A 43,757-nucleotide genomic window follows, 5' to 3' on the forward strand; every position below is an offset into this window, starting at 1 on the left:
GCAGTGGGAGGGGGAGTGCGCAGCGGGATGGGGCGGGTGCCCGCTCGACGTCGAGCCGGCAGGTCGACTCTAGAACAGTCCTGGTCGCGATGGGGTCGTGACCGGCCGACCGTGACCGCTTCGTGACGGCGTCCGCCCGGTCCGCGGGCCGACGCCCTCCCCGCTCCGCGGGCTCCGGCAGGGACCGCCCACGGCTCCGCGCAGGGGCCGCCGGCCACGTAGCATGAGGTGGTCCAGCGCGCCCGAATCCTCCCCCACGGGCCCATCACAGAGGGAGTCCGAGATGTCCCAGTACACAGGTGTGGCGGTCAGCCCCGGCCGCGTCGTCGGCACGGTCCGGACGATGGCGCCGCCGGTCGCGGAGCCGCCCGTCGGCGAGAAGATCCCCGAGGGCGCGGACCCGCAGGCCGAGGCCGCACGCATCGCCGAGGCCGCCGCGAGCGTGCAGAAGGCGCTCACGCACCGCGCCGAGCACGCCCCGGGTGATGGGAAGGCCGTGCTCGAGGCGACCGCGCAGATGGCCGCCGACCCCTCCCTCACCCAGACCGCGCAGGGCTTCGTGCTGGCCGGCGGCGCCTCCGCGGCGCGCGCCGTGTGGGAGGCCGGCGACCAGGTCGCCTCGATGCTCGAGGGCCTCGGCGGATACATGGCCGAGCGCGCGGCCGACGTGAAGGACGTGCGCGGCCGGATCGTCGCCGAGCTGCGCGGCGAGCAGGCCCCCGGCATCCCCGATGTCGAGGAGCCCTTCGTGCTCACCGCGACCGATCTCGCCCCTGCGGACACCGCGACCCTCGACCCCGCGCTGGTGATGGCCCTGGTGACCTCCGACGGCGGGCCGCAGTCGCACACCGCGATCCTCGCGCGTCAGCTGGGCCTGCCCGCGATCGTCGCCGCCAAGGGCGTGCTCGACATCGCCGACGGCACCGAGGTGTTCGTCGACGCCGGCTTCGGCACCATCACCGACGACGTCACCGACGAGCACCGGCGCTTCGCGGAGGCCTGGACCGAGCTGCAGAAGAACCCGCTGACCTACGAGGGCGGCGGGATCGAGCTCACCGACGGCACCCGCATGCAGCTGCTGGCCAACATCGGCGGCGCGAAGGACGCGAAGGCCGCAGCCGCGGCGCACGCCGACGGCGTGGGCCTGTTCCGCACCGAGTTCCTGTTCCTGGACCGCGAGGACGAGCCCACCGTCGAGGAGCAGACGACGGCCTATCTCGAGGCCTTCGCGTCGTTCCCCGGGAAGAAGGTCGTGGTGCGCACGATCGACGCGGGCGCCGACAAGCCCCTGCCCTTCCTCACCGACACCGACGAGCCGAACCCCGCGCTCGGCGTGCGCGCCTACCGCACCTCGTGGGAGAAGCGCTCGGTGCTGACCAACCAGCTCGACGCCATCTCCGCCGCCGCGAAGCAGAGCGACGCGAAGGTGTGGGTGATGGCCCCGATGATCTCGACCACCGAGGACACCGAGGACTTCGTGGGCCTGTGCCGCGAGCGCGACCTCGCGCCGGCCGGGATCATGGTCGAGACGCCCTCGGCCGCGGTCACCGCGGACCGGCAGCTCGCGGCCTGCGACTTCGCCTCGATCGGCACCAACGACCTCACCCAGTACACGATGGCCGCCGACCGCATGCTCGGCACCCTCGCGCACCTGAACAACCCGTGGCAGCCCGCGGTCCTCACCCTCGTGAAGGCCACCTGCGACGGCGCCCGCGCGGCGGGCGGCGACCCCGAGGCCTTCGGCGAGAGCGCCGCGAAGCCCGTGGGCGTGTGCGGCGAGGCCGCGGGCGACCCGGGTCTCGCGGTGGTGCTCGTGGGCCTGGGCGTCAACAGCCTCTCGATGACCCCGCGCTCCCTGCCCGCGGTCGCGAAGGTGCTCTCCACGGTCTCCCTCGAGCAGGCGCAGCAGCTCGCCGCCGCCGCCGTCGCCGCGCGCACCGCGGACGACGCCCGCGACGCCGTCCGCGCCGGCCTTCCGATCCTGGGAGAGCTCGGCCTCTGACGCGGGCTCGTCGCTCGCAGCGCGCCCGGGAGGGCGACGACATGAGGGCCACGAACCAGGATCGGTGAGATCCGGTTCGTGGCCCTCATGTCGTGCGGGTCCACGGTCCGACGGGCGTCGGCCCGCCGCGGATCACTCCTCGGCGTCGAGGTCCTTCTCGAGGAGCGCGGCGAGGGCCGCGACGGACTCGTCGGCGCCGTCGCCCTCGGCGCGCAGGGTCACCTCGTCGCCGTGGCCGGCGCCGAGGGTCATGAGCATGAGGATGCTCGACGCCTGGACGGCGTTGCCGCCGGCCTTCTCGATGGTGACGGTCGCGGGCTGCTCGCCGGCGGCCTTCGAGAAGATGGCCGCCGGGCGCGCGTGGAGCCCGGAGGCGCTGGCGATGGTGACGGTGCGCTCTGCCATGGTTCAGCCTTTCGATGGACCGCCGCTCGAGGCGACGGCGCGGGGCGCGGGCGGGTCTGCCCGCGCTCTGGGTCGGGAGTACTCAGGGACGATATCGGACGCCGATGGGCGGTGTCCTGGAGGCGGACGCCCGCTGGACGCCCACGGGGCGCCGTCGGGATCGCCCGCCTGGTCAGAGCGCGGACTGCCGCTCGGCGATCCTCTCCTTGACCTGTGAGTGCAGCGGGTGCTCGGGGTCGAGCCCGGTGATCTCGGCGGTCGCGCCGTCGGCGTCCTCGGTGCGCAGGATCTCCTGCAGCCGGTCCGCCTCCTCGTCGCCCTCCGGGGTGAAGGCGAGCGCGGCGGAGAAGGAGTCCAGGAGCCCCTGGGCGGCCATGTCGCGCTCGGCGAGCTCGGCGGCGGGGCCGACGATGCGGTCGTGCCGGGAGAGCTTGCGCAGGGGCGCGCGGCCCACGCGCTCGACGGGATCGGGCAGGGCGCGGTTGTGGAAGCGCCCGAGCACCTTGGTCGCGTAGTCCTGCTGCGTCTGCGCATCGAAGCCGTGCTTGGCGATGAGCAGCTCGGAGGTCTCCGCGAGCACCTCGCGGACCTTGGCCTCGACGGCCGGGTCCTCGATGGCGTCGGCGATGGTCGCGTGACCGGCTCTCCAGCCGTGCCACGCGGTGGTGGCGTGGCCGGTGTTCACCGTGAACAGCTTCCGCTCGATGTACGGGGCGAGGTCGTCCACCCAGGTCACGCCCGGGATGTCGGGCACGTCGCCGCCGAAGGGCGTGCGGTCCACGGCCCACTCGTGGAAGTCCTCGACGGTGACGTCGAGGCCCGCGGCGGGGTCCTGGACGGGCACGATCCGGTCCACGGCGGTGTTCGCGAACAGCGCCTTGGCGTCGAGGTCGTCGCCCTCGTAGTTCTTCCGGATCTCCTCCTCGAGGGTGTCCGTCGCGTTGATCGCGTTCTCGCAGGCCATCACGGCGACGCGGGGTGTGTCGGCCGCTCGCGCGGCGATCCCGGCGGCGATCGCCGGCGCGACGAACCGCAGGATGTGCACGCCCACGGCCGTGGTGACCACGTCGGCGGAGGCGATCTCACCGGTGAGGGTCTCGAGGTCCTTTCCGGAGTTGACGGCGCGGAAGCCGTCGACGACGGTCTCCGTCGGGTGCTGGCCGACGGTCCGCACGGTGTAGGAGTCCGCGGCGTCGAGGGAATCGATGAGGGCGTCGGCGACGTCGGCGAAGACGACCTCGTACTCGGCCTCGTGGAGGAGCAGCCCCACGAAGCCGCGGCCGATGTTGCCGGCGCCGAAATGCACTGCCTTCTTGGCCATATCGGATCAGTCCTTGTCCTCGGAGAAGATGTCCAGGATCTCCTGCGCGGTGGTGGCCTTCTCGAGGCGCTCCACCTGCGCGGGGTCGGAGAACGTCATGGCGACGTTCTGCAGCAGGGCGAGGTGCTCGTTGCCCACGCCCGCGATGCCCACGACGAAGGCCACGGGGTTGCCGTTCCAATCGATCCCGTTCGGGTAGCGCACGAACGACATGGCCGAGCGGGAGATCGACTCCTTCGCCTCGTTCGTGCCGTGGGGGATCGCCAGTCCGTTGCCCATGAACGTCGAGACGGTCGCCTCGCGATCGTGCATCGCGCTCACGTACTCGGTGTCGACCGCGCCGGCGCGGACCAGCAGGCCGCCGGCCTCGTCGATCGCGGCGTCCGCGGATCCGGCGCTGCCGTCGAGCACGATCGAGGACGCCGAGAGGATCTCGGGGCCCTGATCGGCCGATGCGGCTCCGGCCGACGCGGCATCGGTCGACGACGTCTCCTGGGCGGGCTCGGCGCGGTGCGTGTTCGCGGAGGCCGCTGCGGCACCCGCGCCGGCCCCCGCCGCTGTTCCGGCCCCGGCCGCGGCGACGGCACCGCCGGTGCCGGCGCCCTCGGCAGTCCCGGTGGAGCCGCCGTCGGCCACGGCCTGATCAGCGGCGGAGTCGTCGGCCGACGCGGCATCGGGGTTGTTGCGCTGCTCGACGAGCTCGACGACCTCGTCGTAGCGCGGCGAGTTCATGAACTGGTCGACGCTCACCTGGATCGCCGAGCCGGTGCGCTGGCGGGCGCGGTCGGTGAGCTCCTTCTGCGTCACCACCACGTCCCACTCGTCGTTCAGGCTCGAGATCGCCTTGTTGGTGACCTCGACGTCGTCGAAGCCCGCGGCGCGCACCTTCTTGCGCAGCACCGTCGCGCCCATCGCCGAGGACCCCATGCCCGCGTCGCACGCGAACACGATCCGCTGGATCGGGCCGGTGTGCGAGGAGCCGTCGGCAGCCGCCGCGGCACCGGCCGCGCCGCCCGCCGCCGCACCGCCGGTGAGGGCACCTGCGACGGAGGACTTCTTGCCCTTCATCTGCTCCATCTTCGCGGTGGCCGAGGCGATGTCGCCGTCGTCCTGCTTGCCGATCTTCAGGAAGATCATGGAGAGCACGAAGCTCACCGCTGCCGCACCCAGCACTGCAAGGGAGATGCCCAGATAGGAGTCGCGCGCGGCCACGCCGAAGATCGCGAAGATCGAGCCCGGAGATGCGGGCGCGATGAGCCCGGTGCCGAAGGCCACGTTGATCGCGACGCCGGTCATGCCGCCGCCGATGGCAGCGAGGATCAGGATCGGCTTCATGAGCACGTACGGGAAGTAGATCTCGTGGATGCCGCCGAAGAACTGGATGAGGGCGGCGCCGGGGGCCGAAGCGCGCGCGGCGCCCCGGCCGAAGAAGGTGTACGCCAGCAGGATGCCGACGCCCGGGCCGGGGTTCGCCTCGAGGAGGAACAGGACCGACTTGCCGCTCTGCGAGGCCTGCGAGAGCCCCAGCGGGGTCAGCACGCCGTGGTTGATCGCATTGTTCAGGAAGAAGACCTTCGCGGGCTCGATGAGGATCGACACGAGCGGGAGGAGATGCGCGTGCACCAGGGCCTCGACGCCGCTGGAGAGCAGGCTCATCAGGCCGTTGACGAGCGGAGCCAGTCCGAAGAAGCCGATCACCAGCATGATGAAGCCGAAGATGCCGGCCGAGAACATGTTCACGAGCATCTCGAAGCCAGCGGGGATGTGGTCCTGCCACAGCCGGTCGAGCTTCTTCATGAGCCATGCGGCGAGCGGTGCCATGATCATCGCGCCGATGAACATGTGGACCTGGCCCAGCTCGGTGTAGTCGGCGGCGTCCTTGCCGGCGGCCACCCACTGCTTGAGCATCTCGGCGTTGTCCTGGGCGATCAGCCAGTCGGAGCCGGCGATCACGCCCATGGTCGCGATGACGCCCACGACCGCGCCGCGCGCCTCGTAGACCATCCGTCCGCCGGTGTTCGCGATGAGCAGCGGCAGCAGATAGTGGATCATCGGCGTCGTCGCGCTCTCGAGAGCGGCGTTCGGGGTCCACCCGTCAGCGATGAAGAACGCGGTGAGGATGCCCCAGGCGATGAGCGCCGGGATGTTCGGCATCACCATGTTCGACAGCGAGGTGCCGACCTTCTGCAGGGCCACGCGCGGGCTGAAACCGCTCTTGGCCTCGGTTGTTGTAGTCATGACTGTCCTCATCGACGCCCCGGGGCGGGAAAGGTCGCAACCCGGGTGGGCGGAGCGGCGTGCCGGTGGAACGCCGAGGCCGACGCGGAGGATGTCCGCCGGTCTGCCTGGATTCTAGGACGGTCAGCGGTCCTGCAGGGAGCCGGTGCGCTCGTCCGACGCGATGTCGGCGTCATCAGGCGCCGTCTCCTGGTCGTGCGGGAACACGAATCGCCCATAGGTGAGATATCGGAAGGTGGTCGAGACCACCTGTCCGACGAGCGTGCCGGAGACGTTGTCGGCGAGGGCGGAGTCCAGGCCCAGCACGTACCGCGAGAAGCCCAGGCAGGCGAGCTGCAGGGCGGAGGCCAGCACGTTGAGGCCCACGAACACGAGGATCGAGCGGGCGGTGCGCGGGCTCGGCCGGTCGCGGTAGGTCCAGAGCCGATTGCCCAGGTAGGTGAGGGACGAGGCCGCCACGATCGTGAGCACCTTCGCGCTGATCGGATGCGCGTGCAGCAGCCCGTGCCCCCAGCCGCTCGCGGGGGACCAGAAGACGAGCAGGTTGTAGAGGACGGCGTCGAACAGGAAGACGAGGCCGCCCACGGTGAGGAACTTCAGGCTCGGACCCAGATGGCGGGCCCAGAGCCCGTCCGATGCTGATCCGGGCACCCCCGCACACTATCGGCCCGGGTCGTAGAGTGGGCGATCGCCCGTTCCCCGTCGGCCGCATCGCACACCGCCGCCGACCCCAGCTCCCGGAGGTCCCCATGGTCCACGTCGCCCTCGCCATCGCCGGCTCCGAGGCCACAGGGGGCGCGGGCGCGCAGACCGACATCAAGACCTTCCACCAGCTCGGGGTCTTCGGCAGCGTGGCCCTGACCTGCATCGTGAGCTTCGATCCGCAGGACGGCTGGGCGCACCGCTTCGTGCCGATCGACCCGGGGACGATCGCCGACCAGATCGAGTCGAGCACCGCCGTCCACGAGATCGACGCCGTGAAGCTCGGCATGCTCGGCACCCCGGGCACGATCGACGTGGTCGCGGGCGCCCTCGCCGAGCACGACTTCCCGCACGTGGTGCTGGACCCCGTGATGATCTGCAAGGAGGGCGAGGGCGACACCCCCGCCCGCGCCACGGACGACGCGCTGATGGCGAAGATCCTGCCGCGCGCCACCTTTGTCACCCCGAACCTGGGGGAGACCCGGATCCTCGCGGGCACGGGCCCCCTCGAGTCCCTCGAGGACCTCACCGCCGCCGCGCGCGCGATCCACGAGCGCTGGGGCGTGACCGTGCTCGCCAAGGGCGGCGTCGAGCTCGCCGGCGAGGACGCCGTCGACGTCTTCGTCGACGAGGAGCGCGAGGTGGTGCTGCGCAGCCCGAAGATCGGGGAGCACCGCGTCTCCGGCGCCGGCTGCACGCTCGCGGCGGCCGTCACCGCCGAGCTCGCGAAGGGCGCCGACGCGCTCGACGCGGCGCGCACCGCGAAGCGTGTGGTCACCAGCGCGATCGAGCACCGCCAGCACGGCCGCGCTCCGTTCGACGCCGTCTACCAGGGCTTCTACCGGGGCTGATCCGGGGGCCGAGTCGACAGGCCGGGTCGACAGGCCCGGTCGACGGGCCCGTCGCTCAGGCGAAGGCCGCGGTGCGCGCGAACAGGCCGGGCACCCCGCCCGAGTGCAGCAGCACGACCGTCTGCCCGGGGCCGAGCTCGCCGCTGCGGATCCGTTCCACGAGCCCTGCCGCAGCCTTGCCCGTGTAGACCGGATCGAGCACCAGGCCCTCGGTGCCCGCGAACAGCCGCAGCGCCTCGACCATGCCGGGCGTGGGCAGCGCGTACCCGGGGCCGACGAAGTCCCCGAGCCCCACGATCCTCTCCCGCGGAACCTCCGGCAGTCCCAGGAGCTGCGTGACCTCTCGGGCGAGTCCCACGATCTTCGGCTCCTGCTCCTCGCGCGAGCGGCTCACGTTGATGCCGACCACGTCGATCCCGCTGCCCGCGGCGTGCAGACCGGCGACCAGTCCCGCCTGCATCCCGGCGGAGCCGCTCGGCGTCACGATCTCGTCGACCTCGAGCCCTGCCTCGTCGAACTGGCGCAGCAGCTCGTCGGCCGCATCCACGTACCCGAGCGCGCCCAGGGCGTTGGAGCCGCCGATCGGGATCACGTAGGGGCGGGCGCCTCTCGCCTCGAGCTCCCGGGCGATCTCCTCCATGCGGACGCCGAGGTCGGCGCCGTGCGGGTGCACCTCCACGGCCTCCGCCCCCAGGAGGTCGAAGAGGAAGCGGTTGCCCGTGTCCTCGGGCGGATTCCCGCCCGGGACGGCCGCGCCGTCGGCCCCCAGGTCCTCCTCGAGCACGAGATGGCAGGCGAGGCCCTCGACGCGGGAGGCGGCCAGGGTGAGCCGGCAGTGGTTGGACTGCACGCCGCCCGCCGTGACCAGGCAGTCGGCGCCGCGGGCAAGGGCGTCGGCCATGAGGAACTCGAGCTTGCGGGTCTTGTTCCCGCCCAGGGCGAGGCCCAGCAGGTCGTCGCGCTTGACCCAGATCTGCGGCCCGCCGAGCTCGGCGCTGAGCCGCTCCAGGTGCTGCAGCGGCGTGGGGCCGTCGGTGTACCGGCGGCGGGGGAGGGCGGTGAGGTCCATGGTCACTCCGTTCGGGTCGCGGCGAGGCCCACCGGGGCGGGCTCGGCATCGTCGTGCTCGTCGGGCTGGTCCATCCAGTCCTTCCCGTCGAGCACCCGCGCCACGAGCATGCTGCTCGCCTGGTCTCCCACGGCGTTCACGGTGGTCGCCGGCGGGTCGATGACGGTGCCGATGATCTGGATGATCGGCAGCGCCGCAGCGGGGAAGCCGTAGAGCGTGATGATCATCAGCTCGCCGATGAAGCCGCCCGAGGGGATCCCGGCCATCACCATGCCCGAGAGCAGGGCGACGGCGATCGCGATGAGGATGTGCGAGGGCGTGAAGAAGTCCCGCTGGAACACCGCGAACAGGAAGGCGATCTTGAGGATCGCGCTCAGCGAGGAGCCCTCCATGTGGATCGTCGCGCCGATCGGGATGATCGTCTCGCGCACGTCCCGCGGCACGCCGATCCTCTCGCCCGCGCGCAGGTTCGCGGGGATCGCCGCGACCGACGAGGAGGTGCCGAGCGAGACCGCCGTGGGCTCCAGGACGTGCGACCAGAACCGCGCCGCGCCGCGCCTGCCCCCGGCGAGGAAGGAGTAGAGCGTGAAGGCGAGCAGGAAGTAGAGGATCGCGACGGGGTAGTAGACGAGGAAGGCGCGCAGGTAGTCGCCCACGAGCTGCGCGCCCAGCTCCCCGATGAGCGCCGCGAAGTAGGCGCCCAGCCCGATCGGGGCGTAGTACATGATGATCGAGGTGAACTTCAGGAACACCTCGGAGCCGGAGCTCAGGAACCGCGAGAACGGCGCGCCCTTCTCCCCGATGCTCGAGGTCGCGATCCCGACGAGCACCGCGAAGACGATGAGCGCGAGCATGTGCTCGGACGAGAGGATCTTCGAGAAGTCGTCGACCACGAAGGTCTGCACGAGCTGATCGCCGATCGAGCCGACGTCCTCCGTCTTCTCGGGCTGGGTGAGCTCGACCTGCACGCCGTCGGTGGGGCGGAAGATCCCGAGCGCCGCGATCATCAGCAGCGAGGCGATGATGCCGGTCACGGCGAAGATCGCGAGCATCGCGCCGAGGATCTTCCCGAGCCGCTTGACGGAGGACATGCCCGCGACCGCAGAGGCGATCGAGAAGAACACGAGCGGCACGACGAGCGTGAACATCATGTTCACGAACAGCGTGCCGAAGGGCTTCAGCACGCTCGCGCGCTCTCCGAGCACGAGGCCCACGACCGCGCCGATGACGACGCCCGTGAGGATGGCCAGGGGGAAGCGGTAGCTGCGCAGCAGCCGTCGGGCCCGTGAGGGCGGGGCCGACGGCGGGGTCGCGGCGGTGCGGGGATCAGGGGAGGGCACGCTGTCATCCTTCCGGGCCCTGCGGACCCTCTCGGCTTCCCGCACCGTATCGGACCCGCGCACGGGTCCGTCGCCGGTCGGCCGACCGTCTCCCGACCCTCTCCCGGCCGTCAGCCGTCCTGCACCTCGTCGAGGTCCGAGCGCGCCGTGTTGACGAGCTCGACGTCGATGTCCGTGACCGCGGCCATCCACTTCGCGAACGAGTGGTCGCCGCGCTCGCGCAGCTGCCGGTGCAGCTCGGTGCCCAGCTCCCGCCGGATGCCCGCGTACACGGGCGAGGTGAACACGTTGGTCATCTCCGAGGGGTCGCTGCGCAGGTCGTAGAGCTCGTTGATTGACTCGGGGGAGACCACCAGCTTGAAGTCCCGGGTGCGCAGCATCCGCTGCTGCAGGGGGAAGTGGTGGCCGTGGAACTCGCAGACGATGTCCCGGCGCCAGTCGGCCACCTCCTCGCCCCGGGTGAGGTCGACGATCGAGCGGCCGTCGAGCTCGTCGGGCGCGTCGACGCCGGCGATCTCGAGGACCGTCGCGGGGAGGTCGAGCAGGGAGACGAAGGCGTCGGAGCGGCCGACGGTCGAGACCCCGGGGATGTGCGCGATGAACGGGACGTTGTAGATGTCGTCGTACATCGCCGGGCCCTTGTCGTTCATCCGGTGGGCTCCGGTGAACTCCCCGTGGTCCGCCGTGAACAGCACGGCCGTGTCGTCCAGGACGCCGAGCTCCCGCGCCGCATCGAGGATGCGCCCGATCTCGTGGTCGATCATCGCCACGTACCCCCAGTACACGGCGATCAGCTTGCGCCACTGGTCCGGCGAGAAGGAGGACGTCGACCAGTAGGTCGCGTAGTTCTGCTGGACCGGGGGCTTGCCGATGAGGGAGTCGCCGAAGCTCTCCGGCAGCGTGACGTCGTCCGGGTCGATGAGGTCGAACCACTCGTCGGGCAGGAAGTAGGGCAGGTGCGGGCCGAAGAAGTGCACGTCCAGGCTGAACGGCTTCCCGTGCTGCCTCCAGTCGGCCGCGTACTCGCGCAGCCGGGCGATGGCCCGATCCGCGAGGAAACGCTCGAAGGTCGCCTCCTCCGGCTGGTCGAGGCGCGCGGCGAGCACGTGGCCGGGCCGGTCGCCCGGGAGGGTCCCGCGCCAGAGGTCGTGCGCGCGCACGGGCGGATGCCCGTTCTCCTCGAGCCAGGCCACGTACTCCTCGTTGCCGACGGGGTTCTCGGCGCCCCAGAAGGAGTCGTCGTCCATGCCGAAGCAGTCGGGGAGATTCGGGCCCACGTGGTACTTCCCGACCAGGCCGACGTTGTATCCGTGGTCGCGCAGCGCCTGCGTGTACGTCCAGGCGCTGGGGTCCAGGGCCGTCGAGTACGCGATGTTCCACTCGGGGTTCGCGAGCACCTGGTGGGTCACGGGATGCTTCCCGGTGAGCAGGGAGGCGCGGGCCGGGGTGCAGATCGCGGTGGGCGTGAACGCATGGGTGAAGGCGAAGCCCTCCTCGCCCAGACGGTCCAGATGCGGCGTGCGCGCGTGGGGATTGCCCAGGCAGCCGATCGTGTCCACCCGGTGCTGATCGGTCATGATCACCAGGGCGTTGCGGACGTTCTCCGGGATGCGGCGCTCCGTGCGGGTGGTGCTCATCGGGCGACCTCCTCCATGTCCTCGAGCTGACGTCCGCCGGTCTCGTGCAGGAAGCGCGCCGTGAAGGCGACCGCGAGCACGCCGAACGCGCAGTAGATCCAGTAGGTGCCGGCGGGGGACCAGGCGACCAGGTAGGGGAACAGCAGCACGACCATGAAGTTCACGAAGAAGTCCGCTCCGGAGGCGATGGACATGGCGCCGCCGCGGATCTTGTTCGGGAACATCTCGCCCATGACGATCGAGAAGATCGGACCCCACGAGGAGGTGAAGCCGAGCAGGAAGCAGCACAGGGCGGCGACGGCGAGGAACCCGAGCACGGGGCTGCCGGAGATGTCGTGCACGCCGTCGACCACGGGGGCGACGGTGAACACGGTGGCGACCACGGCCAGGGACAGGAAGATCAGGGTGCCGCCGGCGATGAGCATGCGCTTGCGGCCCACGCGGTCGACCAGCAGGATCCCCGTGGTGACGCCGATGATCTTGAACAGGGTGAGGATCAGCGTCTGCTGGAGGGCCGAGTCCTCGGAGAAGCCGACGGCCTCGAAGAGCGTGTTGGAGTAGAAGAAGATGCCGTTGGTGCCGGTCAGCTGCTGGAAGGCGGCGATCGCGACGCCCACCATCACGAGCCCGCGCCAGTGGGAGCGCAGGATCGCGAGGATCCCCAGCTTCTCCATGCTCTCGCCGAGCGAGCGGCGGATCTCGGCGACGCGCCCCTCGGGCCGCTGGTCGCCGGTGACGCGGCGCAGGACGGCGGCCGCCTCCTCGTCGCGGCCCCGCGAGACCAGCCAGCGCGGGGACTCGGGGATGCGGGCCGTGAACACGATGTAGAAGATCGCCGGGATCAGCAGGCACAGGAACATCCACTGCCAGGCCTTGAGGCCGAGGGCGAGCTCCGTGGTGGAGGCGCCGGCTGCCGAGGTCACGGCGACGTTGATGACGCCGGCCAGGAAGAGGCCCAGGATGATCGCGAGCTGGCGGAAGGCGATCAGGCGGCCGCGGATCTTCGCGGGCGCGATCTCGGCGACGTAGCCGGGGGCGACGGTGGTCGCGGCGCCGAAGCCGATCCCGCCGATGATCCGGCACAGGAGCAGGAACAGGAAGCCGCCGAGCCACGGGCTGAACGCGCCCAGGATCGCCTCGAACAGCAGGCAGGGCCCGACGAGCACGAGCACCGTGCGGCGGCCGATGCGGTCGGACAGGCGGCCGGCGAAGAGGGCGCCGATGAGGCCGCCGAGGATGCCGGTCGCCCCGGCGAGGCCCTTCGCGAAGGCGCCGAGCTCGAACTCGGTGCCGACGGCGCTGATGGCGCCGTTGAGGACCATGCCCTCGAAGCCGTAGAAGAACGGGCCGAGGGTCGCGATGAGGGCGAGTGAGGTCGCGTAGCGCTGGGCGCTGCGCACGGTGGGGGAGAGCGGCGTCGTCGCCGCGCTGCCTGTCGAGGTCATCGTGTCTCCTGGTGCGTGGGGGTCCGGTCGATGGTGGTGGGGTCGAGGTGCTGCCGCTCGCACTCGCGCACGAGCTCGCGCTCGGTGGTCTCGAGCCAGCCGATGAAGAGCGAGGTGGACTGCCAGCCGCGGTCGTGCGTCAGCGCATCGATGCGGGTGAGCCAGTCGCGGTCGATCTCGGGGATCGGCTGCGCCCCCTCGCTGGGGAGCACGGGATCCTGCTCGGCCGCGCGCTGACGGCGCCGGAAGTCGAGCTCGGTGCGGACGATCGCGAGGGCGTACTGGGGCCCGAGCTGGCCCGCGAAGCTCAGGCGCTTGGTGAACTCGGGGGACATCGGCCGCTCGTCGGGCCGGTGCTCGGAGGCCGCCCACTGCTCGAGCGCCTCGACGCCCGCGGGGGTCAGGCTGTAGACGGTGGCGGCGGGGGCGTTCTCGCGGGGCTCGACGCGGGTGGAGACCCAGCCCCGGGACTCGATGTCGGTGAGCGCTCGATAGACCGGGGTCATGCTCGTGCCGCGGCCCAGCCAGCGCCCGTCGGTGCGCAGCCACTTGCCGAGGTCGTATCCGCTCGCAGGGCCCCGGGCGAGCAGCCCGAGGATCGTGAAGTCCGGCATCCGATGCTCCGCTCTGAGTTCCGGTTCTGGGGCTCGTTCCCCATGGTGCTATCACCAGTGTGAAGAGAGACTAGAGGCGGAACGTGGGGCAGTCAAGGGCTGAACGCGAAGTAACTAGTTTCAGTGGTGATAGCGGACCGCTCGCCGTCCCGGCTCGGTGCGAGCCGGGGAGCGGTGCCCCGTCGGTCTGCGGGACCCGCGTGCCGCGCCCCGTGGGCGCGCCCGCGGTCGTTCACGGGTGTGCATCCGCGTGGACAGAATGCCCGGATCAGGGAATGCTTCCGGCATGAGCGAACACAGCCCGGGCAGCCCGTCGGGCGCCGAGCCCGTGATCTCGGTGCGCGGCGTCGACAAGCACTTCGGGGACTTCCAGGCCCTGAAGGACATCGATCTCGACATCCGCCGCGGCGAGGTCGTCGCGCTCATCGGGGCCTCCGGCTCGGGCAAGTCCACGCTGTGCCGCTGCATCAATCGTCTGGAGACGATCAGCGCAGGCGAGATCCTCATCGACGGCGAGCCCCTCCCGGAGGAGGGGCGGGACCTCGCGCGCCTGCGCAGCGACGTCGGCATGGTCTTCCAGTCCTTCAACCTCTTCCCCCACCTGCGCGCGGTCGACAACGTGACCCTCGGGCCGACGAAGGTCCGCGGGGTCTCGAAGGCCGAGGCCACGAAGGAGGCGATGGACCTGCTGGCCCGCGTGGGCCTCACGGGCAAGGAGCACAGCCTGCCGGCGGCGCTCTCGGGCGGCCAGCAGCAGCGCGTCGCGATCGCCCGCGCGCTCGCCATGAAGCCCAAGGCCATGCTCTTCGACGAGCCCACCTCGGCCCTGGACCCGGAGGTGATCAACGAGGTCCTCGACGTGATGACCGAGCTCGCCGAGGCCGGCATGACGATGCTCGTGGTCACCCACGAGATGGGCTTCGCCCGCCGGGTCTGCGACCGCGTCGTCTTCATGGACGCCGGCGAGATCGTCGAGCAGGGCGAGCCAGAGCAGTTCTTCACCGCCCCCGAGTCCCAGCGCGCCAAGGACTTCCTCTCGAAGATCCTGCCGCACTGATCCCTCGCGCCCGGTCCCTCCATCCCCGATCCCGTTCCCGACGAAGGAGAACCCGATGACCTCCACCAGCTTCCGCCCCGCCCGCCGCGCCGTGGTCGCCGCGGCCGCCGCCCTGCCTCTCGGCGCCGCGCTCGCCGCCTGCTCCTCCGACACCGGCGACGCCCCGTCGCTCGGCGGCGGCAGCGACGACGGCGGCGCGAGCTCGGCCTACGACGGGGTCATCGCGGGCGGTCCCGTCGCCGAGGACGCCGACGTGCAGAAGAGCGCCTGGGCGAAGAAGATCAAGGACGCCGGCAAGCTCACCCGCGGCGGCACCACCGCCAACCAGGTGTTCTCCCTCATCGACCCATCGACCAACAAGGTCACGGGCTTCGATGCGGGCATCACGCAGCTGCTTGCCCGGTACATCCTGGGCGACGGCGGCGAGGAGAAGGTCGACTACGTGGACACCACCGTCGACACCCGCGAGAAGCTCGTCCAGAACAACTCGGTGGACTGCGTGATCGCGACCTACTCGATCACCCCCGAGCGCATGGACCTCATCGACTTCGGCGGGCCCTACTACCTCTCGGGCACCGCCATCCAGGTGCGCACCGAGGACAAGGACTCCATCACCGGGCCCGAGGACCTCACCGGCAAGAAGCTCGTCACCCAGTCGAACTCCACGGGCATCCAGGCCATCGAGGAGCACGTGAAGGACCCCGACGGGAAGCCCGAGACCCTCGCCGACAACGAGTCCTGCGTCGCCGCCCTCAAGCAGAAGCGCGTGGACGCCTACGTGCTCGACCAGGGCGTGCTGCTGGGCAACTCGAAGGCGGACCCGTCGGTCACCGTCGTCGGCAAGCCCTTCACAGAGGACCCCTACGGCATCGGGCTGAACAAGGACTCGGACGCCCTCGACTTCGTCAACGGCTTCCTGAAGGCGATCGAGGACGACGGCACCTGGAAGAAGCTCTACGAGGCCACCATCGGCCAGGTCATCGAGGACGAGACGCCCGAGCCGCCGACCATCGGCGATCTGCCGTCCTGATCCGCGGGGAACCGACAGAGGGCCGACGGAGGAGCGACGGAGGGACGCCATGCAGATCATCCTCGACAACATCCCGCTGCTGCTGCAGGGGATCGGCACCACGATCGCGCTCACGGTGCTGGGGTACGCGTTCGCGCTGGTCCTCGGCACGGCGCTCGCCGTATGCAGGGTCAGCCCGATCCCGCCGCTGCGCTGGGCGGCCACCGTGTACGTGGAGATCTTCCGCAACATCCCGCTGCTGAGCCTGCTGATCCTGCTGGCCTTCGGCCTGCCGGACGCCGGGGTGCTGCTGCCCTACTTCTGGTGCGGCGTCGCGGGGCTGACGCTCTCCGGCGCGGCCTTCGTGTGCGAGAACATCCGCTCGGGCATCAACACCGTCCCGATCGGCCACGCCGAGGCCGCCCGCTCGATCGGGCTGGGCTTCTTCGGGGTGCTGCGCTACGTGGTGCTGCCGCAGGCCTTCCGCACGATGGTGCAGCCGCTCGTGAACGTGTTCATCGCGACCGTCATCGGGTCCTCGCTGTGCGCGGCGATCTCGGTCGTCGAGATCACCTACGTCACCCAGCAGCTGAACATCGCCTCCGCGCAGGCCGTGCTGCTGTTCCTCGTGGCGGGCGCCCTCTACCTCGCGCTCTCGCTCGGAGTCGCCTACCTCGGCCGGCGCGTCGAGAGGGCGGTCGCCCCGGGCGGCGCGCGCCCGCTGCACGCCGCCGACCGACTGCAGGGGGCGGCGCAGGCATGAGCACCACGAGCACCTCGGCCACGCAGGTCCTCTTCGACGCCCCCGGCCCGCGGGGCCGTCGGCGGATCCTGCTGATCTCGATCGTCTCCTCCCTCGCGATCCTCGCGCTGATCGCGCTGGGTCTGTGGCAGTTCCAGCGCAACGGCCAGCTCGCGGCCGACAAGTGGCTGCCCTACCTGCGGCGCGACTACATCGCGTTCCTGGGCAAGGGGCTGATGGGGACGCTCGAGGCGACGGCCGTCGCCGCCGTCATCGCCTTCCCCTTCGGACTCGTCCTGGCCCTGGGACGGATCTCGCGGGCACGGGCCCTCAGCGCGATCTCCGCGGTGTGGATCGAGTTCTTCCGCGGCATCCCCATGCTGCTGGTCGTCTACGCGTTCCTGCTGGCCCTGCCCGCCTACGGCGTGAACCTGCCGCGCTTCTGGATGCTCGTGGTGCCGATGATCCTGGTGAGCTCCGCGAGCACCGCGGAGGTGTTCCGCGCGGGCATCGGGGCGGTGGACCGCGGCCAGGACGAGGCGTCGGCCGCGATCGGCCTCTCCCGCGGCCAGACCATGCGCTACGTGATCCTCCCGCAGGCCGTGCGCCTCGTGCTGCCGAGCCTGATCCTGGCCCTGGTGAGCCTGCTCAAGGACTCGACCCTCGGCTTCGTGGTGAGCTTCAACGAGCTGCAGTTCCAGGGCAAGACGATGGTCTCCATCACGCGCTTCCTGGTGCAGACCTACGTGGTGGTGTCGGTGATCTACATCGTGCTGAACTTCCTGCTCACCAAGGCCGCGGGCCTGCTCGAGCGGCGCATGCGGCGTCGCGCCGCGGAGGGCGGCGGCCGATCCCGCTGATCGTGTCCCGTTCGCACCGGCCACCGCGGTGGCGTAGTGTCGGGCCCGCACGTCTCGAACATCTGTACGACGACCCCCGCGCTGGGAGGCGGCCGTGATCCGATTCGACCACGTCGGGAAGACATATCCCGGCGGCACGACCGCCGTGGAGGACTTCTCCCTCACCATCGACTCCCACGCGAGCGTGGTGCTCGTGGGGACCAGCGGCTCCGGCAAGACCACGCTCATGCGCATGGTGAACCGCATGGTCGACCCGACCTCGGGCCGCGTCCTCATCGACGACGAGGACGTCGCGGGCGTCGACCCCGTGAAGCTGCGCCGCAGCATCGGCTACGTCATGCAGGCCGCCGGGCTGCTCCCGCACCGCACTGTCGCCGAGAACGTCGCGACCGTCCCCCTCCTCGAGGGCGTCTCCCGCCGCCGGTCCCGCTCCCGGGCGCTCGCCCTGCTGGAGATGGTGGGCCTCGACCATCGGCTCGGCGACCGCTATCCCTCGCAGCTCTCGGGCGGGCAGCAGCAGCGCGTGGGCGTCGCCCGGGCACTCGCCTCGGACCCGAACATCCTGCTCATGGACGAGCCCTTCGGCGCCGTCGACCCCATCGTGCGGGCCGAGCTGCAGAAGGAGCTGCTGCGCCTGCAGAGCGAGCTCGGCAAGACCATCCTCTTCGTCACCCACGACATCGACGAGGCCTTCCTCATCGGCGAGCAGGTGGTGATCCTGCGCCCCGGCGGCGAGATCGCCCAGCAGGGGACCCCGGCGGAGATCCTCGCCGATCCGGCCGACGACTTCGTCGAGTCGTTCGTGGGGAGCGGCGTCGGCAAGCGCGCCCTGCACGTGGACGAGGTCGGCGGCCAGCAGGTCGTCCTCGACGCGGGCGACCGCCCCGTCGGCGTCCTGCGCGAGGGATCCCGCTCGTGAGCTGGGTGCTCGCGAACCTCCCGCTGCTGGCCGAGCGCCTGCTCGCCCACCTGGGGCAGTCGATCCCGCCGATCGTGCTGGCCTTCGTGCTCGCGATCCCGATCGCGAAGCTCGCCAATGCCCGCGGCTGGCTGCGCGGCGGGCTCACCGCCGGCGCCGGGCTGCTCTACGCGGTGCCCTCGCTGCCGCTGTTCATCGTGCTGCCGATCATCCTGGGAACCGGCATCCGCTCCACGGTCAACATCATCGTCGCCCTCACGATCTACGGCCTCGCGCTCATGGTGCCCAGCGCCTCCGAGGCCCTGCGCGCGGTCAGCCGCGACACCCTGCAGTCGGCCACCGCGCAGGGCTATGCGCCGCTGGCCCGGTTCCTCCGGGTCGAGCTGCCGCTCGCCGGTCCGGCCCTGGTCGCGGGGCTGCGCGTGGTCGCGGTGAGCACGGTCTCCCTGGTGACCGTGGGCGGCGTGCTCGGCGTGCCGAGCCTGGGCATGCTGTTCATCGACGGGTTCCAGCGCAGCATCACCGCGGAGATCCTCGCCGGCATCGTGCTCACCGCGGCCCTCGCGATCGCCCTGGACCTGCTGATCATGCTCGGTGGCCGCCTCGCGCTGCCCTGGTCCCGCGTGCGCGGGGAGGGGGTCCGATGAGCCAGCTCCTCGAGGCCTTCTCGTGGCTCGCCGACCCCACCCGCTGGTCGGGGGCCGACGGCATCCCCACCCGCCTGCTCGAGCACCTCTGGTACACGGCGCTCGGCGTGGTCGTCGCCGCCGTCATCGCGGTGCCGATCGGGCTGCTCGTGGGCCACACGGGCCGCGGCCGCGGTCTCGTCGTCGCGCTCAGCGGCGCCGCCCGCGCCCTGCCCACGCTGGGCCTGATCACCCTGTTCGGGCTGTGGCTCGGCATCGGGCTGAAGGCGCCGATCCTCGCGTTCGTGGTCCTCGCGATCCCGTCCCTGCTCGCGGGCGCCTACTCCGCGGTCGAGTCCGTCGACCCGCGCACCGTCGACGCCGCCCGCGCCCAGGGCATGACCGAATGGCAGATCCTCTCCCGCGTCGAGGTGCCGCTCGGGCTGCCGCTGCTGATCTCCGGCTTCCGCCTCGCGATCGTGCAGGTCGTCGCGACCGTCATGCTCGCCTCGTACATCGGCAACGGCGGACTCGGCCGCTTCATCTTCCTGGGCCTCCAGCTGCAGGACTATCCGCAGATGCTCGCGGGGTCCATCCTGGTGGTCGCCCTCGCACTCGTCCTCGACGTGGCGCTGCGCGTCCTCGAACGCCTCCTCGCGCCGCGCGGAGCCGCCCGGGGCTGAGCACCGCACCCCCGCACCTCCCTGCATCTCCCCGACCTCCGTCCCATCCACCGAGGAGTCTCCATGACCCATCGCCGCCGCCTCCCCGCCCGCAGCCCGATCACCACCGGCCCCGTCGTCGGCCGCCGCAGCCTCGCCGCCCTCGCGGGCACGGGGATCGTCGCCCTCGGCGCCGCCGCCTGCTCGAACGACGACCCGCTGAAGAGCGACTCGGGCTCCGGCTCGGGCGGGTCCGACGGCGGCAGCGGCAGTGGCGAGATCGTCGTCGGCTCGCAGCAGTACTACTCGAACGAGATCATCGCCGAGCTCTTCGCCCAGGCCCTCGAGGGCTCGGGCGCGACCGTGAAGCGGCAGTTCCAGATCGGCCAGCGCGAGGTCTACGTGCCCGAGCTGCAGAAGGGCACGATCGACGTGATCCCCGAGTACCTCGGGAACCTGCTGCAGTACCTCGACGAGTCCGCCGCGAAGGGCACGGCCGACGACCTCGCGAAGGGCCTCGAGAAGGCGCTCGACGACGGCCTGCGCGCCCTGCCCTACGCCGAGGCCACCGACCAGGACTCCTACACGGTCACCAAGGACTTCGCCTCGCAGAACTCGCTCAAGGACATCGGCGACCTCGCGGGCATCAGCGACCTGAAGATCGCCGCGAACCCCGAGTTCGAGGAGCGCCCTTACGGCCCCAAGGGCGCCAAGAGCGACTACGGCGTGGACATCACCGTGGTGCCCGTCTCCGACTCCGGCGGCCCGCTCACCCTGAAGTCCCTCATGGACGGCAAGGTGCAGGTCGCGGACCTCTACACCTCCGATCCGGCGATCGTGAAGAACGACCTGGTCCCGCTCGAGGACCCGAAGGTCATGGTGCTGCCGGAGAACGTGGTCCCGATCGTCTCGTCCAAGGTGGACGACGCCGGCGCCGCCGCGATCAAGAAGGTCACCGATGCGCTCAGCACCGACGAGCTCATCGCCCTGAACACGCGCAGCGTCGACGAGAAGGCCGATTCCGCGACCATCGCGAAGGCCTGGCTGAAGGACAAGGGCATCGCGAAGTGACCTCCCCGGCATCCGGCGTCGACGAAGCCGGCGGTGTCGCCACCCGCAGGATCGGCATCACCGGGGCGAGCGGCCACATCGGCCGACGCGTCGCGGAGCTCCTCGCCGCGCAGGGCCGCGCCGGGGACCTGCGGCTCATCGTGCGCGATCCGGCGCGGGCCCCGCGCCTGTCGGGAGCAGGAGAGGTCGCCGTCGCCTCGTTCGACGACGGCGATGCCTGCCGGGAGGCGTTCGCGGGCCTCGACACCCTGCTGCTGGTCTCCGCGGGCGAGTCCGATGACCGCGTCGCGCAGCACCGCACGGCGATCGCCGCGGCGACCGAGGCGGGCGTGCGCCATCTCGTCTACACGTCGTTCACGGGCGCCTCGGCCGACGCCGAGTTCACGCTCGCCCGGGACCACGGCGCCACGGAGGACGCGATCCGGGAGGCCGCCGGCCGCTCGGGGCTGACGTGGACGTTCCTGCGGGACGACTTCTATCTCGACGTGCTCCTGCCCTGGGCAGGGGAGGACCGCACCCTGCGCGGACCGGCAGGGGATGGCCGGTGCGCGTTCGTGGCCCGCGAGGACGTCGCCCAGGTCGCCGCCCGTGTGCTCGCCGACCCTCAGGCGTGGGCCGACACCGTCCTCGAGATCACCGGCGGTGAGGCTCTCACGCTGGGCGAGGCCGCCGAGCGCCTGACCGCGGCGACGGGCGAGACGTACCGCTTCGTCGACGAGACGATGGCCGAGGCACGCGCCTCCCGCGCTCCCTACGGGGCCCCGGACTGGCAGGTCGACGCCTGGATCAGCACCTACACGGCGATCGCCTCGGGTGTCCTCGCCCCGGTGAGCGAGGACGTGCAGCAGGTGCTCGGCAGGCCGCAGCTCCGCCTGGAGGACGTGTTCGGCAGGGCCTGACGACGGGCTCGATGCCGGTGCGGCTGCGTGTCAGCCGTGCGTCCGCGCGTGGGCATCCCGGGCGCGCGTGCGGATCCGGTACAGGCTCGTCGAGCCGCAGATGTACAGGGTGCGGCCGTCGGCCCCGCCGAAGCAGCAGTTCGCGACCTTCTCCGGCACGGGGATCTCGCCGAGGCGCGCGCCGTCCGGTGAGAAGACCTGGATGCCCGTCGCCGAGGAGGACCACACGTTGCCGTCCTCGTCCACACGGAACCCGTCGGGGAGACCGGGGCCGACCTCGACGAACGTCCGTCCGTTCTTCGCGTGCCGCCCGCCGAGCACGTCGTAGGCGTGGATCGCGTGCCCGCCGGGGCGCTCGGGGTCCGGGTGGTCGCGGTCGGGCGGGTCGATCGAGGAGTCCGAGACGTACAGGATCGACTCGTCGGGCGAGAAGGCGATGCCGTTGGGCGCCTCGACGTCGATGACGACCGGCGCGAGAGACCCGTCGGCCGGATCGAAGCGGAAGACGTACCTGTCCCCGTACTCCTCCTCGCCCGCATGCCCCTCGATCGGCCGCTTGATCCCGTAGGAGGGGTCGGTGAACCAGATCGTGCCGTCGGACTTCACGACCACGTCGTTCGGGGAGTTCAGCCGCGCCCGCCCGAAGCGGTCGACGAGGACCTCAGGAGCGTAGGGGGTGGTCGCCTGATCGGCGGACGCGCCCGTGCGGTCGATCTGCACCGCGCGGCGGCCGTGCGAGCACTCGACGATCGCCCCGTCGGGGCCGACGGTCCGACCGTTCGTGAACTCGGCCGCGGCCGTGACCTGCCGCGTCACGCCGTCGGCCTCGCTGAACTCGAGCACCTGGTTCCCGGGGATGTCGCTGAAGCGCAGCACGCCGCGGGCGGCGATCCACGCGGGACCCTCGGTCCACGTGAAGCCGTCGGCGACCTTCTCGAGGCGGGCATCGGGATCGAAGAGATCTGGGGCGGTCATGGGGTCTCCTTCGGGGATCGGGGCCGGGGTTCGAGGGTTCGTGGTGCGCTCAGGCGGCGCGAGGCGCATCGGGCATGTCCCGGCGCGCGACCCGCACGGTCTCGGTGATCCGGGCCAGCGGGATGAACCCGAGCAGGCAGATCGCCGCCAGGATGATGTAGTGCCAGGTGAAGCCGAGATGCGTGATGACCACACCGGACACCGCCGAGGCGAAGATCCCGGAGACGCCCAGGGCCACGCCGATCATGATCCCCAGCGCCGTGCCGGCGGCCCGCGGCACCGAGTCGACCAGCAGCGCGTAGACCACGGGGAACGGCGCGTTGCGGAACAGCCCCCAGGCCAGCAGGATGATCCACGCGGTCACCACGTCGTGGATGAGGATCATCGCGAGCAGCGTCCCCGTCCACCCCAGGATCAGGAAGGCGATCGAGAACTTCCTGCCCAGGCGGTCCGAGAGCGTGCCCCACACGACCTGGCCGATCCAGCCCGTCAGCCCCGAGGCGCCGGAGACCAGGATCGCCTGCGAGGTCTCCATCCCGATCCCCTTGAACTGCGTGGTCAGGAAGGTGACGACCCCGGCCTCGCCCCACAGGAACAGGAAGCACAGCACCACGGCCCAGCGCACGTTCGCGTGGCGCAGCGCTTCGCGCACCGGGCCCCAGAGACCGGCCGCGCTGCGGTCGGTGAGCTCTGGCAGCGGGGGAGTCTGCCCCCTCTCCTCGATCTTCCGGTAGAGCGTGGCCTGGTTCCGGCGCCTGCCCAGGAACGCCTGGCCGATGATGATCGGGATCCCGAGCAGCGGGATCACCAGGAACGCCGTCGCCCAGTTCCCGGAGCCGAGCACGATCGCGATGAGCGCGCCGGCGAGGAACTGCCCGATGGGGAAGCCGGTGTGGTGCACGCCCACGGCGAATCCGCGGTGCTCCTTGGGCCACCACTCCGCGACGATCGCGACGTTCACGGGCTCCGATCCGCCGCGGCTGATGCCCATCGGGATGCGCAGCAGCAGGAAGGCGAGGAAGCTCCCGGCGAGGCCGAAGGTGAGGGCGCCGCCGATGATCGCGAGCAGCATCGCGATGTTCCACGTCCACGTGCGCCGGTATCCGGAGCCGATCCGGTCCGAGAGATAGCCGAACACGATGCCGCCGGCCACGAGCCCTGCGAAATACACCGAGTTGATGAGCCCGGCCTGCTCCGGCGAGAGCCCGAACTCCTGCGAGACCTCCGGCAGCACCGCGGGAAGGATCTGATGATCGACCGAGGTCATGAGGATGGCGACCGTGGTGAGCAGCAGCATCCACCACGAGATCGCCGGCGCGCGCGGCACCAGACGATGGGTGCCGGGGTTGATCCCGGCGGCTTCCGCGTCGGCGGCGTCGGTCGGACCGTGAGAGGCAGTCATGAGCGCTCCTTCGCACCTCAGGGCCGCGTCGTCGCGGCGTCCCTGCCATGATTCGGTCGCAAGTGTGGTGTGGATCCTATAGGGAGTCAAGGGGTGTCTCGTGGGGCCGACGGGTGGCGTAGCGGTGGAGCCGACGGAGTGAGGGAGGCCGGTGACGCAGGGTTCGTTGCGTGAGCGGCAGTGACGTGGGGTGGGGGTGTGTGAGCGTGACGGCTTGAGGTGAGGTGCGGGTGTCGTGGAGCTATAGGATCCGGCGGCGGTGATGCGCCAGGCGGTGGCGCACTTGGCGGCTCGCGCCGTGACGAGTGGGGTTCGTGCGGCGGTTCCTCCACAAGGGGGTGTTTTCCACGGGGTTATCCACTAAGGGGCCGGTGGGCGTCGAGAAAGCGGGCAATGTTTGCGGCTTATCCACATTCTCGGTGGAGGTCTGGTTTTCCGTGGCGCGACGGGATAGAATCGGACATATCGAGAGCAAGCGGCAGCGGTTTCATGGGCGAGGTCGACGGATTCTGTGTTCTGGCCTCTCGAATTATAGTTTTCGCATCGCGTGATTTCGAGCGATTCCAGGAAGGGGGTGGGTGGCGTGAGTGCGGTGGAGCAGCCGGAGTCGCAGGGTCGTCTGGACCTGCCCGGGGAGCCGGCGATCGAGTCGGCGTTCACGGTCCTCGACGACCCGGAGAAGATGACCGAGCGTCAGCGGGAGGACATGCACGTCCACACTCCCCGGTTCGTGGCCGCACCCCCGGACGGTGTCCGCCCCTTGTTCATCGTGAAGGAACCCAAGAAGGCGGTCTGCCGGGACGTCGTCGCGCGCAGGGTGACGGCCCGCCCGGATGCGGAGCTGACCGCGCAGGTCCGTGCTCTCTGGGACGAGGGCGTCGATGAGTCCTATGAACTCTCCCGTCGCTTCGTGGCCCTGGCTCCGTTCTGGGCGGGGCGGGAGGACATGGACGCCGACCCTTTCGAGGTCGAGCAGCAGGACCTGATGGTCGCGGTCGCGATGCGCTGCACCCGCGGGCAAGCCGCCAAAGCCATCACCGACGCCCACCGGGCCGTGGACCTCCTCCCGCGCTGCACCCAAGCCCTGGAGGCGGGGGAATTCCCGGCGGAATGGTTCCGGATCCTGTTGCGACGGACCGCGGATTTCACCCCGGCGGAGATGGTGCTGGTGGATGTGACGGTCGCGTCGTGGTGTTTGGCGATCATGCCGAGAGTATTCACGAAATGCCTCGAACTCTTGGTGGCGAAGATTCAGCAGCGGCATCCGAAAGAACCCGAAGAAATCTCCGCCACCCGCCGTCGCATGGTCCTGGACCCCGGAACCCTCGACGGCGTCGCCTCCCTGCGGATCATCGGACCCGCACCCGAGATCAAAGCATTGGCCGGGAAGTTCGACCTGGCGGCGCGGGCGATCCAGAACGCCCAGCGTCACGCCCTCATGGAGGGCACCGAGATTCCCCTGGATCCGGACCGGCAGGTCGAGAACGAGGGCATGCCCCTGTCGTTGAACCTGATCCGCTACCACCTCGCCCATGCCGCGCAGCTCGACACCGGCGGCATCACCGTGCCCGAGGCCCGGTTCCGGTTGAACGTGCTCGTCCCCTTCCTCACCCTCGTCGGTGGCGACGACGCCCCCGGTGTTCTCGAGGACGGGACCCCGATTCCCGCGCAGATGGCGAGAGAGATCGCCGGGAAGAGCGAGGAATGGTTCCGAGTCCTCACCGATCCCTCGACGGGTGAGTTTCTGCCGCGGCCGGCGGAGAAGTACCGGCCCACCGGGGCAATGCTCGAACACCTGCGCTTGCGTGGCCAGTCCTGCGGTGTCCCCGGCTGCGAACGCACCGCGTCCGTGGCCTCCGAAGCGGACCACATCGTCGAGTACAACCATGCCGATCCCGTCTGTGGGGGTCGAACGGCGGTGGAGAACCTGCATTTCCTGTGCTGGTTCCACCACGCGATGAAAACCGCCGGGCGCCTCGATCCCGTCCGTGTGGAGGCGGACGAGTCGCCGGCAGGGACCGCGGGAACGGTGTGGGAGATGCAAGAACGCTTCCGCGTGTTCCGCGAGGACGACACCGACCTCCTCACCCCACAGGCCGTCGCCCAACTCGACGCGGTGTGGGATGTGATGGAGCGCCGGCAGGACGACTTCGAACAGCGCCGCGATACCGAAGCCGGCGCCGACACCGGCGTCGGCGCGGAGGTACCACCTCCCGACCCCGCTCGGCTGGACTCGCCGTGGCCGGTCCGGCCTGGTGTCCCGGACCCGTGGCCCCGCGTGGACATGGACCAGGCCGGGGCACCTGACCTGGAAGAAGTCCCCGTCGAGAAACCAGTGCGCCGCCGGTACCAACCGCTCCCGACCTTCCAGTACGACGGCGACCTCCCCATCAGCGCCACCACCCGAAAACCACGCGAGAAACAGAACCCGCCACCCAAGTTCGACCCCGGACCACCACCCTTCTGACCCACCAGCCCGGCCCGCCATCGCAGAGCCTGAGGTCGGAGCCCCGCCAGCAGCACCCCCACCCGTAGAGGGGCACACCACCGTGCCCCTCTACAAGCACGCCCGAAAACAGCGACGCCGCAGTCCGCCCTGTGCCGTCCCCAGCGTGCGCGCCCCGCGCGACCAACGTTCGCCCAGGTCGGCACCACCCCGTGACATCTCAAGGTGATGGTGGCACGGTGGGGGACATGACCACGAACGAGACCAGCATCTCCGTCAGCCGCACCATCGACGCCCCCGCCGGGGACATCTTCGACCTGCTCTCCCTTCCTGCCCGGCACCACGAGTTCGACGGCTCCGGCTTCGTGCGCAGCGCCGAGGACACCGAGCGCATCACGAAGGTCGGCGAGCAGTTCGTCATGAACATGGAGGGCGAGCACATGGGTGGCGAGTACAAGATGTACAACCACGTCACCGCCTTCGACGACGGCAAGATGATCGGCTGGAAGCCCGCCAACGAGGATGCCAAGGACGACCCGAAGGGCTGGGAGTGGCTCTACACCCTCGAGTCGCAGGGGTCCGACTCCACCCTCGTCACCCTCACCTACTCCTGGACCGACGTCACCGACAAGGACCTGCTCAAGATCTTCCCGCTCGTCTCCGAGGAGCAGCTCGAGCAGTCGCTCGCGGACCTCGCGGGCGCCGTCTCCGGGAGCTGATCGCCGAGCGCTGATCGACGACCGCTGATCGCCGCGTGCTGATGGGTCGACCGCTGCCGCTGATCGCCGACGGCTGATCACCGCGGCCGACGAGGTCCGGTCCCCATGACCCGGACCCGGCTCACCCCAGATGCACGAGCCGGTTCGCCGTCACCTCGTCGACCACCACATCGGTCGCGCAGCCCGCGAGCAGCGCCGCCCTGAGCGGCGCCGCCTTGCGCGGGCCCGCGGCGACCAGCACGCGCCGGGGGATCCGGGCCAGATCCGCAGGGGTCGGCCCGGATCCTCGTGCGTTCAGGGGCACGTCGTCCCAGCTGCCGTCGGCCCGCAGGAACGTCGTGCAGACGTCCCCGACCACACCGTCGGACCGCAGATCGTGCACGTCTCGTGCCGACAGGTACCCCGAGGTGTACACGTGGCTGGGGACCTCGGCGTCGAACGCGCCCACGCCGAACACCGCCAGGCGGCAGCGCGACTGCAGCGCGAGCACCTGGCGCACCGACCGCTCCCGCCACAGCGCATCGCGGGTGTCCGGGTAGTCGAAGAACGCCGGCACCGGGAACAGGTGCACCGTCGCTCCCCAGGACGACGCCGCCTGCGCGAGCACCGTCGACACATACCCCAGGCCCGAGCCCTGCGGATTGATCGCGCCGTTCAGCTGCACGATCGCGAGCCCCGGCACCGGCCGCGCCTCGGCCGCCTCGACGAGCGCTGCGACCGTCGTCCCCCAGGCCATGCCCATCACCGAATCCGGCTGCTGGAGAGACTGCACGAGCGCCGCGCCCTCCGCCGCCACCGCGTCGAGCCGCTCGCGCTCCGTCGACTCCGGGACGGACGGCACCACGTGCACCGCGACCCCGTACGACTGGGCGATCTCCTCCTGCAGGTCCCCGGCCCGCCGCGCGCCCGGCGCGTGCAGGCTCACCCGCACGATCCCCTCGTCGCGCGCGGTCGCGAGCAGACGCGAGACCGTCGAGCGGGAGACGCCCAGGTGCGAGGCGATCGCCTCCATGGTCTGCGTCTGCTGGTAGTACATCCGTGCAGCCTCGAAGGCCGCCGCGCGCCGTGCATCCGCTCTCACCCCGGCAGTCTTGCACATCCGTGCACTCCGGTTGCTCGCGGCGCACATCGTCCCGAGGATGGAGACATATCGGCCAGCGGAGCCCGTCCAGCGGCATGCCCTCCCTCCACGAGCGCCCGCCCAGCTCCCGCCCCGTCGGCCGACGTCCCAGACGTCGTCACCCGATGACGCACAGCTGACGAAGGAGCGCACGTGCCGTCGCAGAACGCCACCACCCTGAACGCCGCGAGCCGCACCGAGAGCCTCGATCGACTCCGGGCCGCCACGGCCGAGAACCCCCTGGACGTGCTCGTCGTGGGCGGAGGCGTGAACGGCGCCGGCGCCGCCTTCGACGCCGCGACCCGTGGTCTGGACGTCGCCGTCGTCGAGGCCCACGACTGGGCCAGCGGCACCTCCTCCCGCTCCTCGAAGCTCATGCACGGCGGATTGCGCTACCTGCAGATGCTCGACTTCAAGCTCGTGGCCGAGGCCCTGCGCGAGCGCGATCTGCTGCTCACGCGCACCGCCCCGCACCTGGTCAAGCCCATCAGCTTCGTCTTCCCGTTCTTCAAGCGCGTGGTCGAGCGCGCCTTCATCGGCTCCGGCGTCATGCTCTACGACGCCATGCAGTCCATCGGCCGCAAGCGCGCGGTGCCCTTCCACCGTCACCTCAGCCACCGCCGGATGATGAACGTCTTCCCGGCGCTCGACGGCGAGAAGATCGTCGGCGCCCTCGAGTACTACGACGCGCAGGAGGACGACGCGCGCTTCGTGATGATGCTCGTCCGCTCGGCGCTCGAGTACGGGGCGAGCGCCGCGACGTACACGCGCGTCGTCTCCTACCTGCACGAGGGGGACCGCGTGGTCGGCGCCCGTCTGCGCGACGAGGAGACGGGCGAGGAGTTCGACGCGCATGCGCGCGAGACCATCCTCGCCGCGGGCGTGTGGACCGGCGACCAGCAGCACGTCGCGGGCGCGACGACCGGCCTCGAGGTGCTCGCCTCGAAGGGCGTCCACATCACCGTGGCCCGCGACCGCATCCCCGCCGTCCCGGACACCGGGATCATCACCCAGACCGAGAAGTCCGTCCTGTTCATCATCCCGTGGGACGAGTACTGGGTCATCGGCACCACCGACACCCCGTGGAAGGAGGACCCCGCGCACGTCGCGGCGACCTCCGACGACATCGACTACATCATCGAGCACGCCAACGCCGTGCTCGACCACGACCTCACCCGCGACGACGTGATCGGCACCTACGCCGGGCTGCGCCCCCTGCTGCAGCCCGTCAAGGACGCCGGCGGCGCCTCCACGAAGGTCTCCCGCGAGCACACCGTGATGGAGGTCGAGCCCGGCCTCACCGCGATCGCCGGCGGCAAGTACACGACCTACCGCGTGATGGCCGAGGACGTCGTCGACTTCGCGATCAAGGACGTGTTCCCCGGTCGCCCCTCGATGACGACCGTCGTCCCGCTGATCGGCGCCCAGGGCTTCGAGGGCATCCGCCGCGAGAAGGACGCGATCGCGACGAAGCACGGCTTCGACGAGCTGCGCACCGATCGCCTCCTCATGCGCTACGGCACCCTGCTGCGCGACGTGCTCGCCCTCATCGACGAGGACTCCTCGCTCGGCGAGCCGCTGAAGGATGCGCCGCGCTACCTGCGCGCCGAGGTGCTCTACGCCGTCCGCGCCGAGGGCGCGCTGCACCTGGCCGACCTCATGCTGCGCCGCACCCGCCTCGACTACGAGGTGCGCGACCGCGGCGCCGCCGCCTCCGAGGAGATCGCCGACATCATGGCCGGCGAGCTCGGCTGGGACCGGGCGACCCGCGACGCCGAGGTCGGCGCCTACCGGGCCTTCGTCGATGCCCGCCTGGCCGGCGAGGCCACCCACTCCGACGCCGAGGCGGCCGCAGCCGTCGCCTCCGCCCAGGAGGTGCCCCGCAGCTGACACCCGGTCGCTGACCGACCACCCCGCGCGCGGTCCCGATGGCCGCGCGCGGGACCCTTCCATCTGGCCGCACCGCTGCGGCATCCCACTCGACGAGGAGAATCCATGGGAACCATCGGCACGATCATGATCTACGAGATCATGGGCACCGCGATGCTGACGCTGCTGGGCTGCGGCGTCGTCGCGAACCACACCCTGGCGAAGACGGGCGGCCATGGCGGCGGCCCGCTGATGATCCACTGGGGCTGGGGCCTCGGCGTGTTCGTCGGCGTCTACGCCGCGTACAAGACCGGCGCGCACCTGAACCCGGCTGTCACCATCGGCCTGGCGGTCTCGGGCGCCGGCGAGTACGCGCCCGGCATCCCGATCACGGTGGGCACCACGCTCGCCTACTTCGCGGCGGAGATGATCGGAGCCTTCCTGGGCGCCGTGTTCGTCTGGCTCGCCTATCGCAACCACTACGACCAGACCGAGGACCAGGCCACCGTGCTGGGGACGTTCTCGACGGCCCCCGGCATCCGCAGCTACGGCTGGAACGTGCTCACCGAGATCATCGCGACCTTCGTGCTCGTGTTCATCATCCTCAACTTCGGCAACACCCCGGTCGACCTGGGCCCGCTCGCCGTCGCCCTCCTGGTCGTCGCCATCGGCGCCTCCCTCGGCGGGCCGACGGGATACGCCATCAACCCCGCGCGTGACCTCGGGCCCCGCATCGCCCACGCGCTCGTGCCCATCAAGGGCAAGGGCGGCTCCGACTGGAGCTACGCCTGGGTGCCGATCGTCGGCCCCGTGATCGGAGCGATCATCGCCGGCCTCGTCGTCCTGATGGGATTCTGAGACCGGCTCCCCATGAGCACCCGCTTCACCGACACCATCACCGCAGCAAGGGACTGAAGGAGTTTCCGTGACTGACGAGAAGAAGTTCATCCTGGCGATCGACCAGGGCACCACCTCGACCCGCGCGATCGTCTTCGACCACGGCGGCCAGATCGTGGCCACCGGCCAGAAGGAGCACGAGCAGATCTTCCCGAAGTCGGGGTGGGTCGAGCACGATCCGGTGGAGATCTGGCGCAACACCCGCGCGGTCGTCGCCGATGCGCTCCAGCAGGCGGAGATCAACCGCCACCAGCTCGCCGCAGTGGGCATCACCAACCAGCGCGAGACCGCGGTGGTCTGGGACAAGAACACCGGCGAGCCCGTCTACAACGCGATCGTCTGGCAGGACACCCGTACGCAGAAGATCTGCAACGAGCTCGCGGGCGACGAGGGCGCCGACAAGTACAAGGAGCGCGTGGGCCTCCCGCTCGCGACCTACTTCTCCGGCCCCAAGGTCAAGTGGATCCTCGACAACGTCGAGGGCGCGCGCGAGAAGGCCGAGGCCGGGGACCTGATCTTCGGCAACACCGACTCGTGGGTCCTGTGGAACCTCACCGGCGGCCAGAACGGCGGCGTGCACGTCACCGACGTCACCAACGCCTCCCGCACGATGCTCATGAACATCGACACCCTCGACTGGAACGAGGACATCGCGAAGGACATGGGCATCCCGCTGTCCATGCTCCCCGAGATCAAGTCCTCCTCGGAGATCTACGGGTACGGCCGCAAGAACGACCTGCTCATCGACACCCCGATCGCCGGCATCCTCGGCGATCAGCAGGCCGCGACCTTCGGGCAGGCGTGCTTCGAGGTGGGCCAGGCCAAGAACACCTACGGCACCGGCAACTTCATGCTCATCAACACGGGCGAGGAGCTGGTGCGCAGCGAGAACGGACTGCTCACCACCGTCGCCTACAAGATCGGCGACAGCAAGCCGGTCTACGCGCTCGAGGGCTCGATCGCCGTCACCGGCTCCCTCGTGCAGTGGGTGCGCGACAACCTGGGCCTCATCAAGAGCGCCCCGGAGATCGAGGACCTCGCCAAGAAGGTCGACGACAACGGCGGCTGCTACGTCGTCCCCGCCTTCTCCGGGCTGTTCGCCCCGTACTGGCGCTCCGACGCCCGCGGCGCGATCGTCGGCATGACGCGGTACATCAACAAGAACCACATCGCGCGGGCGACGCTGGAGGCCACCGCCTTCCAGTCGGCCGAGGTGCTCGAGGCCATGAACGCCGACTCCGGCGTGGACCTCACCGAGCTCAAGGTCGACGGCGGCATGGTCCAGAACGAGACCCTCATGCAGTTCCAGGCCGACATCCTGGGCGTGCCCGTGGTGCGCCCGGAGGTCATCGAGACCACCGCGCTCGGCGCCGCCTACGCCGCCGGCATCGCGGTGGGCTACTGGGACGGCGAGCAGGACGTCATCGACAACTGGGCAGAGGGCAAGCGCTGGGAGCCCGACATGGATCCCGAGACCCGCGAGCGCTCGCTGCGGCTGTGGAAGAAGGCCGTCACCAAGACCTTCGACTGGGTCGACGAGGACGTGGAGGCCGCGACCGCCTGAGCATCGGGCGGGACCTTCGGCCGACGGGCCGACGGGGCGGGGCATCGGAGCATCCGGTGTCCCGCCCCGTCCGCGTCACACGTCCCGGATCTCGCTCTCCCGGACGAAGCCGAAGCGGTGGTTGATGCTCACACGCAGCCAGCGGGTGTCGTCGCGGACCCACATCCCGCCCGTGCCGTCGACGTCGGGCGCCCAGTAGTAGCTGCCGCGCACCTCGTCCTCGACCACGTACGACTGTCCGGGAGCGAGCTCGTAGGGCAGCGGATCGGTGCTCGAGGGCTCCAGTCCCGCCTCCTCGAACGCGGACTGCGCCGGGTAGGCGGAGCCCGTCGGCCGGACCGGGGCGGAGCCGCGGGGCGCCACCCTCCGGACCCGACGCGGGCCCTGGGCGATCGTGGCCCGACCACCCGCGTCGGTGCGACGCACCCAGCCGATCTCGCCGCCGATCCACAGCCCCACCCAGTCGTGCTGCTGCTGCGCGATCGCGAAGGACTGGCCGTGCGCGAGCTGCGCGCCCCAGTCGCAGATGCGGTCGCTGCCGCCGTTCGGGGTGTCGTCGGCCGCGAGGGCCGGGTCGACGAGCAGGGGAGCGTCATCGCGCGGCGCCGTGCGCACGGGCACCGCGGAGGCACCGTGCGCGGGGAGGGCGCCGCCGTCCTCGGTGCAGCTCGTGAGGGCGAGGGTGTTCGAGCGCAGCGAGGGGGCGATGGTCGCGACCTCGCGCAGCCGACCCGTCGTCGCCCGCGGCACGCGGATCCCCGCGCCCTGCAGGAGCGCCGCCCAGTCGAAGTAGGCGCCGGGGTCCCAGTGCATCGCGGCCTGGCTCGTGGCCGACGACCCCGGGATGTCCTCGTGGGCGACCACGTGCTCGCGATCGCGGGGGATGTCGTAGCGGCGGCACAGATGGGCGATGAGCTTCCCGGTCGCCTCGTACTGGGCGGCGGTGAAGGACTCCGCCTTCTCCGCGTAGCCGATGATCTCGATGCCGATCGAGGACTGGTTGAAGGTCCAGTTCCCGGCGTGCCAGGCCATGTCCTGGACGCGCACCATCTGCGTGATGTGGCCGTCCTCCCTGATCACGTAGTGGATCGAGGTCTGGCTCGCGGGATCCTGGAAGATCCGGATCGTGCCCTCGTAGGTCTCCTCGGTGTCGTGGACGACGATGCTCGTGATGTCCCGGGCGGTGCGCCCGCCCAGCGTAAAGTTCGCGTAGTCCTGCGGGTCCTCGCCCGTGGACTCGTAGGCCGCCGGGCGCACGTCGCAGGAGACGCCGCGCGGGCAGTCCGGGGTGAAGGGCCCGTCGGGCGGGGAGAGGGGGCCGACGGGGTGGGTCCCGTGGCCTCCGCCGTGGTCGTGACCGTGACCGTGGCCGTGCCGGCCTCCGCGGCCGCGCAGCCTCTCGTGGTCGGGGGAGTCGGCCTCGGGCGCCGCCTCGGCGGCGACGGGGACGGCGAGCACGCTCGCGGTGAGCGCCGCGAGCGCGGTCCGGCGGCCGATGGGGGAGGGGGATGACATGCGTGACTCCTTCGTCGGGTGCAGAGGAGTCTTCCACTCCGCGTCGTCCGCGCGGAAGTATTCTCCGGAACCCGCCGGGGCCCGCAGTGATCGACGCAGGTCAGTCGGCCGCGCGCCGTGCGAGGTCGTGGACGATGCCCTGCGTCGCCGGGTAGAGCGCGCGGAAGGAGGCGTAGAGGTCGTCGTAGGCGCCGTCGGCCGCTGGGTCGGGACGCACCACGTGGTCGCACGGGTTCCAGCCCTCGGCCGCGGAGAGCCCGCTCAGGCGCGCCGCCATCCGGGCGACCCCGTAGGCGGCGCCCACCGTGTGCCGCGGGATCTCCTGGGCGACGCCGGTGACGTCGGAGACGATCTGCGGCCACAGCCCGCCCTGCGTGCCGCCGCCCACGGCGACCACGCGCCGGGGGCGCACGCCCGCCGCGGCCATCTCCTCGAGGTGGTGGCGGACGCTGAAGGCCGCGGCCTCGAGGGCGGCCCGGTAGAGGTCGCCGCGGGTGTGGGAGAGGGTGAGGCCTGCGATCACGCCGCGCGCGCCGGGGTCCATGATCGGCGAGCGCTCGCCCGCGAAGTAGGGGAGCATGAGCAGCCCGCGGGCACCGGGGCCGCTGCGCTCGGCCTCCGCGATGAGGGTCGCGTGGTCGGCGTCGCCGGTGAGGTCCCGCACCCACGAGGTGATCGCCCCCGAGGTCGAGGTGCCGCCGGTGAGCGCGTGCGTGTCCTCCCGCGTGAGCCCGGCCGAGGCCCACAGGGTGCGGCTGCGGCAGGGCTCGCTCGTGGTCGCGATGAGGAACATGGTGGTGCCGTACATGACCATGAGGTCGCCCGGGGAGTCGGCGCCCACGCTCACCGCCTCGGCCCAGGCGTCGATCGTCCCGGTGACGACCGGGGTGCCCGGGCGGATGCCCGTGAGCCGGTGCGCGGCCTCCTCGGTGACGCTTCCCGCCTGCTCGGCGGGCATGCGCAGCGCGGGCATCTCGACACCCGGCAGGAAGCGCTCGCCCAGCTCCTCGTCCCAGGAGCGGGTGCGGGGGTCGTAGAAGGGCGCGGTCTGGCTCGCGCTCGGATGGTCCAGCACGTACTCGCCGGTCAGGCGGTGGACGAGGAACGAGGAGGGCATGAAGAAGCGCCGCGTGCGACGCGCGGAGTCCGCGTGCTCCTCGAGCGCCCACATGATCTTCGGCCCCGCGGCCTGCGAGCTCAGCGTCAGAGAGCAGCGCTCGAAGATCTCCTCGGCGCCGAGCGCGTCCTCGAGCTCTCGGATCTGGGCCGACGCGCGCGAGTCGACCCCGTAGAGGATCGCGGGCCGCACGGCCTCGCCGACCGCGTCGGCCGGGACGACGGACGGGCCCATGCCGGAGACGCCGATCGCGGCGACCTCGACATCCCCCGGGGCGAGCAGCTCGTCGGAGATGGAGACCAGTTCGCGCCACCAGACCTCGGCGTCCATCTCGACGTGGCCGGGATGGGGGCGGGAGACCGCGTGCTCGCGCACCGCGCGCCGCACGACCTCGCCGTCGGCCGTGACCAGCACGCCCTTGCTCGCCGAGGTGCCCACGTCGAAGCCGAGGACGACCTCGGGATGGGGCTGGGGCATGCGTTCCTCCGGCTTCTTCGCTCTGGCGGCGGGGCGGGCGGCGTGCGGGTCCCGTTCACCTGCGCGTCATCCGCTGTTGACCCGCGCGTCACGACGCTCCATCCTGCCACGGGGGCCATGCCCCTACAATCTCGGAGAACTGCGGCGTGCGGAAGGAGTCACGGTGCTCGAGACCGACATGGATCTCCCCCTCCTGCACCGCGCAGCGACGGCCTACTACCTCGACGACCTGCGTCAGGCCGAGGTGGCCGAGCGGCTCGGCATCTCCCGTCCCACGGTCAGCAAGCTGCTCACCGAGGCGCGGCGCATCGGCATGGTCCGGTTCGAGGTGCTCGACCCCTCGGCGGTCGACGTGCGCTCCCTCGCGGGCCAGGTGCGGGATCTGCTGGGGGTGCGCGAGGTGCGCGTGGCCCCGGGCGACCAGCACGAACGGGACTTCAAGGGGCTCGGCGAGCTGCTCGGCGAGGAGCTGCGCGCCCTCGATCTCGGCTCCGGCGAGGCGCTGCTGCTCTCCTCGGGGAAGACCGTCCACGCCGTCTGCGACTCTCCCGGCCTGCCGGACCTCTCGGGCGTGGTCGTCGCTCCGACCGTCGGCGGCCAGCAGGAGAGCGACCCGTGGTTCCAGACCAACGAGCTCGTGCGCCGCTTCGCCGACCGCACCGGCGCGACGCCGCGCTTCATGTTCGCCCCGGCCCTGCCCAGCGCGAGCCTGTGGGACTCGCTGCAGGCCGATCCGAGCTACCGCGAGATCACCGACCTCTGGGACCGGGCGCGGGTCGCGGTCACCGGCGTCGGCGCGCCCTACCGCTCGCGCTCGAGCCTGACCTCGGTGGTGCCGCGCGGCGACTCGTCGCTCGCGCGCGCCGAGGGCGACATCTGCCTGCACTTCCTGGACTCCGCCGGCCGCGAGGTCGGGTTCCCCGGGGCCGATCGCCTGGTGCGCCCGAGCCTCGAGCAGCTGCGCCGGATCCCGCACCTCGTGACCGTCGCCGCGGGCGCGGAGAAGGCTCCGTCGATCCTCGCGGCGAGCCGCGCGGGACTCGTCTCCACCCTCGTCACCGACGCCGCGACCGCCGAGGCCGTGCTGGCCGCGGCGCTCTGACCGGGGGACGGCCGACTCCGCACACACGTCGCGAACAAATGTGTTTGACGTTTGTGCTCGCGCCTCCTAGTGTGAGCCACGACATCACGCTGACCGGGCGTTTCGAAGGAGAAGATCGGTGATGAGCGAGTTCCCGAAGACCATGAAGGGCGTCGTCATGCACGCGCCGGAGGACTACCGCCTGGAGGACCTCGACGTCCCCGAGCCCGGACCCGACGAGCTGCTCATGAAGGTCGAGGCCGTGGGCGTGTGCGCGAGCGACCTCAAGTGCTACCACGGCGCCACCAAGTTCTGGGGCGACGAGAACCGCGAGCGCTGGGTCCAGCCCGGCATCACCCCGGGCCACGAGTTCGTCGGCGAGGTCGTCGCCGGCTCCGACGAGGCCCTCGCCCTGCACGGCGTGCAGGTCGGCGACCGCATCGCCTGCGAGCAGATCGTGCCCTGCGGCGAGTGCATGTACTGCCAGCGCGGCTGGTACTGGATGTGCGGCCCGCACGACATGTTCGGCTTCAAGCACTACGACGGCGCGATGGCCGAGTACATGATCGTGCCGCCGCTCGCCCGCGCCCACAAGATCGACAAGTCCGTCCCGCCGCACCACGCCGCGTTCTCCGAGCCCCTCTCGTGCTCCCTGCACGCGGTCGAGCGCGCGCAGCTGACCTTCGACGACGTGGTCGTCGTGGCAGGCAGCGGCCCGATCGGCCTCGGCGCGATCATCGGCGCCGTGCACAAGAACCCCAAGATGGTCATCGCCCTCGACTTCGACGACCACAAGCTCGAGCTCGCCAAGAAGTGCGGCGCCGACCTCACGCTGAACCCCTCGAAGGTCGACGTCTACGAGGAGATCCGCAACCTCACCGGCGGCTACGGGGCCGACGTCTACATCGAGTGCACCGGCCACCCGAGCGCCGTCAGCCAGGGCCTCACCCTGCTGCGCAAGCTCGGACGCTACGTCGAGTACTCGGTGTTCAAGGACAACGTCTCGGTCGACTGGTCGATCATCTCCGACGACAAGGAGCTCGACGTCCTGGGCGCCCACCTCGGCCCGCACTGCTGGCCCGCCGCGATCAAGATGATCGAGTCCGGTGAGCTCCCGCTCGACGACATCTGCACCCACCAGTACCCGCTCGCCGAGTTCCAGGAGGCCCTCGACAAGGTCGGCGACTCCGCCGGCGCCTCGGTGAAGGTGTCCATCCTCCCCGGTCGCTGAGCCGGAACCGCCCCCTCCCGGACGGCGGCGCCGGACGCGATCATCGCTGATCGCGTCCGGCCGCGCCGGCACCTCCGCGGCTCACCGCCGAGCCGCACCCGAGCATCCCGCTCGCTCCTCCTTTCTCATCCTGCGCCCCGGGTCATCGCCGACCCCGGACGCCCGCACAGGAAGGCTGCTCCATGACGAGCACCGCCCCCGCCGCGCGCCCAGCCGCACGCCGCGCGACCCTCCCGAAGAAGAGGCACCTCGGCCGCTGGATCGGCGTGATCATCGCCGTGCTCGCGGTGATCCTCGTCGTCGCCGGCACCAAGGTCGTGCCCGACGGCCAGGAGGTCGCCTCCGGCCCCGCCGCCTTCGACAAGGCCACCTACGGGCCCAAGACCTTCCCGACCATCCAGAAGGGCATCGCCGAGAAGGCCGTCGCCGCGCCCGACCTCGCCGCGTCCATCGAGAAGGACCCCGAGGCCGCGAAGAAGGAGGGCGTCGAGTCCGCCGGCAACACGGTGTACGCGACGACCTTCACCGGCAAGGTCCACGACTGCGAATCCGGCATCTGCCAGGTCGCCGTCGACGGCATGCCGAAGGACGTCTCGGTGCGCATGCAGGTGGGCCCCGCGATCAACGGCACCGATCTGCGCGACGCGACCGGAACGCTGGGCTTCGGGCAGTTCACCAACCAGATCGAGTACCAGGACGCGGGCGCGGCGCTCAACGAGGAGATGAAGAAGCAGGTCCTCGATCCCGCGGGCGACCTCGACGGGAAGACCGTCACCGTCACCGGCGCCTTCACCGCGATCAACCCGCAGGGCTGGCTCGTCACGCCCTCGGACCTGGAGGTCTCGTGATGAGCGCCGACGCGGCCGACGGGGTCGACGAGCGCGAGGTCCGCGGTGACGTGGTCCTCGAGGCCCGCGAGGTCGTGAAGACCTACGGCGGCACCCGCGCGCTCAAGGGCGTCGACTTCACCGTGCGGCGGGGGAGCGTCACCACTCTGTTCGGGGAGAACGGCGCCGGCAAGTCCACGCTCATGAAGATCCTCTCCGGGGTCGAGCAGCCCACCTCGGGGCAGATCCTGCTCGACGGGGAGCCCGTGACCTTCGCGGACACCACCGAGGCCCGCGAGCACGGCATCGCGATCATCCACCAGGAGCTGAGCCTCGCCCCGAACCTCTCGATCCGAGACAACATCTTCCTGGGCCGCGAGATCTCCGGGCCCCGCGGCGTCGACTTCGCCGAGGAGCGACGGCAGACCGCCGCGCTGCTGCAGGAGATGCGGCTGGACGTGGACCCGTCCGCGCTGGTCGGCGACCTGCGGGTGGGTCAGCAGCAGATCGTCGAGATCGCGCGCGCCCTGTCGATCGACGCCCGCATCCTCATCATGGACGAGCCCACCTCGGCGCTCGCCGCCCGCGAGGTCGAGATCCTCTTCGAGATCATCGAGTCGCTGACGTCGCGCGGGGTCTCGATCGTCTACATCTCCCACCACCTCGAGGAGGCGCTGCAGGTCACCGACCGCGCCGTGGTGCTGCGGGACGGCTCGATGACCGCCGCGGGCGATCGCGCGGACATCGACCTGCCGTGGATCGTGCGGCACATGGTGGGCGAGCACTTCGACCTCGGCTCCCCGCCCACGGGCTACGAGCTGGGCGAACCGGTGCTGCGCATCGAGAACCTCACCGTGCGCGACCCCGAGAACCCCGAGCGGGCCGTCGTCGACGACCTCTCGCTCGACGTGCGCCGCGGCGAGATCGTGTGCCTGTACGGGCTCATGGGCGCCGGACGCACCGAGGTGCTCGAGGCCGTCGCCGGCAGCGGCGAGGTCGCGGGCGGCCGCATCCTCCACGAGGGGCACGCCCTGGGCCAGGAGACGATCGGGGAGCGGATCGGCCGCGGCATCGGCCTGGTGCCCGAGGACCGTCAGCGCGAGGGCCTCGTCCAGACCATGGACGTGGGCCAGAACCTCACCCTCGCGAGCATCCGCCAGTTCCTTCGCCGCGGCCTGCTCTCCCGCTCGAAGGAGGGCGCGCTCGCCGAGCGCATGGTCCGCGAGGTCACCGTGAAGACCTCGAGTCCGCGCGTGGCCATCGGCGCGCTCTCGGGCGGCAACCAGCAGAAGGTCGTGATCGGGAAGATCCTCGCCACCGACCCCGAGGTGCTGCTGCTGGACGAGCCCAGCCGGGGCATCGACATCGGTGCGAAGGCCGAGGTCTTCGCCCTGCTCGCCGAGAAGGCCCGCGAGGGCCTCGCCGTGCTCTTCACGACCTCCGAGGTCGAGGAGTGCTTCAGCATCGCCCACCGCATCGTCGTGCTCCGGCGTGGTCGCATCTCCGCCGAGTTCGAGCCCGGCACCGCCGACAAGTCCGACGTCATGGCCGCCTCTGGCGAGGCCGTCGCCCTCTGACCCGCTCCCGCTCGGACCCGCTCCCGCCCGCCTCCCGCCTCATCTCCGCGAACGGATGACTCCCATGACCTCCACCACCGCCACGGCAGCACCCCGACGGGGCCTCGACATCTCGAAGCTGCTCGTCGAGGGACGCGCGTTCCTCGCGCTCGCCCTCATCATCGTGGTGTTCTCGCTGCTCTCCCCGAACTACCTGACCGTCGACAACGTGCTGATCATGGCCTCGCACGTCGCGATCTACGCACTGCTGAGCCTGGGCATGCTGCTCGTGGTCCTCACCGGAGGCATCGACCTCTCCGTGGGCTCGACGCTCGGCTGCACCGCCGTCATCGCGGGCTTCCTGCTCAAGGGCGTGCCCCTGCACTTCCTGGGCGTCACCCTCTACCCGAGCGTGCCCGTCGCGGTGCTGGTCTCCGTCGCCCTCGGCGCGCTCATCGGCCTGGTCAACGGGGTGCTCGTCGCGAAGTTCAAGGTCGCCCCGTTCGTCGCGACCCTGGGCATGCTCTACGTCGTGCGCGGCGCCGCGCTGCTGATGACCAACGGACGCACCGTCAACGACCTCTCGGGCGACGAGGCGCTGGGCAACACGGGCTTCGAATGGCTCGGCTTCAACCGCCTGCTGGGCATCCCCGTGGGCGTGCTCATCATGGTCGTGGTCGCCGCCGTCATCGCCCTCGTGCTGGGGCGCACCACCTTCGGCCGCTGGCTGTACGCGACCGGCGGCAACGAGCGCGCCGCCCAGCTCTCCGGCGTCCCCGTGCGCACGGTGACCGTGTGGGTGTACGTGGTCTCGGGTCTGTGCTCGGCGGTCGCGGGCCTCATCCTCGCCTCGACCCTGACGAGCGCGAGCCCCACGGCCGGCAACACCTACGAGCTCACCGCGATCGCGGGCGTCGTCATCGGCGGCGCGGCCCTCTCCGGCGGCCGCGGCACCGTGCGCGGCACCCTCCTGGGCGCCTTCGTGATCGGCTTCCTCTCCGACGGCCTCGTCATCATCGGCGTCTCCGCCTACTGGCAGACGGTCTTCGTGGGCGCCGTCATCGTGGTCGCCGTGCTGCTGAACTCCCTGCAGTACGGGCGCCCGGGACGGACCGGCCGGCGCTTCGGCGCGGCACCGGGGACGGCGAAGGCCGACGGGACGGCGAAGGCCGACGGGGCGGAGCCGTCCGCGCACGCATCGCCGTCGGCCCCCGCCTCCCCGGATTCCCCCGCTGCTCCTGATTCCCCTGCTGCTCCCGATTCCCCCGACACCCCTGACAACCGGTCGTGACCCGCGACCGGATCCCCTCTCGCGATGTCCGCGTCGGACGCGCGCCCCTGGAAAGGACACCCACCATGGAACGCAGGATCTTCCTGACCGCTCTCGGCATCGGCGCCGCGACGGCCGGACTCGCCGCCTGCTCGAGCGGCTCGGACGACGCCTCCGGCTCGGACGGCGGCAGCGGCGGCGGCAAGGCCGGCGGGCTCATCACGATCATCGTCAACGACCCCTCGAACCCCTACTGGAAGACCGAGGGCGACGTCGCGGCGGCGAAGGCGAAGGAGCTCGGCTACACGACCACCGTCGGCGCCCACAAGGGCGACACCAACACCGAGAACACGCTCGTGGACACGGCGATCTCGAACAAGTCCGTGGCGCTGATCCTGGATCCCGCCAACGCCGACGGCTCGATCGGCACGATCAAGAAGGCGAACCAGGCCGGGATCCCCGTCTTCCTCGTGAACGCCGAGGTCAACGAGGCCGGCGTCGCGAAGTCCCAGCTCGTCTCCAACAACGCCCAGGGCGCCGCGATCGGCGCGCAGGAGTGGGTGAAGCGGATGAAGGAGAAGGGGAAGTACGTCGAGCTGTTCGGGCTGCCCTCGGACAACAACGCCCAGACCCGGTCCAACGGCTACGAGACCACGATCAGCCAGTACCCGGACCTCAAGAAGGTGGGCCAGGAGGTCGCCGACTGGGATCGCACCAAGGGGCACGACAAGGCGCAGTCGCTGCTGCAGGCGCACCCGGACATCGACGGCATCATCTCGGGCAACGACGAGATGGCGCTCGGGGCGATCGCCGCGCTCAAGGAGGCGAACGCCTTCGACGGGATCGTCGTGGGCGGCTTCGACGGCTCCCCCGACGCGGTGGATTCGATCAAGGCCGGGGAGCTCGCCTACACGGTGCTGCAGCCCGTCGCCCAGTTCGCCGCGAAGGCGGTCGAGATGGCCCATGCGCTCGTCGCCGACGGCACCGAGCCCGAGCAGGAGAAGCAGGCCTTCGACTGCATCCTCATCACGGAGGACAATGTCGACAAGATGACCGAGGCCTTCACCTACAGCGGCTGAGGAGGCGGCTCTCCAGCGGTCCGGGCGCACGCGCAGGCGCCCGGACCGCTCAGCCCTGCGCGGCCCGAACATTTGTGCTTGACGTATGTTCGGGTGGGTCCCTAGTGTCTGTCACGGCGGCAGCGCCTCGCGCGCGCCGCCGAGCCTGTGACCCACACGAAGGAGTGTCCCCATGAGCGCAGCCGAACCGGCAGCTCCCCCCGTGACCGGCGGCGAGCGCGTGCCCTTCCTCGATCGGCTCGGGATCCCGCACCCACTGCGCTGGGGCTTCCTCGGCGTGCTCATCTTCATGACCGGCAACGGCGTCGAGTCGAACTTCGTCTCCCCGCACATCGCGCATGCTCTCGGCGGCAGCGATCCGACAGCGCTCGCAGCGCGGGTGATCGCCTGCTACAGCGCTGCGGTGCTCATCGGCTCCTATCTCGCCGGCGCGCTCGCGGATCTGATCGGCCCGCGCCGCGTGATGGCGATCGGGTTCGGCGTCTGGGTGGTCTTCGAGATGGCGTTCCTCGGCTCCCTGCAGCTCGAGAACGTGTGGCTCGTGGGGATCAGCTACTTCCTCCGCGGATTCGGCTTCCCGCTGTTCGCCTTCGCGTTCCTGGTGTGGATCAACCACGTCGTGGACAAGGAGCGCAACGGCGCCGCGGTGGGCTGGTTCTACGTCATGTTCACCGGCGGACTTCCCACGCTGGGCTCGCTGGTCGCCTTCTTCATGATCCCCGCCTTCGGCGGTGACTACCTTGGCGAGAAGTGGACGATGCTCGCCTCGACGGTGATCGTGCTGATCGGCTTCCTCGTCGCCCGGTTCGGCGTCCACGAGGAGCACGGCTCGCGGCGCCTGGCGCCGGCGGGGGAGTCTCCGGCCGGAGTGATCCTCTCGGGCCTGCGCCTGACCTTCACCAACGGCCGCATCGCGATGGGCTTCCTGACGCGCCTGATCAACACCGCGCCCGAGTTCGGCATGTTCATCATCCTGCCCAACGTCATCTACGGGACGGCCGACCAGGGCGGGCTGGGCTGGAGCCAGTCGCAGTGGTTCATCATGACCACGGTCGTCTACGCCGGGAACATCCTGTTCAACGCGGCCTTCGGCGCCCTCGGCGACAAGGTCGGCTGGGTGAAGACGGTGCGCTGGTTCGGCAT

General features: G+C 70.8%; 37 protein-coding genes. 23 read left to right on the forward strand and 14 right to left on the reverse strand.

The window, feature by feature from the left end; translation table 11 throughout:
- Positions 1-283 precede the first annotated feature (283 nt).
- Entirely contained in the window at positions 284-2,002 is a 1,719-nt protein-coding gene (ptsP, locus tag MHY49_RS11240; protein WP_239204122.1) for a phosphoenolpyruvate--protein phosphotransferase, read from the forward strand.
- 132 nt (positions 2,003-2,134) lie between these two features.
- Here ptsP and MHY49_RS11245 read toward each other — a convergent pair whose 3' ends face one another.
- From MHY49_RS11245 to MHY49_RS11260, 4 genes are all read right to left on the reverse strand, one after another.
- Positions 2,135-2,407: an HPr family phosphocarrier protein gene (locus MHY49_RS11245; protein WP_152353681.1), complete on the reverse strand. Its 273-nt coding sequence runs from the start codon at positions 2,405-2,407 to the stop codon at positions 2,135-2,137.
- A gap of 172 nt (positions 2,408-2,579) precedes the next feature.
- On the reverse strand, positions 2,580-3,728 hold the full coding sequence (locus tag MHY49_RS11250; RefSeq protein ID WP_239204124.1) for a mannitol-1-phosphate 5-dehydrogenase: 1,149 nt from the start codon (positions 3,726-3,728) through the stop codon (positions 2,580-2,582).
- A gap of 6 nt (positions 3,729-3,734) precedes the next feature.
- Positions 3,735-5,966 (reverse strand): PTS sugar transporter subunit IIA, encoded by a 2,232-nt coding sequence (locus tag MHY49_RS11255; RefSeq protein ID WP_239204126.1) that lies wholly within the window; start codon positions 5,964-5,966, stop codon positions 3,735-3,737.
- A gap of 123 nt (positions 5,967-6,089) precedes the next feature.
- Positions 6,090-6,617, reverse strand: coding sequence for a GtrA family protein (locus tag MHY49_RS11260; protein WP_239204128.1), 528 nt, complete (start codon positions 6,615-6,617; stop codon positions 6,090-6,092).
- A 98-nt stretch (positions 6,618-6,715) separates the two neighbouring features.
- On the opposite strand from MHY49_RS11260, the gene MHY49_RS11265 reads away from it, so the two are divergent.
- Complete coding sequence (locus MHY49_RS11265; RefSeq protein ID WP_239204130.1) at positions 6,716-7,519, forward strand: hydroxymethylpyrimidine/phosphomethylpyrimidine kinase; 804 nt, start codon at positions 6,716-6,718, stop codon at positions 7,517-7,519.
- 55 nt (positions 7,520-7,574) lie between these two features.
- Here the strand turns inward: MHY49_RS11265 and MHY49_RS11270 are convergent, their stop codons facing one another.
- From MHY49_RS11270 to MHY49_RS11290, 5 genes are all read right to left on the reverse strand, one after another.
- Positions 7,575-8,588, reverse strand: a complete 1,014-nt coding sequence (locus tag MHY49_RS11270; RefSeq protein ID WP_239204132.1) for a D-cysteine desulfhydrase — start codon at positions 8,586-8,588, stop codon at positions 7,575-7,577.
- A gap of 2 nt (positions 8,589-8,590) precedes the next feature.
- A complete protein-coding gene (locus MHY49_RS11275; RefSeq protein WP_239204134.1) occupies positions 8,591-9,928 on the reverse strand; it encodes a dicarboxylate/amino acid:cation symporter in 1,338 nt (445 codons plus the stop codon).
- Positions 9,929-10,038: 110 nt separating this feature from the next.
- On the reverse strand, positions 10,039-11,565 hold the full coding sequence (locus MHY49_RS11280) for a sulfatase-like hydrolase/transferase (RefSeq protein ID WP_239204136.1): 1,527 nt from the start codon (positions 11,563-11,565) through the stop codon (positions 10,039-10,041).
- The gene (locus MHY49_RS11285) at positions 11,562-13,010 is read right to left on the reverse strand and encodes a sugar porter family MFS transporter (RefSeq protein ID WP_239204138.1); all 1,449 of its coding nucleotides are present in this window, start codon (positions 13,008-13,010) and stop codon (positions 11,562-11,564) included. Before MHY49_RS11285 ends, MHY49_RS11280 begins: the two co-directional genes overlap by 4 nt.
- Positions 13,007-13,624, reverse strand: a complete 618-nt coding sequence (locus tag MHY49_RS11290; protein ID WP_239204140.1) for a PadR family transcriptional regulator — start codon at positions 13,622-13,624, stop codon at positions 13,007-13,009. The genes MHY49_RS11285 and MHY49_RS11290 overlap by 4 nt, the downstream gene beginning before the upstream one ends.
- Positions 13,625-13,910: 286 nt before the next feature.
- On the opposite strand from MHY49_RS11290, the gene MHY49_RS11295 reads away from it, so the two are divergent.
- The 9 genes from MHY49_RS11295 (at position 13,911) to MHY49_RS11335 (ending at position 21,469) form a co-directional block, all read left to right on the forward strand.
- Positions 13,911-14,681, forward strand: a complete 771-nt coding sequence (locus tag MHY49_RS11295) for an amino acid ABC transporter ATP-binding protein (protein WP_255719875.1) — start codon at positions 13,911-13,913, stop codon at positions 14,679-14,681.
- A gap of 55 nt (positions 14,682-14,736) precedes the next feature.
- The gene (locus MHY49_RS11300) at positions 14,737-15,711 is read left to right on the forward strand and encodes a glutamate ABC transporter substrate-binding protein (protein WP_239204142.1); all 975 of its coding nucleotides are present in this window, start codon (positions 14,737-14,739) and stop codon (positions 15,709-15,711) included.
- Between the two features lie 49 nt (positions 15,712-15,760).
- Complete coding sequence (locus tag MHY49_RS11305; RefSeq protein WP_239204144.1) at positions 15,761-16,453, forward strand: amino acid ABC transporter permease; 693 nt, start codon at positions 15,761-15,763, stop codon at positions 16,451-16,453.
- Positions 16,450-17,292 carry an amino acid ABC transporter permease gene (locus MHY49_RS11310; RefSeq protein ID WP_200503321.1) on the forward strand — a complete coding sequence of 281 codons (843 nt, stop codon included), beginning with the start codon at positions 16,450-16,452 and terminating at the stop codon, positions 17,290-17,292. Before MHY49_RS11305 ends, MHY49_RS11310 begins: the two co-directional genes overlap by 4 nt.
- 94 nt (positions 17,293-17,386) lie before the next feature.
- Positions 17,387-18,211 carry an ATP-binding cassette domain-containing protein gene (locus MHY49_RS11315; RefSeq protein ID WP_239204146.1) on the forward strand — a complete coding sequence of 275 codons (825 nt, stop codon included), beginning with the start codon at positions 17,387-17,389 and terminating at the stop codon, positions 18,209-18,211.
- Positions 18,208-18,858, forward strand: a complete 651-nt coding sequence (locus MHY49_RS11320) for an ABC transporter permease (protein ID WP_200503319.1) — start codon at positions 18,208-18,210, stop codon at positions 18,856-18,858. Before MHY49_RS11315 ends, MHY49_RS11320 begins: the two co-directional genes overlap by 4 nt.
- Entirely contained in the window at positions 18,855-19,520 is a 666-nt protein-coding gene (locus tag MHY49_RS11325) for an ABC transporter permease (protein ID WP_239204148.1), read from the forward strand. The genes MHY49_RS11320 and MHY49_RS11325 overlap by 4 nt, the downstream gene beginning before the upstream one ends.
- 63 nt (positions 19,521-19,583) lie before the next feature.
- Positions 19,584-20,570, forward strand: coding sequence for an ABC transporter substrate-binding protein (locus tag MHY49_RS11330; protein WP_239204150.1), 987 nt, complete (start codon positions 19,584-19,586; stop codon positions 20,568-20,570).
- Positions 20,567-21,469, forward strand: a complete 903-nt coding sequence (locus MHY49_RS11335; RefSeq protein ID WP_239204152.1) for an SDR family oxidoreductase — start codon at positions 20,567-20,569, stop codon at positions 21,467-21,469. The genes MHY49_RS11330 and MHY49_RS11335 overlap by 4 nt, the downstream gene beginning before the upstream one ends.
- 30 nt (positions 21,470-21,499) lie before the next feature.
- Here the strand turns inward: MHY49_RS11335 and MHY49_RS11340 are convergent, their stop codons facing one another.
- Positions 21,500-22,444 (reverse strand): SMP-30/gluconolactonase/LRE family protein, encoded by a 945-nt coding sequence (locus MHY49_RS11340; protein WP_239204154.1) that lies wholly within the window; start codon positions 22,442-22,444, stop codon positions 21,500-21,502.
- Positions 22,445-22,493: 49 nt separating this feature from the next.
- On the reverse strand, positions 22,494-23,846 hold the full coding sequence (locus MHY49_RS11345; protein WP_239204156.1) for an MFS transporter: 1,353 nt from the start codon (positions 23,844-23,846) through the stop codon (positions 22,494-22,496).
- Positions 23,847-24,393: 547 nt separating this feature from the next.
- On the opposite strand from MHY49_RS11345, the gene MHY49_RS11350 reads away from it, so the two are divergent.
- Together MHY49_RS11350 and MHY49_RS11355 are read left to right on the forward strand one after the other, a co-directional pair.
- Positions 24,394-26,313, forward strand: coding sequence for an HNH endonuclease signature motif containing protein (locus MHY49_RS11350; RefSeq protein ID WP_239204158.1), 1,920 nt, complete (start codon positions 24,394-24,396; stop codon positions 26,311-26,313).
- Positions 26,314-26,540: 227 nt separating this feature from the next.
- The gene (locus MHY49_RS11355; protein ID WP_152354650.1) at positions 26,541-27,011 is read left to right on the forward strand and encodes an SRPBCC family protein; all 471 of its coding nucleotides are present in this window, start codon (positions 26,541-26,543) and stop codon (positions 27,009-27,011) included.
- A gap of 121 nt (positions 27,012-27,132) precedes the next feature.
- Here MHY49_RS11355 and MHY49_RS11360 read toward each other — a convergent pair whose 3' ends face one another.
- Positions 27,133-28,092, reverse strand: a complete 960-nt coding sequence (locus MHY49_RS11360; protein ID WP_239204160.1) for a sugar-binding domain-containing protein — start codon at positions 28,090-28,092, stop codon at positions 27,133-27,135.
- A gap of 192 nt (positions 28,093-28,284) precedes the next feature.
- Here MHY49_RS11360 and MHY49_RS11365 point away from each other — a divergent pair, with 192 nt between their 5' ends.
- From MHY49_RS11365 to glpK, 3 genes are all read left to right on the forward strand, one after another.
- Positions 28,285-30,021 carry a glycerol-3-phosphate dehydrogenase/oxidase gene (locus MHY49_RS11365; protein WP_200503312.1) on the forward strand — a complete coding sequence of 579 codons (1,737 nt, stop codon included), beginning with the start codon at positions 28,285-28,287 and terminating at the stop codon, positions 30,019-30,021.
- Between the two features lie 114 nt (positions 30,022-30,135).
- On the forward strand, positions 30,136-30,858 hold the full coding sequence (locus MHY49_RS11370; protein WP_239204183.1) for an MIP/aquaporin family protein: 723 nt from the start codon (positions 30,136-30,138) through the stop codon (positions 30,856-30,858).
- Positions 30,859-30,925: 67 nt separating this feature from the next.
- Positions 30,926-32,461: a glycerol kinase GlpK gene (gene glpK / locus MHY49_RS11375; RefSeq protein ID WP_239204162.1), complete on the forward strand. Its 1,536-nt coding sequence runs from the start codon at positions 30,926-30,928 to the stop codon at positions 32,459-32,461.
- A gap of 75 nt (positions 32,462-32,536) precedes the next feature.
- Here the strand turns inward: glpK and MHY49_RS11380 are convergent, their stop codons facing one another.
- A complete protein-coding gene (locus MHY49_RS11380) occupies positions 32,537-33,976 on the reverse strand; it encodes an N-acetylmuramoyl-L-alanine amidase (protein ID WP_239204164.1) in 1,440 nt (479 codons plus the stop codon).
- A 100-nt stretch (positions 33,977-34,076) separates the two neighbouring features.
- Positions 34,077-35,570: an FGGY-family carbohydrate kinase gene (locus MHY49_RS11385; RefSeq protein ID WP_239204166.1), complete on the reverse strand. Its 1,494-nt coding sequence runs from the start codon at positions 35,568-35,570 to the stop codon at positions 34,077-34,079.
- 163 nt (positions 35,571-35,733) lie between these two features.
- Between MHY49_RS11385 and MHY49_RS11390 the strand changes: the two genes are divergently transcribed.
- The 7 genes from MHY49_RS11390 to MHY49_RS11420 form a co-directional block, all read left to right on the forward strand.
- Positions 35,734-36,672: a sugar-binding domain-containing protein gene (locus tag MHY49_RS11390; protein ID WP_239204168.1), complete on the forward strand. Its 939-nt coding sequence runs from the start codon at positions 35,734-35,736 to the stop codon at positions 36,670-36,672.
- A 121-nt stretch (positions 36,673-36,793) separates the two neighbouring features.
- Positions 36,794-37,882, forward strand: a complete 1,089-nt coding sequence (locus MHY49_RS11395; RefSeq protein WP_255719877.1) for a zinc-binding dehydrogenase — start codon at positions 36,794-36,796, stop codon at positions 37,880-37,882.
- 182 nt (positions 37,883-38,064) lie between these two features.
- Positions 38,065-38,730, forward strand: coding sequence for a DUF2291 family protein (locus tag MHY49_RS11400; RefSeq protein WP_239204172.1), 666 nt, complete (start codon positions 38,065-38,067; stop codon positions 38,728-38,730).
- Positions 38,730-40,286, forward strand: coding sequence for a sugar ABC transporter ATP-binding protein (locus MHY49_RS11405; RefSeq protein ID WP_239204173.1), 1,557 nt, complete (start codon positions 38,730-38,732; stop codon positions 40,284-40,286). The genes MHY49_RS11400 and MHY49_RS11405 overlap by 1 nt, the downstream gene beginning before the upstream one ends.
- Positions 40,287-40,350: 64 nt before the next feature.
- The gene (locus MHY49_RS11410) at positions 40,351-41,556 is read left to right on the forward strand and encodes an ABC transporter permease (RefSeq protein ID WP_239204175.1); all 1,206 of its coding nucleotides are present in this window, start codon (positions 40,351-40,353) and stop codon (positions 41,554-41,556) included.
- A gap of 65 nt (positions 41,557-41,621) precedes the next feature.
- Positions 41,622-42,614: a D-ribose ABC transporter substrate-binding protein gene (locus tag MHY49_RS11415; RefSeq protein WP_239204177.1), complete on the forward strand. Its 993-nt coding sequence runs from the start codon at positions 41,622-41,624 to the stop codon at positions 42,612-42,614.
- A gap of 172 nt (positions 42,615-42,786) precedes the next feature.
- Positions 42,787-43,757, forward strand: a 971-nt coding sequence (locus MHY49_RS11420) for an MFS transporter (RefSeq protein ID WP_239204179.1), incomplete at its 3' end; no start/stop codon positions are given.

Source organism: Brachybacterium sp. ACRRE, from assembly GCF_022346485.1.
Lineage (GTDB): Bacteria > Actinomycetota > Actinomycetes > Actinomycetales > Dermabacteraceae > Brachybacterium > Brachybacterium halotolerans.

Bases quoted from the DNA above. Each gene is read 5' to 3' on its own strand.
- ptsP (WP_239204122.1), top strand. From the start codon at position 284: ATGTCCCAGTACACAGGTGTGGCGGTCAGCCCCGGCCGCGTCGTCGGC.
- MHY49_RS11245 (WP_152353681.1), bottom strand. From the start codon at position 2,407: ATGGCAGAGCGCACCGTCACCATCGCCAGCGCCTCCGGGCTCCACGCG.
- MHY49_RS11250 (WP_239204124.1), bottom strand. From the start codon at position 3,728: ATGGCCAAGAAGGCAGTGCATTTCGGCGCCGGCAACATCGGCCGCGGC.
- MHY49_RS11255 (WP_239204126.1), bottom strand. From the start codon at position 5,966: ATGACTACAACAACCGAGGCCAAGAGCGGTTTCAGCCCGCGCGTGGCC.
- MHY49_RS11265 (WP_239204130.1), top strand. From the start codon at position 6,716: ATGGTCCACGTCGCCCTCGCCATCGCCGGCTCCGAGGCCACAGGGGGC.
- MHY49_RS11270 (WP_239204132.1), bottom strand. From the start codon at position 8,588: ATGGACCTCACCGCCCTCCCCCGCCGCCGGTACACCGACGGCCCCACG.
- MHY49_RS11280 (WP_239204136.1), bottom strand. From the start codon at position 11,565: ATGAGCACCACCCGCACGGAGCGCCGCATCCCGGAGAACGTCCGCAAC.
- MHY49_RS11285 (WP_239204138.1), bottom strand. From the start codon at position 13,010: ATGACCTCGACAGGCAGCGCGGCGACGACGCCGCTCTCCCCCACCGTG.
- MHY49_RS11290 (WP_239204140.1), bottom strand. From the start codon at position 13,624: ATGCCGGACTTCACGATCCTCGGGCTGCTCGCCCGGGGCCCTGCGAGC.
- MHY49_RS11295 (WP_255719875.1), top strand. From the start codon at position 13,911: ATGAGCGAACACAGCCCGGGCAGCCCGTCGGGCGCCGAGCCCGTGATC.
- MHY49_RS11300 (WP_239204142.1), top strand. From the start codon at position 14,737: ATGACCTCCACCAGCTTCCGCCCCGCCCGCCGCGCCGTGGTCGCCGCG.
- MHY49_RS11305 (WP_239204144.1), top strand. From the start codon at position 15,761: ATGCAGATCATCCTCGACAACATCCCGCTGCTGCTGCAGGGGATCGGC.
- MHY49_RS11310 (WP_200503321.1), top strand. From the start codon at position 16,450: ATGAGCACCACGAGCACCTCGGCCACGCAGGTCCTCTTCGACGCCCCC.
- MHY49_RS11325 (WP_239204148.1), top strand. From the start codon at position 18,855: ATGAGCCAGCTCCTCGAGGCCTTCTCGTGGCTCGCCGACCCCACCCGC.
- MHY49_RS11330 (WP_239204150.1), top strand. From the start codon at position 19,584: ATGACCCATCGCCGCCGCCTCCCCGCCCGCAGCCCGATCACCACCGGC.
- MHY49_RS11340 (WP_239204154.1), bottom strand. From the start codon at position 22,444: ATGACCGCCCCAGATCTCTTCGATCCCGATGCCCGCCTCGAGAAGGTC.
- MHY49_RS11345 (WP_239204156.1), bottom strand. From the start codon at position 23,846: ATGACTGCCTCTCACGGTCCGACCGACGCCGCCGACGCGGAAGCCGCC.
- MHY49_RS11355 (WP_152354650.1), top strand. From the start codon at position 26,541: ATGACCACGAACGAGACCAGCATCTCCGTCAGCCGCACCATCGACGCC.
- MHY49_RS11380 (WP_239204164.1), bottom strand. From the start codon at position 33,976: ATGTCATCCCCCTCCCCCATCGGCCGCCGGACCGCGCTCGCGGCGCTC.
- MHY49_RS11385 (WP_239204166.1), bottom strand. From the start codon at position 35,570: ATGCCCCAGCCCCATCCCGAGGTCGTCCTCGGCTTCGACGTGGGCACC.
- MHY49_RS11395 (WP_255719877.1), top strand. From the start codon at position 36,794: ATGAGCGAGTTCCCGAAGACCATGAAGGGCGTCGTCATGCACGCGCCG.
- MHY49_RS11400 (WP_239204172.1), top strand. From the start codon at position 38,065: ATGACGAGCACCGCCCCCGCCGCGCGCCCAGCCGCACGCCGCGCGACC.
- MHY49_RS11405 (WP_239204173.1), top strand. From the start codon at position 38,730: ATGAGCGCCGACGCGGCCGACGGGGTCGACGAGCGCGAGGTCCGCGGT.
- MHY49_RS11410 (WP_239204175.1), top strand. From the start codon at position 40,351: ATGACCTCCACCACCGCCACGGCAGCACCCCGACGGGGCCTCGACATC.
- MHY49_RS11415 (WP_239204177.1), top strand. From the start codon at position 41,622: ATGGAACGCAGGATCTTCCTGACCGCTCTCGGCATCGGCGCCGCGACG.